The following is a 57,671-nucleotide window of genomic DNA, read 5'->3' on the forward strand; positions in this document are numbered from 1 at the left end:
AGGTGTCCACAAACACCTCGCCCCAGCCCCAGCACCCCTGCCGGATAGGGTGGTCCACCTTGGCGGGGGAGTGGGCGATCAGGCCCAGTCCGGATCCGGCGTCGTTGGAGTACATACCGCGGGCAACGCCGTAGCGCATGGCATCGCGGACTGTGGCACCGGCAAAGCCGCCGACAGCGGCCTGGGGGGTAAACACACCCTTGAAAATGGAAGCGAACGTGGGAAGAATCATGTCCGCATTCATAATCATGATAACCAGTACGCCCAAGATGTATGCAATGGACATAAAGGGCACGATTTTTTCCATCCACGCGGAAATTCTGCGCAGACCGCCGAAAATGACCACAGCGGCACTGCCGAGAAAGAGCACGGTCACGAGCACGGAGGTGTTGCCGGAAACTGCGGCTGCCCAGGCGGATACGCTGGCTTCCACCTGCACCAGACAGGTCCAGGGGCTGGAGATACAAAACAGCGCCGCAAGCAGAAACGGGAGGATCTTCAGACCGAATGTCTGCTTCAAAGCCAGTTCACGGCTGCAGGTGTACTCATCAATATGACTGTATTTGACCCGGTAGCGCTGGCCGATGATAATCTCCACGGCCTTGGTGGAGCAGCCCAGCAGACCGGTGATCCACATCCACACGACGGCACCGGGGCCGCCGGAGGCAATGGCGGTGGAAACACCGGCGATGTTTCCGGTTCCAATGGTGTTGGCCATGGCCGTACATGCCGCTGCAAAGGAAGAGACGGTGCCCACGCCGTCAGACTTCTTGAACACCTTGCCGTAGGTATTGGAAAAGCAGAATTTCCACCGATAGAAAAATTCTCCCTTGGTGATGATGGTGGAAAACAGGCCGGTGCCCAGAAGAACGATGGTCAGCGGCATGCCCCACGCCCAGTTGGAAAACGCTGAAAACGCATTCAGAATAACTTCCATAATATTCCTCCTAACTGCATGGCTGATTCACACGGGTCCGCAGAGCGAAAACTACATGGCCTCCAGGGCCGTTTCAAAATCATGGATCAGATCATGGATGTCCTCACAGCCTACGCTGATGCGGAGCATGCCGTCGTGAATTCCCATTTTCAGACGGACGGCCTCCGGCACATCATGATGAGAAGAGGAGACAGGGTGGGAGAGTGTGGTACGGTACCCGCCCAGAGACGGCAGGTAGGTAACCAGATTCAGGTGGTGCATAAAGTCGTTGATCTTTTCGATGCTGCACTGCATAGAGAATGTGACGATGGCACCATAAAAGCCGTCGTGGAACACGGAACGGGCAAATGCGTGCTGCGGGTGGGAGGGAAGACTGGGGTGGTAGACTTTCTCCACCTTCGGATGGTGCTCCAAAAAGGCCGCCAACTGAGCGGCATTTTCGTTTTGTTTGCGGACCCGCATGCCCATGGTTCGCGCTCCCCGCAGAATAATCCAGCTGCTGTACGGGTCCAGACTGCTGCCTACCAGCAGCATGACCCGACGGATCTGCTCCAGAAGGGCCCGGCTTCCGGTGACACTGCCGCCGCAGGCGTCGCTGTGGCCGTTGAAGTACTTGGTGAGGCTGTGGATCACCAGATCGACGCCGTGTTTGAGGGGCTGGATAACATAGGGCGTGGAAAATGTGCTGTCTACGCAGTAAAGTGCGCCGGCCTCATGGGCGATATCCGCCACGGCCTTTACGTCCACAATGTTTGTCAGCGGATTGGAAATGACCTCAGAATAGAAAAGACGGGTATTGGGCTTTGCCGCAGCCCGGACGGCATCCAGGTCCGAAAACGGAACAAAGGTGGTCTCTACCCCGCTGCGGCTGAGGTGGTTGGAAAGAAGGTCGATGGTCTCGCCGTACAGGTCGCTGTTGGCCACCACATGATCACCGCTTTTGGCAAACGTGGTGATGGTGGAATAAATGGCACCCATGCCGGAGCTGAACAGCAGGGACCACTCGCCTTCCTCCGCACAGGAGATGAGCTCTCCCAGCGCATCGCGGGTGGGATTCGTACCGCGGATATAGTTGTAGCCCCGCGTTTCGTTGACCTCAAACTGTTTGTATAAGTCGTCCATCATAAACGCGGTGGTGGCATACAGGGGAGGAGCCTCCGGATGTAACGTGTCGCCGTTGACGAGACCGCCGCGGTAGAGCATGCTGGTCTCCTGGGCGAGCTTGATATGGTTGAGATCCCGCAAAACAGATCATCGCTCCTTTCTCATAATTGATGAATATTTTTCAGCCTTACCTGCCTTTGAAAACAGTATAAACTTGCCCGTAAGGGACGAGTCAATAGAAGAAACATTGCGTGATTTTACAAATATTTTGCCTGATTTTAAACTTTTTGCATAAAATTTAAAAATATTATCCGCATTTGGCCGAGTTTCTGGTATGATAAAAAATAAGCCTTTGCCTGAAAATCCTTTGCCGTATTTTTTGAAAAAATGCTGTTATAAACAAACGTGTTATAAAAAATCCGACGTGGAGGATCGGCCATGAATGTAAATGATACATTTTTGTGCCGCAGCATCCGGGATTCCGGAAAGCAGCGGTTTATGACCTGGGGTTTGATCTACACCTTGATGGTAGTGGTGTTCTTTCTGGTTTTTGCGACGATTTCCGTCAGGGAAATTCTGGAAGGGTTCCCCAGCGGCCCGGTTGTTGCGCTGGCGGTGATTTTTTCCGTCTTTTCGGGAGGACTGGCGTACGGCAGCATACGGTATCTGCGCTATGGCCTGCGGATTTACCGTCATCCGGAAACGGCACAGTTTCTGACGCTGTGGGAAGGGGAGAAGTCCTTTGCTGATATCTGCGAGGACGTGGAAGCGGAGAAAGATCTCTCCTTGCTTGAGGGCATCCGGAATGTGACGGTGACGCCCAGTTTTCTCTTTGTAAAGCAGAAGGGGTATTTTGAGCTTTACCGGCACCAGGATCTGGTGAGCATCAGTCTGGGAAACGCACGAGGCCGGATTTTGACGGTTACCGACAAGCATGGAAATGACCGGGAACTGACGCAGAGCTGGGACGAGCGTGCCATTCCGCGGCTGATGGAATTGCTGGGACTGGGAGCTTCCGAAGGCGGGAAGGCGGGCGGTGCCCGGGAGCGTGAATAAAGCAAGCAGCGGCCGCATTCCAACGGCCGCCGCTTGTTTTTTTGCCGGCACAGAACAGCCGCTTGCATCATGCCGCCGCCGGGAGGCTCCGTTCCTGCCCGGCGGAAGCCAGGTGGGGCATGCCTGGGACCTGGATGTGGATACCGCCGCGGCGCTGTGCCCGGCTTCCGTGGGCGGCCGGGACGCCGACTTCTACGCGCTTCCCGGCGGAGAGAACAGCCTGGTGTGGGAAAACGAGGACGGTGTGCTGTTCTGGCTCAGTGCCCCGCTGTCCCAGACGGAGATGGAGAAGCTCGCTGCTGATGCGGAGCCGGGCGTCACATTCCGGCTACAGGGCAACCTGGACCGGGAGACGATGATCCGGATCGCACAGAGCGTGGAGTAAAATGGACATAACGACAGCGGAGGCGCCGGACGGAATTCCGTCCGGCGCCTCCGGCTTCTTGCGGGGAAAAAACTGTTTTGGGAGAAACAGGAGAAAACAATCAGATCTGCAGGGCAGCGTCCAGGGCGTCGCCGGTGGCAAGCACTGCGTTGCCGGGGGCCTTAAATGCCTCGCCGATGACGAATACCTGTCCGGCTGCCTGCTGGGCGGCCTCCTTGAGCGACGCGTTGGACCGGGAGCCCATGGCCAGGACGATGCTGTCATAGCCCCGCAGGGAACCGGCTGTACCGTCGGCGAGGGTGTAGTCCACTCCATCGGTGTAGAACTGCCCCACCTTGGCGCCGGGCATCAGCAGCACATGATGATTCTGGAAATTCTCAAACATGTAGCGGCGGTTTTCCGGCGTCACATCGGAGGCGATGACGTCCTTCATCTCGATGATGCTCACCTGATGGCCCCGTTCGGCCAAAAACTCGGCGGCCTCGCAGCCCACCATGCCGCCGCCGACCACCAGGACGCGCTTACCCACAGGTGCCTTGCCCTCCAGCATGTCCTGGGCGGTGACATAGCCGCAGGTGTCCAGACCGGGAATGGGCAGCACCAGGGGATTGGAGCCGGTGGCCAGAATGATGGCGTCGGGGGACAGGGCCCGCAGCGTTTCCTCCGTTGCCTCAGTGTTCACCCGCAGCTGGGCGCCTGCCTTCTCCGCCCGGACGATCATGGAACGGATGGCCTCGGAGAGCTGGCCCTTGCCGGTGGGATAGGAGGCGATGCGGAAGTTGCCGCCCAGCTCACTGCTCTTTTCCAGCAGCGTCACCTGGTGTCCCCGGACGGCGCAGGCCCAGGCCGCGTACAGCCCGCCGGGGCCGCCGCCCACGATGACCACCCGCTTGGACTCGGCGGCGGGCTTGAGCTCCGCTTCGCGGCCCACGCAGGGATTGACGGCGCAGGTGATGGGCTTGCCGGCAAACATGTTGGGCACGCAGCCCAGCAGGCAGCCGATGCAGGGGGACAGTTCCTCCAGACGTCCGGTCCGGGCCTTGTTGGGCATCTCCGGGTCGGCGATGCTCTGGCGGCCGAAGGCGATCAGGTCCGCACGGCCCTGCTTGACCAGCAGCTCGGCGTACTGGGGCTCGGTGAACCGGCCCACGGCGATGACGGGGACGGACACGGCCCGCTTGATCTCCGTCACCAGATCGGCGTTGAAGCCGCCGTGGGTGATGCCCGGCGCCCACATGAACTCGTCGTGGAGGTGGACGGCCCGGGTCACATGGATGGCGTCCACACCGCACTCCTGCTCCAGATAGGCGGCCACGGCGGCGGCGTCCTGGACGCTCTGGCCGCCCTCCACCTCGTCGCTGGCGTTGATGCGGCAGAGGATGGGCAGGTTGCCGCCGGTCTTGCGGCGGATGTTCTCAATGATGAGCCGGGGCAGGCGCATGCGGTTTTCAAAGCAGCCGCCGAACTCGTCGGTGCGGTGGTTGGTGCGCTGGGAGATGAAGGTGCTCACCAGGTAGCCGTGGGCACAGTGGACCTCTACCATGTCGATGCCGGCCTGCTGGGCCCGGCGGGCGGCGTCGCCGTAGCATTCGATGATGCGGTAGAGCTCTTCCCGGGACACCGCCTCCGGAATCTCCCGGCCCTGGGCGGCGGGAACGGCGCTGGCGGCCTTGAGGGGATAGCCGGTGAGGGCGGAGTTGCCCTCGGGACCGGCGTGCTGGAGCTGGATGGACACCTTGGCCCCATACGCATGGCAGGCGTCCGCCACGGCCCGGAAGCTGGGCACTGTGTCGTCGGTGAAGAGGCAGGGCTTCCGGGGGCCGCCCTTGGCTTCCTGATAGACCACGGTGGACTCAATGGTGATGAGGCCGAAGCCGCCCTTGGCCCGGGCCTGGTAATAGGCCAGGGACCGCTCGCTGAGGGAGCCGTCCGTATTGGCCAGGTTATTGCCCATGGGGGGCACCACAAACCGGTTGGGAACGGTCACCGTACCGATTTGGATGGGGGAGAACAAAGTGGGGAATTTCATGGCGTTTACCTTTCCTTCCAGTCGTTTCATCAGGAGAAGAACTTCTCCAGCACTTCCTGGGCGGGCATGTCCTTGCCGGTGAACAGCTTGTAGGCCGCCACGCCCTGCCACAGCAGCATGCCGATGCCGCCTACGGCCAGCTTGCAGCCGGCGGCTTCGGCCTCCCGGATCATGCGGGTCTCGCGGGGGTTATATACGGTATCCGCCACCACCAGGTCGGACCGGAACAGGGCGGGATCGATAAGGGTCTCGCCGTCCAGGGGCTTCATACCCACCTTGGTGGCGTTGATGAGAATGTCGCAGCCGCCCACAGCCCGGGCCAGCGCGTCCGCATCCTCCAGAGGCGTGATGGAGGCCTTGCAGGTGGGAACGGCCTGGCGGAGCTTTTCCACCGTGTGGGCACCGTTATCGTAGAACTCGTCCTTGCGGTTGAAGATGGCGATCTCCACGGCGCCGTCCAGGGCGGCCTGGACACAGATGGCGGTTGCGGCGCCGCCGGCGCCCAGCACCACCAGCTTCTTGCCCTGGACCTCCACGCCGTGCTCGTGGAGGTTGCGGACAAAGCCGATGCCGTCGGTATTGTGGCCGGTCAGCTTGCCGTCCTCACCTACGGTGACGGTGTTGCATGCGCCGATGAGCTTGGCGGCGGGGGACAGTTCGTCCACGATGCCCGCCACAGCGGTCTTGTCGGGCATGGTGACGTTGAAGCCGCCGACCCCCAGGGTTTTGAGGGCGTCCACGCCCTGGCGCACCTGCTCCAGGGGAATGTCAAAGGCCAGGTAGGCGGCGTCCACGCCGGTGCGGGCGAAGCTGTAATTGTACATGGCGGGGGAGCCGGAGTGGCCCACGGGGGAGCCAATGAGGCAGTAAAGCTTGGTGTGGCCGGAAATTCTCTCTTCCATTGTCATAATCCTCCTGTTGAATGAATGTAGTTTACGCTTCCAGCGTCTCGGGCCAAACCTGGGCCAGAACGGCCTGGGTGGCCTGATAATTTTCCTTGGCGGCCTGAGCCACGCCGTGGCTGAGGATCTCGTCACTGATGACCTCCACGCCCACCACGGCGGGCTCCACGCCCTTGTCGCGGATCAGCTGAACAAAGCCGGCGGTGTTGCCGCTGCCGGTGCCGGGCAGCATCCGGTCGTGCATGGACTCATCCCGCAGGATGCTCTTGGCGTAGGGATGGGCCTGGACGTCGTTGATCTGGATGGAGACGATCTTCTCGGCGGGAATGCCCTCCAGAACAGACAGGTCATAGGGCTGGTCTGCCCGGATGTAGTGCCAGGAGTCCAGAATCAGCTTGGCATTGTCGCAGCCGGAGGCCTTCACCACGGCCCAGGCCTTCTTCACATCGGGCAGGCCGCTGTAGGGCATGGGCTCCACGCCGATGACGTACTTGCCGGCCCGCCGGCACAGCTCCCGCAGCTTCTGGGCGGTGTACTCCACGGAATAGTCCTCCATGAGGCCGCAGTTGATGTGGTTCACACCGAAGAGATCGCACATGTGGAAGCACATCTGCTCTTTGTACTTCTGCTCATAGGAGCGGTGCTCCTCCGCCCACTGGACGATGTACTCCACCTCCGTGACCTTCATATCGTACTTTTTCAAAATAGCCAGAAGATCCGAGTCAAAGAGACCCTCGTTCAGGGCGTCCACATAGGTTTCCGCCCGCAATCCGATGCCCTCGAAGCCGGCGGCCTTGGCGGCGGCCACCCGCTCTTCAAAGGTGCACTGATCGCCCAGCGTCCAGGAGCTGATGGTAATGGGATATTTGTGAGACATGATAATTCCTCCTAAGTAATCAATGATTGACGGTTTCTTTCCCGCGTTGAAATCAACGCCGGTTTATCCGATCTTGCGCAGGATCTCCCGGCAGACCTCTTCGACGGTCAGGACTGAGGTGTCCACAGTCACGTCCGCCGCGGCTTCGTATTTGGGGCGGCGCTGGTCCATCAGGGAAGTGATGTAGGGGATGTCCTTGTGGCCCTCCAGCAGCGGGCGGCTGTGGTCATCCTTTACCCGGTCCAGAATGACTTCCGGCGAGGCGGTCAGCAGTACCACGGTGCCGCAGCGGCGCATGGCCGCCACGTTTTCTTCCCGCATGGGCACACCGCCGCCGCAGGAGACGATCCGGGGCGCGCCCTGCGAAAAGCTCTCCAGCAGAGACGTCTCGCAGGCACGGAAGTAGGCCTCGCCCTTTTGGGCGAAGATCTCCGGGATGGACATGCCCTCCTGTCCGGCGATGCACTGGTCCATCTCCACTACCTCCCGGTCCAGCAGCTGGCCCAGGCGGCGGGAGACGGAGGTCTTGCCGGCTCCCATGAAGCCGATGAGAAACAGGTTTTCCATAGATTACTCCTTCCCGGCCGCGGCCCGCTCCCGCTTCAGGCAGGTATTGAGGTACAGCGCCAGAAGGATGCCCACCAGGGTCACCGCCATGTTGAACAGCAGTACCAGCCGGGGACCTTCCGCACCGCCCACCCGGGTCAGAACACCGGCGGCGCTGACGGTCAGATAGTTTGCGATGCTGGAGGCGATCATGACGATGGAGGTAATGACGCCCCGGTTTTTGGGGAACATCTCATTGGCCACCGCCGTCACCAGCTGCAGCACGCCGCCGGCGGCGAAGAAGCCCAGCAGGAAGCCGCCGGCCAGGCACATGACGGGCTGGCGGACCAGATAGATGGCGCCCAGGGTTACCAGGGCCACGGTGGGATAGGCCACCAGGATTTTAGCGGGCTCCACGTTCCGCTTGAGCAGGGCTGCACTGACGAAGAGGGCCAGCACAATGCCCACAGAGTAGAAGGACTGAATTTTGCTGGGGTCCGCCAGGCCGTACAGGGTGCCCAGCTCCTGGTTGCAGTTCATCCACAGCATGAAGGTGGTAGAAGTGGTGAAGCCCAGGCAGATCAGCACCACGGCCGCCGGAGTAAAGTGCATCTTTTCCTTGGGGGCACCGGCGGTTTTCACCGCCCGCTCAAAGGGCGGGAAGGGCAAAAAGGCCAGAAATACGCCGTCGATGACGATGATGGCGGCAGTGGCCAGGAAGATGGTGTTGAAAGGCAGGTTTTCCACGGCCACGAAGCCGATGGCAAAGGGCAGCAGGAACTGGGCAATGGAAATGGAAAGCTTGGTGAAAATGTTGGCGATGGTGCCCTTTTCCTTGAAAATCTCCATACAGGAGGGGGTGATGCTGGTATCCAGGAAGGAGTTTGCCATGCCGCTGATGACGGCCAGCACGTAGCCCACATACAGGTTGGGGGAGAAGGTCACCGCCAGCAAAAACACGGCGTAGAGGGCGCAGCCGATCAGGGCGGAGAGCCGGCGGCCCAGACGGTCGCTGAGGGGGCCCGCCACAGGAAAGGCGATCAGGCGGCCCAGACCGATGGCGGCGATCACCGCCACCACGCCGGAGACGTCATAGCTGCCATCGGCAAGCACGGCGGCGTTCCACATGGCGGCGAAGTTCTGCTTGTACTGGCCCATAATGGAGGCGGCGATGCCCAGGACGAAATAGGTGATGTACAGGGCCAGGGCCGTGGGGTAGTATTTTCTGGAGTCCACAGTCTGGTTCATTTCCGTTGTTCCTTTCTTGTTTGATTTCACGCGTACAGCAGTGCCCGGATCTCCTCCACGGGCATGTCCAGACCGCTGTAGAGCCGGAACGCCTCGGCGCCCTGGCACAGCAGCATCCCAAGACCGTCGCAGGTCTTGCAGCCGGCCTGGCGGGCCTGACGAAGCATCTTGGTGGCGGGGGGCGCGTACACCACGTCCGTGACCACCAGATCGGGCCGGAACCAGGTGAGGTCCGTGATGTTGCTCTGGTCCTCGTAGGGGGCCATGCCCACACGGGTGGCGTTGGAGAGAATGTCGCACCGGGCGATGGCGTCTTTGAGCTCCGCCCGGTCCTCCAGATCGTGCAGTGTGATGGCGCAGCCCGGCGCCGCCTTGGCAATGGCGGCCAGGTTCTGCTCTACCCGGGGCCAGAAAGCGTCCTTCAGATTAAAGACCGAGATCTCTGCCGCGCCCTCCAGGGCCGCCTGAATGGCGATGGCGGAGGCGGCACCGCCGCCGCCCAGCAGGACGATCTTCTTGCCGGCAACCTCCACGCCGCTGCGGCGCAGGTTCTGGGTGTAGCCGCAGCCGTCTGTGTTGTGGCCCACCAGGCAGCCGTCCTCATTGACGATGGTGTTCACCGCCTGAATGGCCGCGGCGGCGGGTGTGAGCCTGTCCAGATAGGGGATGACGGCGTTCTTGCAGGGCATGGTCACGTTGGCGCCCCGCATGTGCAGCGTCCGGATAGCCTCCACGGCCGCACCGGCCTGTTCCGCCGGAACGTCAAAGGCCAGGTAGGCCCAGTCCAGTCCGAACTTCTGGAAGCAGTGGTTATACATGGCCGGGGACTTGGAGTGCGCGACCGGCGTGCCGATCAGCCCCAGCAAGGTGGTGGTTCCTGAGATGTGCAAGATGGTTCCCTCCTGTTTTTGCTGTGCCGCCGGTTGAGGGCGGCCGTTGTCTTCGGCCTCACTATATCGTTGTGACAAGAAATTAACAAATCGATTGTTTTCATAAAAGTATAGATTTTGTCTATTATATATGTTATGCTGTTTCTACAAAAAAAGGAGGCGAACTGACGTGAATTTGTTTCATCTGCGCTATTTCGTCGAGCTGGCGCACACCCAGCACTACACCCGTGCGGCGGAGCATCTTTGCATCACACAGCCCAGCCTCAGTCACGCCATCGCCCAGCTGGAGGCGGAGCTGGGCGTGCCGCTGTTTGAAAAGCGGGGGCGCAACACCGCGCTGACTCACTTCGGCGAGGAGTTTCTGGCCTGCGCGGAGTCGTCCCTGGCCACGCTGGACACCGGCGTGGAGGCACTGCAGCGCAGTGCCCGGGGAGAGGGAATGATCCGTCTGGGGCTGCTGCGGACTCTGGGAATTGAGTTTGTCCCCAAGCTGACGGCGGATTTTTTGGCGGCCAATCCCGGCAAGGACATCCGCTTCACCTTTTCCACCGGCGTGACCCAGCAGCTGCTGGAAAAGCTGGCCGCGCGGCAGTTTGACCTGGTTTTCTGCTCCAAACCGCCGGCAAAACTGGGGTTTACCGCCATCCCGGTGGACAAGCAGGACCTGGTGCTGATCGTCCCCCGGAACCACCCGCTGGCCGGCCGCCATACGGTGGACCTGGCTGAGACGCTGCCCTACGAGCAGGTGTACTTTTCCAAGGGCTCCGGACTGCGCAACATTGTGGACGGCATGTTCGACAAGATCGGCCAGCGGCCCCGGATCGCCTACGAGACAGAGGAGGACCAGGTGATCGCCGGATTGGTAGCACGGGGATTCGGCATCGCGGTGGTTCCGTACATGGAGATCCTTCTGCGGCTGGATGTGAAGATCCTGCAAATCAGCAATCCCGCATGGGAGCGGAACTTCTACATGGTCAATGATGAACGGGCGTTCATGACGCCTGCCGTGCGATGTTTTCGGCAGTTTATCCTCAACGGCGGCAGCATGTGATTGTGCACAAATTCCGTCGGGCGGATTTTGACACCATAGACGCGGTCTATGATTTTATGCAAAAAATTAAGCGGCCGCCGGGGGTTCCACCAGGGAAAGAACCCGCAGCGGCCGCTTTGTCGGCAGGCCAAAGACGGCAAGGCGCCGGGCAGATGCTTCTGCCCGGCGCCTCGCCGGTGTCCGGTATGGGAGAAGGCGGCGGCCTTCAGTCGAAAAACCGGAGGTTTTCCGCGATTTTCTGGTTGTCCTCCTGGGAGATGCCGTCCGTCCAAACGTGGACGTACAGGTCGTATGCCGGTTCCATGACCACGCACTCCATGTAACCGGCTTTGCAGATCCGGACGGCCTCCCGTCCGTTGATGCACAGGCCGGTGTCCACACTGTCGGCATCTTCCGTGTTCAGTACCTTCTTGTTACCCGTTTCCACATTGATGTTGATGACGGCGCCGGATTCATTGCGGTACCCTGCGTAGGACCCGGGGGTGCTCAGACCACAGACAAAGCCGTCGGGCACCCAGCCCACCTCCACGTGGGCAAGGTCGGGGACGAGCGGGCCCTGCGCCGGCTCCGGTTCCGCAGGCTCCACGTAGTGCATGCTCTCGGCGATCTTCTGGTTGACTTCCAGAGGGATCCCCGCGGAGGTCCACACCCGGTAGATGAGGTTGTGCTCCGTGTCCATCATGACCGTGTGGATAATGCCCTTTTTGAACACCCGCAGGGTATCCATGCCGTTGATGGTCAGATGGTCGATCTGATCGGCGTCCTCCGTGTCGATGTCCATGTTTCCGCTGCCGCTGGATCGGTCAATTATAAAATAGGTTCCGTCCGGATTCGTATATCCATACAGGCTGTTGGGATAGTTTGCTTCCAGCGTATAGCCGGAGGGAATCCAGCCTACCTCCAGATCTTCAAAAACGGGCCAGTCCTCCGGCTGCACATACCGGAGATTTTCCGCGATCTTCTGACTGACGGCCGGGTCGATGCCATCGGAGGTCCAGACGGTGAAACAGACGCCGTTTTCCGTGTCCGTGACACAGCAGGTGGTGGCTCCGTCCTTTTCTACCAGCAGGGCGTCCAGCCCGTTGAGGGAGAGAGTCTCCGTGCGGTCGGCGCCATCGGTGTCTGCTGCCGGGGCGTCCTCCAGAGCGTACAGGCTGATGACCAGGGACAGCCCGGTGCCGTCCCGGAATTCCGCCTGCTGATTTGGAATCGTGGTGGTGCAGGTGAACCCCTCCGGCAGCCAGCCGATCTCCAGATTCTCAAAATAGGCCAGCTCCGCCTCGTTCTGGGGCTCCTGGGGCGTCTCGTCGGCGGGCCTCATGGTCAGCTCTGTGTATTGCTCCTCTACGGTGATGAGCAGATTCATGGTGGAGACCCGGAAGTCCTCGGACAGGGCAAACGCCGTGGTGAACATCAGCGCCGCCACGGCTGCTGCCATGGCCACCCGGTGAAAAATCCGCCGGGAGGCCTGCCGGCGGTGCCGCCGGCGCTGCCCGGCGAAAAAACGGTCCATAGTCTGGCGGCAGCGGCGCTCCGCAGATTCCGGCAGCGCTGCGGAGGGATCGGCGGACAGAGACTGGTTCAGCTCTTCCAGCCGGGCACTCTCCTGGCGAATGACCTCGTCCATCAAAAGCGCAAAGCGGGCGTCGTCATACTGTTCCCACAGGGTTTCACGATTTGTCATGTGCGGCCCCTCCTTCTTTCATGCGTGCCAGCGCCCGGCGTCTGGCCCGGGAGAGCTTTACCCGGACGCTGCCCGCCTTGCACCCCAGGGCCTGGGCCATCTCCGCGTCCGACTGGCCCAGAATGTAGCGCCGGTAGAGCACCTCCTGATCCATGGGCTCCAGCGACGGCCACACAGCGGCCAGACCGTCCAGGGCCTCTTTCCGCTCCAGGGTCTCCTGGGGATGGCCCCAGTCGCTTTCCCGGCGGTCGGCTTCCTCATCCATGACCTGGGTATGGCGGCTGACCACCGCTTGGTGGCGCTGGAAATTGATGGCAACGCTTCTAACTGTATAGACAACATAGGTGCCCAAGGCGCAACGGGGCACCTCCATCAGCGTGGGAATCCGCCGCAGCAGCTTTTCCACGGCGTCCTGCAATACGTCCTCTGCATCGCTCTGACTGTCGGTGTAGCTTTTGGCGGTATACCACATCAGGCGGTTGTAGTGCTGATAGAGGTCCTCAAAAAAACGGCGCTGGTCCTGTGGGACGCTGTCATCTATGGTAAAGAGGAGCAAGGATATCCCTCCCAAAAAAGTCTTATCTATAAAGAAACACCTGACCGGCAAATCCGCAACGGCTGCAAGGAAGATTTCGGGAGATGAAAAAATACCCGGCAGGCGGCTGCCTGCCGGGTATTTCAGATGGATCACGGTGTGGACTCAGTCAGGATAAACCCCTCATCTGCCGGCGGCGTGTCGGGGCCGGGGGTACTGACATCAGGGATAGCGGCATCGGGGGGATTGGTATCGGGAGCTTCGGTACCGGGCGCTGTGGAATCCGGCGCTTCGGCAGAAGGCGTGCCTGCGTCGGGTGTCTCAGCATCAGGAGTGCCGGTATTGGGGATGCCTGCGTCGGGTGTCTCGGCGTCAGGAGTGCCGGTATCGGGGACGCCTGGGTCGGGGGCCTCAGCGTCAGAGGTACCGGTGTCAGGTATATTGGGGGCCGGTGTCTGGGGATCAGATGCATTGGTATCCGAGGCATCGGCGTCGGGCGTCGTGGAATCCGGCGCCTCGGCGTCGGACGATACCGCGGGACTGGAGGGTGCGGTCACCGGCGCGGCAGCGCGGCTGTCCTCCAGGTGTCCGGTGGAGGAGCGGAGAGAGCCGTCGGCGTTGACGGACATGATGTCCAGGTCGCTGAGGGTGAACGTCTCCTGAAAGGGACTGAGCTGCGTGTTCACGATCTCCAGCAGCTGGTTGGGAATGGGAACCACATATTCGAGATACCTGTGGTAGGAGCGGCTGTATGCCTCGGCGCTCTTCCAGGGCATGGTCAAAAAGGTGACATTCTCCATACTCAGACCGCCGGAAAAGGCCTGCTTGCCGAACCAGAGAATGTTCTGGAAGCTCAGGTCGGTCTGGACGGACTCCTGGAATACGCCTGCCAGCTCTCCCAGGTGCAGCACATTGGCCGGCTGCATCATCTGCTCCATGACGGCTTTGAGGAAGTTCTGCTGCACCTCCATGCGGCCGTAGTCACCGATGCCCGTGTGGTAGCCGTAGGGGCTGTTCTTGTCGTTTTTCCGCCAGCGGATCACCTGCATGGCGTCGTCACCGGAGAGCAGGCGGTAGCCCTTTTCCTGCTCGATCACCAGATCCTGCTCCGGGTCGTGGTAATCCATGGTGTAAGGCACGTCGAACCAGACGCCGCCGATGGCGTCCACGATCTTGCCCACGGCCTCCCACTCCACTACTACCTGGTAGTCCGGCGCAAAACCCACCAGCTGGCTGATCTCCTTGTAGAGGGCCTGGATGCCCTTGTCGCCGCAGCCGTAGGTGTTGTAGACGGAGTTGATTTTCTTGACGTCCCAGGAGACGTTGACCATGGTGTCCCGGGGGATGGACATGACCGTGGCCTTCTGATTGGTTACATCATAGCTGGCCAGGAGCATGGTGTCCGTATTTCCGCCGCCGCCGGTATCGCGGCCAAGAATCAGCACTGTGTAATAGGCGTCGCTTTTCCGCGCGCCGCTGGCCCTGGGCTGGATGCCGTCGCCCCAATCAATCTCCTGAACGGGGGCGTCCGGCTCCTTCTCGCCGGGCAGTTCGGGCTGGACGAACAGACTCTTGTATGCCGCCGCTGCGGCCACCGCCACGGCCAGCACGATGGCCGCGGCCAGCAGAATCTTCTGACGCCCGGTCAGGCGGCGCTTTGCCGCCGGGCGCGTGGTGTTCTCTCTTTTTCCCATAGCGCGTCCTTTCACAGCCTGTTAGTTTTCTGTATTGTCTGAGCGGATGCCGTAGTACCGGGCCAGATGTGCAATCCGTTGGGCCCAGCGGAAGTGGGTGTTGTATTCGTTCATCCGGGTGGCGGCGGCACTGGCGGAAACCAAATGCCCGTCGGACCCGTCCCAATGAAGGATGGAGCAGGCGTCGGCGTAGTCCTCCCGGGACACCCGGAGCATGTCGTTGACCACCGGAATCTGATTGGGGTGGATCACTGTCTTGCCTACGAACCCGCTGAGGCGGTCCAGCTCCAGCTCCCGGCGCAGTCCGGTGTCCCAGCCGGGGCCGGCGTAGTACTCCCACACGGGGCCGGAGACCACGTACCGGGTGGCGAAGGTGGTGACGATGTCCACCAGCAGGTCCGCCACAGGCTTGACATCATAAATGGTGTCGCAGACCCGGCGGCGCAGGCCGAAGGCATGGGAGAGGTCGTTGCCGCCCACCCGGATGTTTAAAATCCGGTCGGATACCGGCTCCAGTGCGTCCCGCACCCGGGCAAGGTTTTCGTACCGGGTGTGCAGGTCGATCATGTCCGGCGACTCGAAGATGGGCATATAGTAGTAGTCCAGCCCCCGGCTTCGAAGCTGGGCAATGGCTGAGAGATAGTCACCGCAGTTTTCCACGAAGAACTTGGGCAGGATGAAGCCGGTGAGAATGTGGGAGAGAGGACGGCAGGCTTCCGCCAGGTGCAGAAGCTGCCGGGGCGAGCGTACCCGGATGAAGATCAGAGGAAGATAAAAGTCCGCTGCGGCGTGGGCGTCGCTGATGCGCCGCAGAGTCTGAAAGAGCGTCTGTTCCGCCTGGGCCACCGCGTCATCCCGGACGGTATCCTCCAGACAGAAGGCCAGGGAAAATGGCTTGGGGTACAGTTCATTTTTCAAAGCATCCGCAATGGAACCGTGGGCGTTGGCGGGACAGTACAGCAGTGCGCCCACGGCGTAGCCGTTAAGTTCGTGCGTCATTGGTCAACCTCTTTACAACGTGAAATTTTTCAAAGCCGCCCAAGCACGGAGGTCCGGCGGACGGTGTAAAATCAGACAGTGAAACAATTGTAGCACAAAAGGGACAAAAGGGGAACTGTCAGAATGGAAAGTGTGTATCAAATGCGCTACGGCGGAGGCGGGCGGCAGACGGCGGATTTTCTTGTGAGAACGATTGAAAGAATCCACGCCTCGTATTATAATGAGGAAAACTACATTCAGCGAAAGAAAGACGGCCACTATGTTTAGATTTGGAAGCTTTGAAAAACTGAATGACTATTTCCTCCCCCTCTCCCGCCGACGGGAGCGGAGCGTCTTTTTCTGTCGGATGGATGGGCTCAACGGGGAGATCGAGAACTTTATCCGGTGCTATTACGACGCCGCCCGGCGCAACGGTGTGATTCTGGACGGGCGGATTCCCAACCCGGACGTGGGGCAGCTGTCCTACTTTTCCGAGATGCTGGGGACGGAGTTCCGGCATGAGAGGACCTTTCTGGACCAGCGGCTGGGCGTGTGGCTGCCCCGCATGTCCCAGAGCCAGCGCGCCGCTGTGGCGGAGGCCATGGATGAGACACTGAGGGACATGGTGCGCAGCGGCAAGACGGAGAGCATCCTGCGCAACGCCTACACCAAGTACATGTGCTGGCTCTACTATAAATTCGAGCGCATCGTGGGCAGCCTGGGGGCGGAGGAGCCGCCCAAGATCCTCTACGACGGGGACATCAGCAGCTACGAACTGCAGCTTTTGACCGTGCTGTCCCGGGCGGGGGCGGACATTGTGCTGCTGGAGCGGTCCGGGGACGCGGGCTACCAAAAGCTGGACCCGGCATCTGCGTGGTCCGTGCTGTATCACCCAAATGATGCAGGACCCGTCCCGAATACGTTTAACTTAAAAGAAATCCAGGCACAGCTTGCCCGGCAGGCCCAGACTCAGCGCCTCTACGGCACGCCGCCGGAGACCGCCCCGTGCACCAACGCCTGGATGGAAAAGGCGGAGCTGGAGCAGGCGGCGGTGCCGCCCCGGCAGCGGGGCAGTGACCCGGCTCTTTTCTACAACGCCTTCCTGGCTCAGTACGGTGTGGCGGATAAGCTGCTCTTTTCCAGCGACCTCTATGCCTTCTACAAGCGCCTTCAGGGGGACGGCCGCAGGATCTGCGTGGTAAACGGAAAGATCCCCCTGCCCACACCGGAGGAGATCGCCGCCGTGAAGCGGCAGAACTACACCACGGCGGAGCAGCTGGCAGCGGGCCTTTCCCGCAACATCCGGTATGCAGGCAGCCAGGAGCTGCAGCGTCTCATGGTCAAGGCATTTTTGGACCTGGTACTGGAGGAGAGCACCGGAGCGGAGGGCGCCATCCACAAGCTGACCAACAAGGCCGTGTATCTGCTGGCGTGGCTGGGGCGGTACCAGAAGGAGCTCTTTTCCGGCTGGCACGCCGGTGACGTGGCGGTGTTTATCCTCTTCGGACCCTGCACCACGGCGGCGGAGGCGCTGTTTTTGCGGATGCTGGCCCGCCTGCCGGTGGATGTGCTGGTACTCATGCCAGACGGCGGTGCATCGTCGGTGCTGCGGGACGGCACGCTGCTGGAAATCCGCTATGAGACCACCATGGACGCCCAGTCGTTCCCCACAGAGCAGACGCAAAACCGGGTGAGCACGGCGGCCTACCAGGCCGAGCGGGAACTGGATACGCTCATGTATCAGGATACGGGGCTCTACCGCTCCCAGCAGTACGCCAAGGCGGAGACGGTGACGCTCCAGACCATGTACGAGGAGATCTCCATTTTGTGGGACCAGGAGCTCAAGTACCGGCCCAACTTCAGTGTCCAGGGGGATACGGTCACCATGCCGGTGCTGCTGGAGAAGATCTGCGGGGTCAAGGACGGGCAGACGGCCCAGTACTGGCTGGACATCAAAAAGCTCATCACCCCGGACACCCTGGTGGTGCGCTCCGTGCCGTATCTGACGGCACTGGACGCCAACCCCATCAAGCCATTCGCCACTCAGTTTCTCCAGAACGGGCGGCTGCGGCGGGACAAGATCAAAAGCCACAAGGCGTACCCCTACGGCATCCTGCGGCCGGCCATTCAGGATTACCTGCTGGATAAGCTGGCACTGCTGCTGGAGCGCAGGACCATTGCCGGGACCTTTGAAAACGGCACGGAGTACACGGTGATTTCCACGGTGCTCAATCTCAACAAGGAGATATTGCGTCTCATCCAGAAATTTGATTTTACCAAGAAAAATCCCAAGATGATCTTCATCAACACCACGGAAAAGCTCCTCTCTTTGGAGGACAGCATCCTGGCGGCATTTTTGAACCTGGTGGGCTTTGATATCCTGTTCTTTGTCCCCACCGGCTATCAGTGCATCGAAAAGTATTTTACCGGCCCCTTCGCCAGCGAACAGCAGCTGGGCGAGTATTTATATGACCTGTCCGCTCCCGACTTTGACACATTACAGGAGGGCGGACTGCATGCCATTCGAAAACTATTTGGAAGGAGCTTTTAACTATGGGATTGGATTTCAGCAGACCCGCCTCCGGTGCCGTACAGCCGCACGCGCAGGCCCAGAGCCCGGCGGAGCCTCAGGAGGACTATCAGCAGTACGACATTGTGGCCGACCGCAATCAGATGAACCAGCTGATGACCAACTCTCCGGAGGTGGACCGGCTGGCCAGCCAGATCGAGGTCTACAACCTGGAGACCATCGTCTCCTTCGGCTCCGGCGCCGCTGAGGAGATCTCCAAGTGCTCCGACGTGGTCTTGAACAGCATGAACATGTCCCAGCTGGACGACTCCAGCGCCATGCTCAATACCCTGGCCAAGATCATGGACAAGTTCGACATTGAGGAGATCAAGGAAAACCCGGGGCTGTTCGGCAAGCTCTTCGGCAACCTGCGCAAGCAGCTGGACAAAATCCTGGCCAAGTACCATACCATGGGCGAGGAGGTGGACAAGATCTACGTCCAGCTCAAGCAGTACGAGACGGAGATCAAGCAGTCCAACCGCAAGCTGGAGGAGATGTTCCAGGCCAATGTGAATTACTACCACGAGCTGGTCATGTACATTCTGGCCGGTGAGCAGGGCTGCCGGGAGCTGGAGGCCTATATCGCCCAGCGTCAGGCGGATCTGGACGCCACCGGCGACAACTCCATCCAGTTCGAGCTCACCACCCTCAACCAGGCGCTGATGATGCTGGAGCAGCGCACCCAGGACCTGCGCACGGCGGAGAGCGTGGCCATGCAGGCCATCCCCATGATCAAGACCATGCAGTTCAGCAACATGAACCTGGTGCGCAAGATCAACTCCGCGTTCATCATCACGCTGCCGGTGTTCAAGCAGGCGCTGACCCAGGCCATCATGCTCAAGCGCCAGCGCATTCAGGCGGAGGCCATGTCCGCCTTGGACGCCAAGACCAACGAGATGCTCATCCGCAACGCCCAGAATACCGCCGACCAGGCCAAGATGACCGCCCGGCTGGCCTCGGGCAGCTCCATCAAGATCGAGACGCTGGAAAAGACCTGGCAGACCATCGTCTCGGGAATTGACGAGACCCGCCAGATCCAGGAAAACGCCCGCAAGCAGCGCCTGGACGACCAGAAGCGCCTGGAGGCCATCAAGGCCGATTTCAACGCAAGATACAGCATGCCTGATAAAAAATACTGAAAACGGAGGGTAATGTTATGCCGATCAATCTGACCAAGGGACAAAAAGTGGACCTGACCAAGGGAAACCCCAGCCTGAGCAAGATCGTGGTGGGCCTTGGCTGGGACGTGAACGTCTATGACTCCGGCGCGGCCTTCGACCTGGACGCCGCGGCGTTCATGCTGGGTGCCAACGGCAAGTGCCCCACGGAGAAGGAGTTCGTTTTTTACGGAAACCTCTCCCACGCCAGCGGCTCCGTCAAGCACATGGGCGACAACCTGACCGGCGAGGGCGACGGCGATGACGAGCAGATCGTGGTGGATCTTTCCAAGGTGCCTGCCAACGTGGAGCGCATCGCCTTTACCGTCACCATCTACGACGCGGAGAGCCGCCACCAGAACTTCGGCCAGGTGTCCAACGCCTATATCCACATTCAGGATCTGGTCACCGGCACCGACCTCATCCGCTATGATCTGGGGGAGGATTTCTCCATTGAGACGGCCATCGTGGTGGGCGAGCTGTACCGTCACAACGGCGAGTGGAAGTTCAATGCCATCGGCAGCGGCTTCCAGGGAGGCCTGGCGGCCCTGTGCGGACACTACGGGATTGAAGTTGCCTGAGGAGGTATGGAGCTATGCCGATTAGTTTGAAAAAAGGACAAAAAGTCAGCCTGACCAAGGACAATCCGGGCCTGACCAAGGTGATGGTGGGCCTGGGCTGGGACGTGAATGCCTTTGATACCGGCGGCGCGTTCGACCTGGACGCCGCGGCATTCCTGCTGGGCGACAACGGAAAGACCACCCGCTCCGAGGACTTTGTGTTCTACGGAAATCTGAAGGACCCCTCCGGCGCTGTGGAGCACATGGGCGACAACCTGACCGGCGAGGGTGAGGGCGACGATGAGCAGATCCGGGTGGACCTGAGCCGGGTGCCGGACAACATCACCCACATCGCCTTTACCGTGACCATTTACGAGGCGGACGAGCGGCGCCAGAACTTCGGCCAGGTGTCCAACGCCTTTATCCGCATTGTGGACGAGGCCAAGGGCCAGGAGCTGCTGCGCTACGATCTGGGGGAGGACTTCTCCATTGAGACGGCGGCTGTGTTCGGTGAGCTCTACAAGCACAACGGCGAGTGGAAGTTCAATGCCATCGGCAGCGGCTATCAGGGCGGCCTTGCGGCCTTGTGCGCCAATTACGGCATTGACGTGGAGTAAGGAGGCGGACCATGGCCATCAGTCTGGAAAAGGGCAGAAAGGTCAATCTGCAGAAGAAAGAGCGGACGGGTCTGGGTGAGATCCTGGTGAACCTGAACTGGAACAGCCGGCCTGCCAAGCAGGGCTTTTTCGCCAGCTTGATGGGCGGCGGCAAGGGAATCGACCTGGATCTGGGGTGCCTGTATGAGCTGAAAAACGGCCGCAAGGGCGCGGTCCAGGCTTTGGGCAATGCCTTCGGCTCGCTGAAGGAGCCGCCCTACATCGCCCTGGACGGGGACGACCGCACCGGCGCCGTCACCACCGGGGAGAACCTGCGTATCGACGGAAATCGCATTGCCGAGATCAAGCGGATTTTGGTCTATACCTTCATCTATGAGGGAATCGCCAACTGGCAGCAGGCGGACGCCACCGTCACCATCCGCTACCCCGGGGCTGAGGATCTGATCGTCAAGATGGACGACTATAACTCCAGCAATATCATGTGCGGACTGGTCCTGCTGGAAAACGTCAACGATGAGACGTTCAGCGTGGAGAAGATCGTACAGTTCTACAAGGGGCACGAGGCGCTGGACCAGGCGTTCCACTGGGGCATGCGCTGGAAGGCCGGAAGAAAATAAGGAGGAATTGCACCATGTCTGTAAGCCTGCAGAAAGGGCAGAAAGTCAGCCTCTCCAAGGAGGGGCGCGAGGGCCTCAACCGTGTGATTGTGGGCCTTGGCTGGGATGAGGCCCAGCGCCAGCACAGCGGCGGATTGTTCGGATCGCTCTTTTCCGCGCCGGCCCAGGCCATCGACTGCGATGCGTCTGCACTGATGCTCAAGAGCGGAAAGCTCACCGACCAGAAGGACATCGTCTACTTCGGTAACCTGACCCACAAGTCCAAGAGCGTACGCCACATGGGCGACAACCTGACCGGCGCCGGCGAGGGCGACGATGAGCAGATCGTCATTGAGCTTACCCAGGTGCCTGCGGAGTACGACCGGATCGTAGTGGTGGTCAACATCTACCAGGCGATGGCCCGCAAGCAGCATTTCGGCATGATCCGCAACGCGTTCATCCGCATTGTGGACGCCCGGAACAACCAGGAGCTGTGCCGGTTCAACCTGTCGGAAAACTACGATGACATGACCGCCATGATCTTCGGCGAGATCTACCGCCACAACGGTGAGTGGAAGTTCAACGCCATCGGTCAGGCCACCAAGGACCCCAGCCTGGGCGATCTGTGCAGACGCTATATGTAACGGTACCTGCGGGGCCCGCAAGCAGAAATTTACCCGGCGGAGAAGAGAAGCGGAAGCGTCCGCTTCTCTTTTCCCGATTACTGAAGGAGAAACAAATCAATGCATTTTCATGGTCTGAGTGACAAAGAAGTTGCCGAGTCCCGGGCAAAATACGGCAGCAACCTTATTCCTGACTCCGAGCCCACCACATTCTGGGCGGAGTTCAAAGAGACGTTCGGCGACCCCATGATCCGCATTTTGCTGGCCATCGCGGCACTGATGATCGTCATGTGCCTGTTCGGCTATGCGGACATCTATGAGCCGGTGGGCACCATTGTGGCCGTTTTGATTGTGGCGTTCGTGTCCGCCAAGACCGGCGTGGCCAGCGACACGAAGTACCGCCAGCTCAAGGACAGTACGAAAAAGGACCAGTGCAAGGTCTACCGCAACGGCGTCATCACCGTCATCGACGTGGACGACGTAGTGGTGGGGGACAAGGTGCTGCTCCAGGCGGGCGACAAGATCCCTGCCGACGGTATTCTGGTCCACGGCAACCTGAAGGTGGACAACTCTGCTCTCAACGGCGAGGCGGAGGAGTGCAAAAAGACCGCGGCGGAGGGCGAGGTGCGCCTGGCCGACGAGATCACCGGCGATACCTTTGTGGACAAGCACTCCTTGTTCCGGGGCGCAGTGCTCTTTGACGGCGAGGGCGTGCTGGATGTGCAGAAGGTGGGTCTTTCCACCATGATGGGAAAAATGGCCCAGGAGATGCAGGACGACGAGCCCGACTCCCCCCTGAAGGTGAAGCTTGCCAAGCTGGCGGGCATGATCTCCAAGTTCGGCTACATCGGCGCCGTGGTCATTGCAGTGCTGTACATGGGCTACTTCATTCTCTCTGCCGGCGGCTTCGGCCCCTATTTCTCCGCCGGACTGACCCAGGTGGTCAAGGACGTGGTGGAGGCGGTGTCCCTGGCGGTGGTCATCATCGTGTGCGCCGTGCCTGAGGGACTGCCCCTGATGATCTCCCTGGTGCTCATGCAGAACACCAGCAAGATGCTGGACCACAACGTGCTGGTGCGCAAAGCCGAGGGCATCGAGACGGCGGGCTCTTTGAATATCCTCTTCAGCGATAAGACCGGCACCATCACCAAGGGCCATCTGGAGGTGGTGGAGTTCTTCACCGCCGACGGCATTACCATCCCCCTGAGCGAGCTTTCCCAGCACGGGAAGATCAAGGGCCTGGTGGACCTTGCCATCGGCAAGAATACCCAGTCCATGTTTGACGCGGAAGAACGGGTCATCGGCGGCAATGCCACGGACCAGGCCCTCATGAAGTTCCTGGGTCCCCAGGTGTTCCACCAGCTGGAAGGCAGTTACACGGTCACCAATGCCCAGGCGTTCAACTCCGCCAACAAGTTCAGCCAGGCGTATCTGGGTGAGCTGGGCCGGACGTTCTACAAGGGTGCCCCGGAGCGGCTGCTGGCGGTGAGCGGCAAATACCTGAGCATGAGCGGCGAAGAGCGGGCGATCAATCCCGACGTGCTCAACGCCAAGATCGACGAGCTGGCCAGCCGGTCCATGCGGGTGCTGGCGTTTGGCTATTCCCCCAGCCCCATGACGGAAAACGCCATCAACCCCGACACGGTCATCATCGGATTTGTGGGCATTCGGGACGACGTGCGCCCCGAGGCCCGGGAGGCCATTGCCGCCGTGCAGCACGCGGGCATCCAGGTGGTCATGATTACCGGCGACCGGCTGGAGACCGCTGTGGCCATCGCCAAGGACGCGGGCCTTTTGAAAACCGAGGACGAGGTGGCACTGACCTCCGCCCAGCTGGGTGAGCTGAGCGACGAGGAGGTCAAGAGCATCATCCCCCGCATCCGGGTCATCGCCCGGGCCCTGCCCACGGACAAGTCCCGCATGGTACGGCTTTGCCAGGAGATGAACCTGGTGGTGGGCATGACCGGCGACGGCGTCAACGACTCCCCCGCTCTGAAGCGGGCCGACGTGGGCTTCGCCATGGGCAGCGGCACCGAGGCCGCCAAGGAGGCCGGTAAGATCGTCATTCTGGACGACAACTTCAAGTCCATCAAGGACGCCATCTGGTACGGCCGTACCATCTACCACAACATTTTGAAGTTCTGCAAGTTCCAGCTGGTCATCAACGTGGCTGCTGTGGTGGTCAGCGCCATCGCGCCGTTTTTCGGCGTGGAGGAGCCGTTGAAGGTCACCCATCTGCTGTTCGTCAACCTGGTGATGGATGGCCTTGGCGCCATCATGCTGGGCAACGAGCCCGCCCAGGAGCGGTACATGACGGAAAAGCCCCGGCGCCGGGACGAGAGCATTGTCAGCCGCCCCATGATGCAGCAGATCGTCATTATGGGACTGTGGCTGACGGCGGTGAGCTTCTTCTTCCTGAAAGCCCCGTTTTTCGACCAGTTCTTCGCCAACACCGAGCAAAAGCTCACGGCGTACTTTGTGCTCTTTATCTGGAGTGCCCTGTTCAACGGCTTCAACGTCCGCGACGACGGCTTTGCCATTTTCAAGGGACTGAATGAGAACACCGGCTTTATGAAGGTCTTTGTCACCATCGTGCTGGTGCAGGCCTTCATTGTCAACGCCAGTCTGATTCCCATCAGCGTGTTCGGGTGGATCAGCAGTATGTTCAGCTGCGTGCCCTTTGGACTGACAGGCTGGGTTGTGGTAGCCGTTCTGGCGGTAACCATGATTCCCGTGGACATGCTGCGGAAGGCACTGACCGGAAGCGGCAAAACCGGAGACGGGAAATAAGAAAGGGGTTCCCCAAAACACCGTTTTGGGGAACCCTTCCACTAACCGAGGGAGTTGGTGCAGATGAAAAAATTACAGTACAATTCTCCCGTGATCCTGAGCTTTTTCTTTCTCTCCCTGGCGTCCCTGGCCCTGGGGTACATGACCGGCGGGGTCACCACGGCGGCGTTGTTTTCCGTGTACCGCTCGCCGCTGACCAGCCCCTTGACCTATGTCCGCTTTTTTGGGCACGTACTGGGCCATGCAGGGGCGGAGCACTTTCTGGGAAACATGCTGCTTTTGCTGGTGGTGGGCCCGCCCATTGAGGAAAAGTACGGCAGCCGGATGCTGCTGGAGGCCATCACCCTGACGGCACTGGTGTCCGGCCTTTTGCAGTTTGTCCTCTTTCCCGGAAGCGCCCTGCTGGGAGCCAGCGGCATCGTGTTCATGCTCATCATGCTCTCCTCTCTTGCGGGCATGAAGGAGGGGAAGATTCCCCTGACGCTGATTCTGGTGGGGGTTTTGTACCTGGGCCAGGAGGTCTATTCCATGCTGTTTGTCCGGGACAGCGTGGCCAATCTCATGCATATCGTCGGCGGCGTGTGCGGGACCGTGTTCGGCTTCGCCGCCGGAAAAAAGCGGACGGCGTACTGAGGGCCGCCTGGATACAAAGGAGCGAGGCAATGCCGATTTACACTCAAGAAAATACGCTGCGGGTGGCCAAGCGGTACCGCAACGCCAAGCGCGCCTACCTGCTGGTCAACCCCCTGCAGGCAAAGCACCTGCCCGTGAGCCCCGCGGCGGCGCTGGACATGATGGAGGCCCTGGGGCGTCAGCTGGCGGGGCACTATCCCGGCGCGTCGCTGGTGGTGGGATTTGCGGAGACCGCCACGGCTATCGGTGCGGCCGTGGCCCGGTGCCTGGGGGAGGCGTGCGTCTACCTGCACACCACCCGGGAGCCCTTTTCCCCGGGGGAGCACTGGATCTCCTTTTGTGAGGAGCACAGCCACGCAGTGGAGCAGACCCTCTGTGCCGACGGTCTGGAGGCATACCTTGCCCGGACGGACACGGTTCTTTTCGTGGACGATGAGATTTCCACAGGCAAGACCCTGCGCAATATGATCGCCCAGCTTCGGGAGCGGTATCCCGCTCTGGGAGGGAAGACGCTGGTAGCGGCGTCCATCCTCAACCGGGTTTCCCCAGAGGATGAGGCGCTTTTGCGCCAGGCGGGCATCTGCTGCGAGTATCTGGTGAAGCTCTCCCAGCAGGACTACACGGCGGCAGTGGCGGATATCGCCGTGGAGGAGGCCCGGCCGGCAATGCCGGCGGACGTGACCTTCCGTCACCGCACGCTGCCCGGCCTGGAGACAGGCGACCCCCGGCGGGGCGTGGAGATGGGGACCTATGTCCGTCAGTGCGGCCGGGCGGCCCAAATGGCGGCGGAGGACCTGGACCTCCCGGCGGACGGGCGTGTGCTGGTGCTGGGCACGGAGGAGTGCATGTACCCGGCTCTGGTGCTGGGGTCGGAGCTGGAGCGGCGGGGCCTGGAGGTCCGCTGCCATGCCACCACCCGCAGCCCCATCGGCATCTGTGATGCTCCCGGCTATCCCATCCGCTGCGGGGTGAAGCTCCCCAGCTTCTATGATCCCGCGCGGACCACCTACCTCTACGATCTGGACCATTACGATGCGGCGGTGGTGGTGTCGGACACGCCCCGGCAGGATACGGCCGCCCTGGCGGCCCTGACAGGGGCGCTGACGGCGTACGGGACGGAGAAAATCTACTATGTGCGGAGGGGAAGCGATGTTTGGTACCTATAAGCCCGAGGACGTGACGCTGCTGCTCAAGGACATCACCGGTCTGGTGGAGCCGCTGGACACCCGGGAGCGGGAGCGGCGCATCCAGAGTGGGGAGCACTACTCCCGGATGCTGCCCATCGAATATGAGCCCACACCGGCGTATTTTGCCGCCTATGAGGACGCCCTGGCCCGCTACGCGCCCCTGACAGCCCGGGCGGTGGCGTCTGTGGCGGAGCAGATCTGGCAGGAGAAGGGAGAGCGGGCGGTGCTGGTGTCCCTGGCCCGGGCGGGCACGCCCATCGGCATCCTCATCCAGCATGAGATCGCCCGGCGCCACGGCGTCCAGGTGGCCCACTACGCCCTCTCCATCATCCGGGGCCTTGGCATCGACCGCAACGCCATGGACTATATCCTGGCGCGCCACCGGCCCCAGGACATCCAGTTCGTGGATGGGTGGACCGGCAAGGGGGCCATCCGGGACCAGCTGGTGCTGGCCATGGAGGACTATCCGGGGGTCAGCGCGGGACTCGCAGTGCTGTCCGACCCGGCCCGCATCGCGGAAAAATGCGGCACCCACGACGATTTCCTCATTGCCAGCTCCTGCCTCAACGCCACGGTGTCCGGCCTGCTCAGCCGCACCTTTTACCGGGAGGACATCATCGGTCCCCATGACTTCCACGGGGCGGCCTTTTATGAAAACCTGCTGGACCGGGACGTGACGTATCAGTTCATCGGCGCGGTGGAGCAGTGGCTGGATGGGGCGGAGCCGCTGCCGGAGCGGCCCGCGCCGGACAAGACCGCCGCCCAGGAGGTGGCGGAGATCTGCCGCACCTTCTCCATCGCCGACCGGAACCTGGTGAAGCCGGGCATCGGAGAGGCCACCCGGGTGCTGCTCAGGCGCGTGCCCTGGAAGGTGCTGGTGCACAGCCTGGACGACGAGGCCCACCTGGGCCACCTCTACCAGCTGGCATCGGAGAAAGGGGTGGAGCTGGTGGAGTATCCTCTGGTCAATTACCGGGCCTGCGGACTTATCCGCTCCATGGCGGACAGCTGAGATGAAAAAGTTGCTCTTTGCCAGCGATCTGGACAATACGCTGCTGTTTTCCCGGCGGCACAGCCGTCCGGGGGACGTGTGCGTGGAGATGCTGGAGGGAAAGGAACAGGGGTATTTTACCCCGCTGACCATTGCCCGGCTGCGGGAGGTCAACGCCTGCATGGACTTTGTGCCCGTCACCAGCCGGTCCGTGGCGCAGTACCGGCGCATCCGGTTCCCGGCGGGCTGCGTGCCCCGGTGGGCCGTGACCACCAACGGCGGGCTGCTGCTGGAAAACGGCGAGATCGACGAGGCGTGGCAGGCGGAGTCCCTGGCGGAGGTAGCCCCCTGGCGGGGGGAGCTGGAGCGGACGGAGGCGCTGTTTCAAGCGCAGATAGTGCCCCATCGGGGCCGCATGGTGGACGACCTCTATGTTTTCGCCGCCTGCGACGATGCCGCGGACGCCCACGCTCTGGCGGCGGCCCTTATGGGGCGCACGGAGCTGGAGGTGGCCGTCTCCGGCCGGAAGGTCTATTGCTTCCCCCCGCCCATCAGCAAGGGGCATGCCCTGGAGCGGCTGCGGCGCCGCTTGGGACCGGCGGCGGTCTTTGCAGCGGGGGACACCACCATGGACGTACCCATGCTGCTGGAGGCGGACGCCGCCGCGGCGCCGGAGGCGGCGCTGCTGGCGGGCTTTGCCGGACAAAAGTACCTGCCCCGGGAGGGGGAGCACTTCGGCGAGTTTGTCCTCCGATGCGCCCTGGCCTTTGCCGGGGAGAAAACCCAATAAAAAAGCACCCGGAACTGTTTCCGGGTGCTTTTTTCATTCAAAGACGGCCTGGGAGAGGTCCAGGGGGTGATTGCAGCGGTTGTCGATGTCCGTGCCGTTGCCGGTAAAGCGGCAGCCGTCAAGCTCGATGGTCTGGTCCGTGGGTACGTTTTCCAGCAGCATGGCGGTGGAGTTGTCCGCAAACACATTGTCGTTGAAGAGGTAGTGGTTGGCGCTCTGGCCGGTGCTGTTGAAGTGGAAACCGATGGTGTTGTCCCGCAGGTCGCACTCCCCCAGACTCACCCAGGCCGTGCCGTAGCCCAGCATGGCGGTACGCCAGCCGGTAAAGCTGCACCGCTCCGCCCGGCAGTTGTCCGACATGGACAATCCCACGCCGTTTCCGCTGCCCACAAAGTCGATGTCGCAGAAGTAGTTGATCCAATAGCTGTCCGCTGTGGCCACCTGCACCGTGTCCGTAAACACGGTGCGGCCGCTGCCGTCGGTACAGCCGTGGAACTCGTAGGACCGGCCCGTCAGCTCCAGCTGGCCGGTATAGGTCACCGGCGGCAGATACACGATCACCTCGTCCAGCCGGTTCGTCTCCGCCTGGATCTGGTCCAGCAGCGCCTTGAGCTGGTCCATGGTCTCCATGGGGTAGTCGTGGTAGTCATAGACATGGGTGTGGATCAAGGTGACGTGCATGGTCTGGCGCAGGCGGATGATGTCTCCGTTGTCCATGGTGATCACCCACACCACCTGGGGCTCGCCGCAGCCGCCGGAAAACTCCAGCACGGATACCATGGCCGCGTCCGGGGAGTACGGGTCCCGGTTCACGGGCGCTTCCGCAGTGAGATCGGAGGTACCCTGGGGGTCCTGCTCCACCTCCATGTGCACGGAGGCTACCTGCTGGGAAAATTCGTCCCAGCCGTCGGTGCCGGAGTCCTTGTAGTTGACATAAAGCCTGGACGGCCAGCGGTTCACGTCGCTCTCCCGGCCGGACTGATGGATATCCGGCGCAGGGGCGCAGCGGTTGCCCGGCCAGGCCACCGTCAGCTGATAGGCGATGCCGTCCAGGGTGTAGTGCACCTCGCCGGCGGAGCCGCTGTCGTATACCTGGGGCACATAGGGGCGGCGGGCATAGAAAATCCCGATGCCTGCGGCGGCCAGCACCGCTGCGCACAGCAGACCCAGCAGGAAGCGCCTGCGCATGGGCGTGGGGATGTGGGGGCGTTTGCGGCCGTGGAGATCCCGGGCACAATGGGGGCAGAAGGCGGCGCTGTCCGGCAGGGGCGCGCCGCAGTGGGGACAGGTGCGGTTCAATGTAGATCGGTCCTTTCGTAAAAGTCACTCAAAGATGGCCTGGGTGATGTCCAGGGGGTGATCGCAGCGGTTGTCGATGTCCGTGCCGTTGCCGGTGAAGCGGGAGCCCTGGAAGTTCAGGCATTCGTCGGAGGGCACGTTTTCCAGCAGCACGGCGGTGCCGTTGCGGAGGAAGACGTTGTCGTTAAACATGGTGTGGGTGACGTACTGGCCGGTGCTGTTGAAGTGGAAGCCGGTGGTATTGTCCACGAACCGGCAGCCGATCACGTTGACCCACACGTCTCCGTAGCCCAGCACACCGGTCTTCCAGCCGGTGAAGGAGCAGTTTTCCGCCCAGAACCGGGCAGAGGCGGACACGCCGATGGCAGACTTGTTTCCCACAAAATCAATGTCGTAGAAATAGGAGATGGGGCCGTCCTGGGCGCTCAGGCGCACCGTGTCGGTGAAGGTGGTGCGGCGGCCGTCGGCGTCCTGGGAGCCGTAGAGGTTCACGGGGCGGCCGGAGATGGTGACGCTGCCGGTATAGGTCACTGCCGGCAGGTGCAGGTTCACCACCGCGGGCAGGGGGATCTGGCCTGTCACCTGGTCGATGAGGGATTGAAGCTCCTCCGCCGTGGACATGGGATGGTCCTCCGGGTAGAAGTCATAAGTCTCAATGGGCACGGGGGTGATCTTCTGGTGCAGACGGATGGTGTCCCCGTTGTGCATATTCAGCGTCCAGACCAGCTCCGCAGGGGAACTGCTGCCCGTGTAGTTCACCAGGACCACCGCAGCGGCTTCCGGGGAAAAGTCCCGGTACTCCGGCTGGGTACACACCATGGGCCAGGGGGAGTCCTCCGGCTGGATGAGCTGGGCGGAGATGGCGTCTACTTTCTGCATGAAGATCTGGCGGGCGTTGGCGCCGGAGTCCACATGGTTGATGAACAGGCGGCAGGGGGTCCGGTATTCCTGGCTTGGCTCCGCTTCCAGAGAGAGCTCCTCCTGGGGCGCAAAACGGTCGTTGATGCCGGACAGAAGCAGCTGATAGGTGCCGTCGGCGTCGGTATAGGTCACCTGACCGGCACCGTCGTATGTATTGGGCGTGCAGCAGGCATAGAGAGCCGCAATCACGGCAATGGCCAGCACCAGCGCGGCGGCATGACGCAGCGTGATCCGCCACAGCACCGAGGGGACCCGGACTGTCTGCCGGGCGCGGACGGACCGGGCGCAGCGGGGGCAGAAAGAGGCCCCCTCCGGCAGCGGGGCGCCGCAATAGGGACAAGGAAATGTACCAAGATCCACTTCACAGCGCCTCCATCAGCCGCAGCACGTTTTTATAGCGCCGCTGGGGATTGACATGGGTGCACCGGTCCACGATGCGGCCCATTTTCCCCTCTGCCAGCTTTTTGGAGGGGTGCTCGCCGGTGAGCATTACATTGATGAGAATGCCCACGGCGTAGATGTCCGTGCGGATGTCGGACTGGGACAGGCCATACTGCTCCGGGGCGGCAAAGCCGTTGGTACCCAGAATCTGGGTGTCGTTTTCGTGCTCTGGCTTGTGGAGCCGGGCGGCGTCAAAGTCAATGAGCACGGCCTCCGCCCCCCGCAGGATGATGTTCTCCGGCTTCACGTCCCGGTGGACGGCGCCGATGGAGTGGAGCACCCACAGCGCCCGGCACACCTGGCGGACGATCCGGCGGGTCTCCTCGGGAGAAAAGAGCGCGCCCTGAAGCAAAAATCCCAGGGTGTCTCCCTCAATCAATTCCTCCAGCACCAGATTTTCCCCATTCTCCTCCGCCACCTCATAGACGGCGGGCAGGTTGGGACAGGTATAGTCCAGAAGCTTGCGGTATACCTCCGGATTCCCCGTAAACTGCCGCAGAATGAACCGCTGCCCTGTGGCGTTGTGGCGGATGAGGCGGACGCTGCCCCGGGCGCTTTGCTTGATGAGACGCAATTGCGTATAGTCTGCCCGGAGGGCATCCGAAAGCCAACTGTAAAACGAAGCCATTGACAAAATCACCAATCCTATGCAGAGCGCATATTGTAACGTTGTGAAAAGCGTTATAAATTTAATATAACCAATTTTATCCGGGAAGTAAAGGGGGAGTACCCGTGGAGGAGAAGAACACCGGCGATCTGCGCCGGGAACTGATGGAACAGGACAGCATCGATACTTACATCAAGGACAATGCGGCAGCGTTTACGGACAAGACCGTGGCGGAGCTGCTGGCGGCCTTGTACGATCAAAAATCCCTCAGCAAGGCGGAGCTTGCCCGCCGGGCCAGTATGAGCGAGGTGTATCTGCACCAGGTGTTCTCCGGACGGCGCAACCCCTCCCGGGACCGGCTGCTGTGCCTTTGCATCGGCCTGGGCGCCACGCTGGAGGAGACGCAGACGCTTTTGAAGCAGGCGTCCTATGCCCAGCTGTATCCGAAGAGCAAACGGGATGCCATCGTCATCCACGGACTGCTCCATGGAACGGAGCTCAACGAAATCAACGACAAGCTGTTTTCTGAAAACGAAAAAACGCTGTTTTGACGCGGATACCACGGCAGACGGGAGGTAAGGGCGTGGAAAAGACCCGGAAAAAGAAAAGCGCCCCCGCCTCTGCGCTGGAGCGGATTACGCTGCTTTACACGGCGGTCATGGCGACCGCCGGAGTGGTGCTGCCCGGCCTGCGCGGCTATACCGTCGCGGGACGCAGCGCCTTTTTGTTCTGCACCGGCGCCTCCCTTTTCTATCTGGCGGCCTTGGCCATCACGGCGGCGGAGGTGGCCCTCACCGGGGGCGGACGGCTGCGGGAGCTGCTGGGGCCCCTGACGCAGGTGCGGCCGGGACGGATCTTTTTTTTGCTCTATGCGGCCTGGGCGGCGCTGTCGGCGGCCTGCTCCGAATATGAGGGCGTGTGGCTGGGCCTGAGCCGGTACGAGGGACTGGCGTTTATTCTGGTGTGCGTGGCGGTCTACTGGGCGGTTTCCGCCTATGGCCGCTGGGACGACCGGCTGCTGATTTTGCTGGGGGCGGTTTTGTTTTTCAACGCCGGCGTGGGCCTTTTGCAGTATGCAGGGGCCAATCCCCTGGGCCTTTTTCCGGAGGGGGTCAATTTCCATGATGCCTTTGTGCTCTACAACGGGCAGTTCCTGGGTACGCTGGGCAATGTGGATGTGCTGGGAGGTTTTTTGTGCCTGACGGTCCCCCTCTTTTACGGAGCGTATCTGACGGGCGGCCGGCCGTGGGTGCTGGCTCCGCTGGCGGCGGGCGGATTTTTGCTGGCCCTGGCGGACGTGGATGCGGCCTACGTGGGTCTGGCGGCCGCCCTGGTTTTAACGCTGCCCTGGTACTGCCGTATGGAACGGATTCTGCCCCGTTTCTGCACGGCGGCGGGGGTGCTGGTGCTTTCCCTGGCGGCAGGCGGCACGCTGTACGCCGACCGGGAGACTGCCCTTGGCCTGCGGCCGGGCACGGTAGAGGCCGTTTTGGCGGCTGTGGGTGCGGCAGCCCTGCTCTTGGGATGGCGGGCGGCGCAGTCGGACAGGCTCTGCCGTCCCGGCTCGGAGAAGGCGCCCCGGCGGCTGTGGCTTGCCGTAGCGGTCCTGACGGCGGCCGGAGTGGGAGCGGCATATGTACTGCCGTTTTCCTCCGGCACACTGGGCCAGGTGCACCAGCTTCTCCACGGCACGGTGGACCCGTCTTTCGGCTCCGGCCGGGTGCGGATCTGGCGGGAGGTGCTGCGGCTCATCGGCCAGTCGCCTCTGCTTGGCGGCGGGCCGGATACTCTGGTGGCCCGGATGGGCTTCACCTTCACCCGGTACTCCCAGGAGACAGGGACCGTCATTGAGGCGGTGGTGGACTCCGCCCACAACCAGTTCCTGGATATTGCCGTCAACCTGGGCCTGCCTGCCATGGCCTTTTACGTTGCGGGCCTTGTCTGCTGGCTGCGGAGCGTGATCCGGCGACGGCCCCGGGCGGCGGGAATTATCCTGCCCAGTGTGGCGGCCTATCTGGTGCAGATTTGCTTTACGGTCAGCACCAGCGGCGTGATTCTTCTTTTCTGGATATTGCTCGCCCTGTGCGAGAGAGATATCAATTTATCAAACTGCAAGGAGGAAGATTTGAAATGAAGCAACGAACAACACCAAAGCTGCGGCTTCTGGCGCTGAACCTTGTATTGGTGCTCCTGGTTTCGCTGGCACTGCCCATGACGGCAGGCGCAGCTGACGTGGGTATCAATCTGTACAATGGCGAAGAAGACTTGTACGGCGATGGCTGGCAGTACCATGCGCAGGAACGCGATCTGGTGCTTAATGGCTATCAGGGCGGCCCCATCACTGTCACCGGTGACCTGGACATTTACAGCTACGGTGATGTGGATGTTGCCGGTATCGGCAGAAGTCACGCCATTTCCGTGACCAACGGTGCCGTCTACGTGTATGTGGAGAACGGCACCATGAACGTCACCGCTCAGCAGGACGCCTGCGGCATCTATGCAAGCGGCTCGGGCGCCATGGTGAGTATTGTGCCCCTCAACGGTGATGCCATCATCCAGGCCGGTCCCACCGGCGCCGGAATCTTCTCCGCCGGCAGTGTGATTCTCATGACGCCGCCCAAGAGCTGGACCTCTCCGGACGGCACCGTCTGCTATGACGGCAGAGGCGATGATGACGGGATGTATACCGGCCAGGTCCAGGTCATCGGCCCCAGCGAGGGGTACAAGACCAACGCCGCCATCCACGGCATCTATGTCCTGCTGGATGCGAACGGCTCTGTCATCAATCCGTCCAGCGCTCCCGCCATCAGCTGTGCGGGGCTGGTAGTCGGCTATGACTATTCCGGCACTTCCTACGGCATCCAGACCGGCAGCACGGTGAACATGACCGTCAAGGCCGGGGGAGACGCCCGGGCCGTCAGAGGCATCACTCAAAGCACGCCGGAGCAGGGTATGGAGATCTCCCAGCACATCCAGGCGGACTGGAAGTATTTTATCAGCAACAATCCCCGCACCACCCCCACGGAGCTGACCCTCTATCCCAAGACTTACACCACCACCATCAATGCCGACGGCGGCACGGTGGACGGTCAGCCCACCAAGGCGGTGGCCCAGGCCTATCCCGCCCATGTGAAGCTGGCGGATTACACCTTCGCCCGTCCCGACTACCAGCTCACCGGCTTCAGCGTGGGCGGCAAATCTGTGGCGGCGGACTATGAGTTCATCCCCACCCAGGATACCACCGTCACCGCCCTGTGGCAGTATGTGGGCAAGAACGATGTCTCCGGGCAGATCACCTTCCCCCAGACATCCACGGACGCCACCTACACCGGCGCGGCCATGCCCCTGAGCCAGTTTGTGAGCGCTGCCTCTCTGAGCAGCCAGCCCGGCGCGTCCTTTACCTACACCCTGCGCAAGGACGGCGGCGCCGAGCAGACGGTGACGCTGGATTCCACCGTTACCGATGCGGGCACCTATACTGTCACCGCCAAGTATGAGGACGAGGACAACCTGGGCACCCAGAGCCAAACCTTCACCATCCAGAAAGCCACGCCGGTGCTGACGGTGCCCCAGGATACCACTACGATCATCGTGGGCAACCAGGAGCGCGTGGTCGTCACGGCCAAGCTCCCCTCCTCCGAGGCCCTGCTGCCTGTGACCTATGAGAACAGCAATACCGGGGCGCTCGGCGTGGAGGGCACCGAGGGTGAGGCCGTGCTCACCGGCAAGTCTGCCGGCGATGCCACCGTCACCGTCTCCTATGCCGGCGACGCCAACACCAACCCGGCCAGCGCCTCCTTCCAGGTGCAGGTCATCGACCTTCCCCTCCAGGAGATCGCTTTCACGGACGGCACCGACAAGTCTGCCACCTACGGCGACAGTCCCATTACCGATGCGGCCGTCAACCACTCTGTCGGCGGCGGCACCATCACCTACACCAGCAGCAACGAAGCCGTTGCTACGGTGGACGGCCAGGGTCAGGTGACCATCACCGGCGCCGGCGAGACCACCATCACCGCCACCGCCGCGGCCGTGCCCGGCGCGTTTGCCGCCACCTCTGTGGACTATACCCTGACTGTGGCGCCCAAGGCGGTTACCGCCCAGGCTGCCGCCCTCACCAAGACCTTTGACGGCACCACTGCCGCCCAGGCAACCGTCACGCTGGACGGCCTGGTGAATGGCGACGCCCTGATCCAGGGCGTGGACTACGCGGTTACGGCCAGCTTCGACGACCCCAACGCCGGCACCGGCAAGACCGTGCAGGTGGCGGTTTCCCTGAAGAATACCGCCCTGGCTGCCAACTACACCCTGACCAATCCCGCCATCACCCTCACTGACGGCGTCATCGAAAAGGCACCTGCCCGGGTACTGCCTACCCAGAACGTATACGTGCGCTATGCCGATGTGGCTCAGCACAGCCGGGATGTGTCCCGCCTGCTGCCCGACAACGCCGGCGCCCGTGCGTACAGCCTGGGCAGCACCGAGGACGCTTACGGTTTGCTGGGCGATGCCTTCGCCGTAGACGCCGACGGCCAGGTCACCTTCTCTCTGCGTGACGGCCTGACAGAGGACGCCGTGGGCAAGAGCGCCTCTGCTCCCATTTTCCTCACCTCCGGCAACTACGAGGACTCCACCGCCGATGTGGTGGTCAACGTGGTCTATGAGTTCGTGCCCGTGCTGGATGTGGAGGATATCTCCGTCGTGTACGACGGGCAGCCCATTGCCGATACCGCTATCCGCGGCACCGCCGCGTATGACGGCCAGACCGTGGAGGGCACCTGGTCCTTTAAGGAGGGACAGAACCTGACCGCCGTGGCCGACAGCGGCCCCAAGACGGTGGTATTTACCCCCGCTGATACGGCAGTCTATGCCCAGGTGGAAACCACCGTGCTGGTGACCATCGGCAAGGCTGATCCCACCGGTGCACCTTCCTACACCGCCATCAAGGAGTCCGGCAAGACCCTGGCGGACGCCGCGCTGGGCGTGGGCACCATCACCCCCGGCGGCACCATTGCCTGGGACGACGGTGACGCCACCATCGTGGAGTCCAATACGGCCTACGGCTGGACGTTTACTCCTGACGATACCGACAACTATAACCTGCTGACCGGCGTCATCACTCCCTACAAGAGATCCAGCGGTGGCGGCAGCAGCGGCGCCAGCAGCTACTCCGTGGAGGTGAAGGCTGCGGACAACGGCTCCGTTTCCGTGTCTCCCTCCAGAGCTTCCCGGGGCGATCTCGTCACCGTGACGGTCAAGCCGGACGAGGGCTATGTGCTGGATACCCTCACCATCACCGACCGCGATGGCGACAAGATCGACTGCAAGAGCAAGGGCGACGGCAAGTACACCTTCACCATGCCCGCCTCCGCCGTGACGGTGAAGGCCGTCTTTGCCGAGGAGGCGCTGGCGTTCACCGATGTGCCCGCAGACGCCTACTATGCCGACGCGGTGAAGTGGGCCGTGGCCCAGGGCATCACCAGCGGCACCACCGCCACCACCTTTGCTCCCAACAGCGGCTGCACCCGCGGCCAGGTGGTCACGTTCCTGTGGCGTGCCAACGGCGAGCCGGAGCCTGCCTCCACGGTGAATCCCTTCACGGATGTCTCCGCTGATGCCTATAACTACAAGGCCATTCTGTGGGCCTATGAAAACGGCATCACCGGTGGCACCACCGCCACCACCTTCGCGCCCAACGCCACCTGCACCCGCGCCCAGATCGTCACGTTCCTGTACCGCGCCGACGGCGCCCAGGCCGTTGCGGGCGGAAACGCCTTTGCCGACGTGCCCGCAGACGCCTATTATGCCGATGCGGTGAACTGGGCCGTGGCTGAGGGCATCACCGGCGGCACCACCGCCACCACCTTTGAGCCCAATGCAACCTGCACCCGTGCGCAGGTGGTCACGTTCCTCTATCGCCATATGGCGCAGTGAGACATGCCGTGAAAGAGGCAAGGTAATCAGACAAAAGCGCCTCGCCAATAAGGCGGGGCGCTTTGTTTGCATCCGTTCCATCCGGAATATGCAAAAACACCACCGCCGGGCGGCCTGGCCGCCCAACGGTGGTGTTTTATTACAGCCGGGTCACAACGGGAATGACCATGGGGCTGCGCTTGGTGGTTTTGAAGAGGTAGCTGCTGACGGCGGACTTCACCGCACCCCGCAGCTCGCCGTCGTCCCGGCTGCGCTTGTGGGAGACGGACTCGGCGGCATCCAGAGCCACACCCTGGAGCTCCTTCATGAGATCGCCGGACTCCTTGACATAGATGAAGCCCCGGGTGATGATCTCCGGCTCGCTGAGCAGTGCGCCGTTGTGGGCGGAGATGGGAAGGACCACCACCACCATGCCGTCTTCGGCCAGACGTTTGCGGTCCCGCATGACCACGGCGCCCACGTCGCCCACGCCGGAGCCGTCCACGTACACCTCGCCGGCCGGCACGGAGCCGCTGAGCTTGAGGGTCTTGGCGGTCAGCTCGATGACGGAGCCATTGTCCGCGATGGCGATGTGGTTGCGGTCCATGCCCATGGCCTGGGCCAGCTGGCTGTGGATCTGCAGCATGCGCTGCTCGCCGTGAAGGGGAATGAAGAACCGGGGCTTGGTGAGGGCGTGGATGATCTTGAGCTCCTCCTGACAGGCGTGGCCGGACACGTGCAGCATGTCCGAGCGGTTGTAGACCACCTTCACGCCCTTGCGGAACAGCTCATTGATGACCCGGCTGATGGTGACCTCGTTGCCGGGGACGGCGGAGGCGGAGATGATGACCTTGTCCCCCGCGCCGATCTCCACCTGCTTGTGGGTGGAAAATGCCATACGGTAGAGTGCGCTCATCTCCTCACCCTGGGAGCCGGTGGTGACGATGACCTGCTTGTTTTTGGGCAGGCCCTTGATCTTGTTGATGTCCACCAGGGTGTTCTTGGGCACCTTCATATAGCCCAGCTCTGTGGAGACCTTCATCATGTTCTCCATGGACCGGCCGGTGACGGCCACCTTCCGTCCGAATGCGGCGGCAGCGTCCAGCACCTGCTGGACCCGGTGGACGTTGGAGGCGAAGGTGGTGACGATGATGCGGTCGTCGCAGTTTTGGAACTGCCGCATGAACGTGGCGCCCACGGTCTTTTCCGAGGGAGTGAAGCCGGGCCGCTCCACGTTGGTGGAGTCGGCGCACAGCGCCAGCACGCCTTCCTTGCCCAGTTCACCCAGGCGGGCCAGGTCAATGACCTCCCCATCAATGGGGGTGGAGTCGATCTTGAAGTCGCCGGTGTGGACGACGGTGCCCATGTGGGTGTGGATGGCAAAGGCCACGGAGTCGGCGATGGAGTGGTTGACATGGATGAACTCCACATTGAACTTGCCGGCCCGGACGGTTTTGCCCGGTTCCACGGTGATGAGCTTGGTGCTCTTGACCAGGCCGTGCTCCTCCAGCTTGAGCTTGATAAGGCCGGCGGTGAAGCGGGTGCAGTAAATGGGCATGTTGATCTGCTTGAGCACATAGGGAATGGCGCCTACGTGATCCTCGTGGCCATGGGTGATGAACAATCCCCGAATCCGGGAGCGGTTCTTGATGAGGTAGCTTACGTCGGGAATAATCAGGTCGATGCCGTACATGTCGTCCCCGGGGAAGGCCATGCCGCAGTCTACCACAATGATCTCTCCGCCGTACTCATAGGCGGTCATGTTCTTTCCGATTTCGTTGAGACCGCCCAAAGGAATGATTTTCAGTTTTTCTGCCATAAAATTCTCGATACTCCTTGCTTATTCAAAAATATAGGTACAGCAAGGCGTTTCCCGGCGGCGCAGGACGGCAATCAGACACTGCACCCCGAAAAAGGGCGCACAAAATCAAGACGTCCGCATCCCGTCCGGCCCCGTTTCGCCGGCGGGAGGATGGTGTCGTCCGATGCTGCCTATGGAAAAGCCTTTTTTATTATTTGACCGAAACGGAAAGCGCAGTCCGCACCGGTAAAATACAAGAAAAGAGCGGAGAAGCAGGTGCTCCTCAACGCAATTGTCAATATAGTATAGCACACAAATCCCCACTTGTATACATTTTTCTTTTGACCCGGCGTGAAGAAGGCGAAACAAAAAATGGGGATTGACACCCCCGGGGAATATGTTATTATGTGAACGTTAACAGAATGGAGGAGTTCCTATGCGCGCAACCATCAAGATGATCGCGGAACGGGCCGGCGTGTCCATCGGCACCGTGGACCGCGTGCTCCACGACCGGCCCTATGTGAAAGCGGAGGTGCGCCAGCGGGTGCTGGAGGTTATGGAGGAGCTGGACTACCGGCCCAACCACATGGCTTCGGCCCTGGCCACCAGCGGCACGGCCCGCCGTTTTACCATGGTGCAGCCCCGGTGGGAGGGGTACGTAGGGCGGGAGATCTCCATGGGCGTGCTCCGCTTCCGGGAGGAGCGCCGGGATTACAACCTCAGCGTCTGTGTGGAGGAGTATCCCCAGGGGGATACCCGGGCGTGTCTGGCCCTGCTGGACCGGCTGATCCAGGAGGGGGCGGACGGCGTGGCTCTGTGCGCCTCCGACGACCCGGCGATCCGGGAGCGGCTGGAGACACTGCACAGCCGGGGCATCCCGGTGGTGACCTTCAATTCCGATCTGACAGGCGCCCGGCGGCTGTGCTATGTGGGGGAGGACGCCCACCGGGCCGGTCGGATCGCCGGAGAGATCGCCGGCAAGTTCTGCCGGCCGGGGGACCGGATGCTGCTGGTCTATGCCGGCCCGGAGTACGGCAGCCACAAGGCCCGGGTGGGCGGATTCATGGAGCGGCTGGGGGAACTGGGATTCCCTGAGGACACCTTCCGCCTGGCCGTGACCCGCAACGATTACGACCTGACGATTGCGGCGGTGTCCCGGGCGCTGGAGGAGGAGCCGGCGCTGCGGCTGGTCTACATGGCCAACCTCAGTGTGCCCGCCTGTGTGGTAGCCATCCGCCGGGCGGGGAAGGAGGGGCAGATCCGGGTGCTGGCCCATGACGGCGGACCGGAGATCCGGGCCTTTTTGCAGACGGGCCAGGTGGATTTCAGCATTGACCAGAACCTGACCTACCAGAGCTATCAGGCGCTCAATGTGCTGTTCCGGGCGGTTTTGGAGCACAAGCTGCCGGAGCGGGAGTGCTACTACCCGGCAAGCCCCATTTTGAATGCGGAGACGGTATGAGCGGAGGGCGGGTGCCCTCCGCTTTCCCGTTCCGGCAAAGGAAGCGGACTGTCCGGCACTGTCCGCGGCTGGGGGAGTTTGCTATTGCACCTTGCGGGGAAAACTGCTATACTAATTAGAATCTATGAGTATGTGCACAAAGGAGACTTTGGAATGAACAATAAAAAACTCTCCCGACTGCTGGAGCCCAATTTGCAGCTCTATTTTCTGTGCATGGTGCTTTTCTGCGCGGCCACGGCCATGGCCAGCCCTCTGCTGGCACTGGCGGAGGGCTGCGTGACGCTGGCGCTGTATGTGTATTTTACCAAGTCCAACCAGAAACGGCGCCAGGGTGTGCTGCAGTATATCGACAACCTGACCGGCAGTGTGGATACTGCCAGCAAATCCACGCTCATCAATTCACCGCTGCCCATTATGGTATTCCGGCCGGACACCGGTGAGGTCATCTGGAGCAATGAGAATTTTCTGCAGCTGGCCGGCGTACGGGAGCACCTGTTTGAGATGAAGGTGGAGGACGCGGTGCCCGCGTTTTCCTTCCAGTGGCTGCTGGAGGGCAAGCAGGAGAGCCCGGAGCGGGTCATTATGAACAACCGCCGCTTCCGGGTGTACGGCAGTCTGGTGCGGGCCAAGGGCCGGGGCAGCGAGCAGAACCTGGTGGCCACCACCTACTGGGTGGATACCACCGAGGCCGATGAGCTGCGGGAGAAATATACCGCCACCCGCCCTGTGGTGGCTGTGATTCTGATCGATAACTACGAGGATTTGATGAAGGCCTGCGCAGATACCGCCCGCAGCGCCGTCCTGGCACAAATCGACGAAAAGGTCAGTGCCTGGGCTGCCTGCAGCGGCGCGCCGCTGATCAAGACCTCCCGGGACCACTATCTGTTCATCTTTGAAGAGCAGCACTTCGACCACTTTGCCGAAGAGCGGTTTTCCGTGCTGGACGCCATCCGGGACATCAAGGTGGGCGAGGGCGTGCACCCTACGCTCTCCATCGGCGTGGGCAAGGACGCCGACACCATGGCGGAGCTTTATAAAAACGCCAACCTCTCTGTGGAGATGGCCCTCAGCCGGGGCGGCGACCAGGCGGTGGTCCGGGGCAAGGTGGACTTTGCATTCTATGGCGGTCGGGCCAAGACCACGGAAAAGCGCACGAAGGTCAAGTCCCGGGTCATGGCCAACGCCTTCAGCGAACTGGTGGCGGACGCCGCGGAGATCTACATCATGGGCCACAGCTTTGCGGATATGGACGCCGTGGGCGCCGCCGCGGGCCTTTTCTGCGCAGCCCGGAACCGGGGCAAGAAGGCCCAGATTGTCATCGATCTGGACCACAACGCCGCCCAGCCGGTGCTCCGCAAGCTGCTGGCTCTGCCGGAGTATCAGAATGTGTTTATCTCCGGCAGCGAGGCGTTTTTGAAGATGCGCCCCGGCGCACTTTTGATCGTGGTGGACACCAACCGACCCGACATGGTGGAAAACCAACAGCTGCTGGAGTCGTGCAACCGGGTGGCGGTTATCGACCATCACCGACGTGCCGCAACATACATCGAAAACGCAGCCTTCAGCTTCCACGAGCCCTACGCCTCCTCCGCCTCGGAGCTGGTGACGGAGCTTTTGCAGTACCTGGTAGAGCCGTCCGACCTTCTGCGTGAGGAGGCGGAGGCTCTGCTGGCGGGCATCGTGCTGGATACGAAGCACTTTACCCTCCGCACCGGCGGCCGCACCTTCGAGGCGGCGGCGTTTCTGCGCCGGGCCGGCGCAGACACCACCGACGTCCAGCGGCTGTTCCAGAGCGACCTTACCGAAATGGTCACCCGCTACGACATCATCCGCCGGGCGGAGACCTATCGGGACGCCATTGCCATCGCTGTGGTGCCGGAGGAGGGCGTGGACCGGGTGGCGGCTGCCCAGGCGTCCGATGAGCTGCTGGGTCTCAAGGGGGTCAAGGCGTCGTTTGTCATTTACCGCAACGGCGAGGATGTGCTTATGTCCGCCCGATCTCTGGGCGAGATCAATGTCCAGGTGATCCTGGAGGCGCTGGGCGGCGGCGGCAATTCCACCACTGCCGGCGGCCGGGTGGAAAAGGGCGACCCGGAGGAAGTGCGGACGCGGCTGTGTCAGGCCATTGACGACTACTTTGAAAAATAATCAAACCATAGAATAAGGAGAAGCAAACCATGAAAGTCATTTTGCAGCAGGATGTGAAGGGTCAGGGCAAGAAGGGCCAGATGGTGGAGGTATCCGAGGGCTATGCCCGCAACTTCCTTCTGCCCCGGAAGCTGGCCATTGCCGCAACGGCGGACGCCATCAACACCATGAATCTGCGGGAAAAGGCCCGCAAGGCTGAGGAGGCCCGCATGAAGGCTGAGGCCGAGGCCACCGCCGAAAAGCTCAAGGAGTGCCAGGTAAAGCTCACCGCCAAGGCCGGCAACGGCGGACGGCTGTTCGGCGCCGTCACCACCAAGGAGATCAGCGAGGGACTCAAGGCCCAGTTCGGTCTGGACATCCCCAAGCAGAAGCTGGTGCTGGAGGAGCCCATCAAGGCCTTCGGCAGCTATCAGATCAAGGCCAAGCTTGGCTTTGAGGTGACGGGCACCGTGTATGTGTCCGTGTACGAGGAAAAGTAAGACCATCCAAAGCGGCGCCGGAGTGCGCCGTATGCAGGCAACCAGGAGGTGAACACCATGGCAAATGAGGACTTGCTGCTGCGGCAGATGCCCCACTCCCTGGAGGGAGAGCAGGCGGTGCTGGGCTCCATGCTCATTGACCCGGACTGCGTCAAGGACGTGATGGACAAGCTCCGGCCCGGGGATTTTTATCTGCGGCAGAACCGGGAGATCTTCGAGACCATCTACACCATGTTCACCTACGCCCGGCCCATTGACGGCATCACCGTTTGTGAGGAGATGCAGAAGGCCGGCACCTACGATGAAAACACCACCCGGTCGTACCTGGCCCAGCTGATGGAGATCACCCCCACCAGTGCCAACGTCATGGAGTATGCGGCCATCGTCCGGGACAAGGCGCTGCTGCGGGGCGTTGCCCAGGCGGCGGCGGAGATCACCGCCATGGTCCAGGAGGGCGTGGGTGAGGCTGCGGATATCCTGGAAATTGCCGAGCAGAAGGTGTACGCCGTGCGCCGGGGCCAGAGCGCCCAGGACATGGTGCCTCTGCGGCAGGTGCTGCCGGACGTGCTGGACCGTCTCAGTGAGATGAGCGAGAGCGAAAACCACCTGCCGGGCCTTTCCACCGGCCTTTCCGCCGTGGACCACAAGATCACCGGCCTGAACAAGTCGGACCTCATTTTGCTGGCTGCCCGACCCGGCATGGGCAAGACCTCCTTCGCGCTGAACATTGCCCTCAACGTGGCCAAGAGCACGAAAAAGACCGTGGCCGTGTTCTCCCTGGAAATGTCCCGGGAGCAGCTGGCCACCCGGCTTTTGAGTTCCGAAGCCTGCGTGGAGAACAATCGCCTCAAGACCGGTTCCCTGCGGGAGACGGACTGGGAGAAGATTGCGGGTGCAGCCACCATCCTCAACAAGGTGGATATCCGCATTGACGACAACCCCATGCTGTCCGTGGCGGACATGAACGCCAAGTGCCGCCGCTTGGACAATCTGGGACTGGTGGTCATCGACTACCTGCAATTGATGACCTCTGCCGGCGGCAAGGGCGGCGGAGGCGAGAGCCGTCAGCAGGTGGTGTCCGATATGTCCCGTATGCTCAAGATCATGGCCAAGGAACTGAACATCCCCGTCATCTGCCTGAGCCAGCTGAGCCGTGCCAACGAAAAGCGGGACGACAAGCGGCCCATGCTCTCGGACCTGCGGGAATCCGGCGCCATCGAGCAGGATGCGGACATCGTTCTGTTTTTGTACCGGGACGACTATTATAATGAGGACTCGGAAAAGCACAACATCGCCGAGTGCATCGTGGCCAAGAACCGCCACGGTGAGACCGGCAAGGTAGAGCTCCGGTGGATGCCGGAGTACACCACCTTCGCCACCCTGGACAACCGCTATGGGGACGACGAGTGAGCTGTCGGCGGCCTGCCGGACGGTGCTGGATGCGGTCCGGCCCGGAGCGCGGGTGCTGTGCGCCGTCTCCGGCGGACTGGACTCCATGTGCCTTTTGCACTGGATGGCCCATTGGGGCCGAAAGGCGGGATTTGAAGTATGCGCAGCCCATTTTAATCATGGGCTGCGGCCCACGGCGGACCGGGATGAGCGCTTTGTCCGCGACCAATGCCGGCGGTGGAGCATTCCGCTGACAGCCGGCCGGGGAGATGCAGCGGCGGAGGCTGCCCGGGCGGGCCTTTCTACGGAGGAGGCGGCCCGGAACCTGCGGTATGGATTTTTGAAGGAAACCGGGGACCGGGAGAGGTGCAGTGCCATCCTCACGGCTCACCATGCCGACGACAACGCGGAAACCATGCTGCTGAACCTGATCCGGGGAACGGGCCTTCGCGGCCTTTGCGGCATTCCCCGGCAGAGGGATGGAATTGTACGACCTTTTTTGGAGATTTCCCGGGCGCAGCTGGCGGATTATGCCGCCGCCCATCACATCCCCCATGTGGAGGATGAGACCAACGCGGACCCCGAGGCGGCCGCCCGGAATCTGCTGCGGCTCCAGGTTATGCCGCTTCTGCGGCAGATCAATCCGGCGGCGGTGGAGAACATGACCCGCTGCGCGGGGATATTGACCCGGGAGGAACAGGCCCTGGAGCAGATGGCCAGGTCTCTGGCCGCTCAGGCCAAGGAGGAGCCGGGCACCGTGGTGATTCCCTGCGCGGTGCTGGCCCAGGCTCCGCCGGGCGTGGCTGAGCGGGCGGCACTGCTGCTGCTGGAGCGCGCTGCCGGACACCGGAAGGATCTGACTGCCGCCCACGGGGCCGCGGTCACAGCGCTGGCCCGGGCGCCGCGGCCGGGCGGCCAGGCGGTGCTGCCCTACGGCATCACGGCCCGGCGGGGAAAGTATGCCTTGTATCTGGAGCGGCGGCGCCCTGTACCGGAGGCGGTTTCCATTGCACCGGGACAGACTGTGCGCTTTGGAGATTGGACCGTGTCCCTGAACAGGAACGGCCCGGGCAAAACCGGCTGGCCGATGGCGCTGCCGGAAGAGCCGCTGTGTGTGACGGCCTGGCGTTCAGCCGACCGGCTGACACTGCCGGGAAGCCGGGGGAGCCGCAGCGTTAAGCGCCTTTGCGTGGACCGGGGCATCCCGCCGTTCGAGCGGGACGCGCTGCCGGTGCTGCGGGTAGGGAACCAGCCCGGGGCAGTGGCCCGGCTGGGCGTGGATTGTGCATTTGCACCGTCAGAGGACCATGAGACGGTATTTATAACATTTATGAAAGAAACAGAGGAGAACAAGTATGAGAAGTGAGATGGAAAAGGACATTTTGAAGGTCCTGGTCACGGAGGAGCAGCTCCGCACCCGTATTGCGGAAATGGGAGAGATCCTCTATGACCGCTTTCATGACAAGAGACCCCTGTTCCTCAGCGTGCTGAAGGGCTCCTTCGTATTTATGGCAGATCTGGTGCGGGCCTGCCAGGTCAAGAGCGATGTGGAGTTCATTGCCGTCAGCTCCTACCAGAATGCCACCACGTCCTCCGGCCGGGTACAGATCACGCATGATCTTCAGCAGGATATTACCGGCCGGCACCTGATCATTGTGGAGGACATCCTGGACTCCGGCAACACCCTGGCGTTTTTGAAGGAGTACTTCATGACCAAGGGCGCCGCGTCCATCACCATCGTCACACTGCTGGATAAGCCGGCCCGGCGGGCCAAGGCCATTACGGCGGATCTGGCCGGCTTCGTGGTGCCGGATGAGTTCGTGGTGGGCTATGGCCTGGACTATGCCCAGCAGTACCGCAACGTGCCCTATATCGGTGTTTTGAAGCCGGAGGTCTATACCCAGCAGTAAGCAGGCGATACCGGAGCGCGGGCACTGTACCGGCGGCGGTAAGGCGCTGCGCTTGAAGGAGGAATTGGTTACGTGACAAAGCAGAGTAGAGCGTCCGGAGCGAGCTTCATCTTTTTGGTTGTGGTGATTGTGGCCTGCCTGAGCTGGCTGTGGCAGGCGGACACCCGGGGGACCCAGCTGGACTACGCCCAGGTCTACCAGCTGTTCCAGCAGGAGCGGGTGGAGTCCTTTACCATCGACGCCAACAATACCCTCACTATGAACCTCACAGACGAGCTGAACGGCAGCAAGACCGTACGCTACCGGCTCCACGATTTCCAGCTCTTTTACGATCAGCTGGACGATCTGGTCAAGGAGCAAAGCGCCAAGGGGATTATCAAAAGCTACGATTATCCCCCGCCGGAGTCCACCAACTGGCTGGAGGTGCTGCTGCCCTGGCTGCTGACGGCCGTGGTGCTGGCCTTCATGTGGTACTTCATGATCGCCCGGACTCAAGGAGGCATGGGGCCGGACCGAATGGCCAAATTCGGAACCGCCCGTACCCGGATGCTGACCGACAAGGACAAAAAGGTGACCTTTGAGGACGTGGCCGGCGCCGATGAGGAAAAGGAAGAGCTCCAGGAGATCGTGGAGTTTTTGAAAGACCCCAAAAAGTACATCGCCCTGGGTGCCCGGATTCCCAAGGGCGTGCTGCTGGTGGGCCCTCCGGGCACCGGCAAGACGCTGCTTGCAAAGGCGGTGGCCGGCGAGGCGGGCGTGGGCTTTTTGTCCATTTCCGGTTCCGACTTCGTGGAGCTGTATGTAGGCGTGGGCGCCAGCCGAGTGCGGGACCTCTTTGAACAGGCCAAGAAAAATTCTCCCGCCATCGTTTTTATTGACGAGATTGACGCCGTGGGCCGTCAGCGGGGCACAGGACTGGGCGGCGGGCACGACGAGCGGGAGCAGACCCTCAACCAGCTGCTGGTGGAAATGGACGGGTTTGCTGCCAACGAGGGCGTGGTGGTCCTGGCGGCTACCAACCGGGCCGACGTGCTGGACCCGGCGCTGCTGCGTCCCGGCCGGTTCGACCGGCAGGTGTACGTGGGACTGCCGGATATCCGGGGGCGGGAGGAGATCCTGCGGGTACACGTGCGGGGCAAACCCCTGGCCGAGGATGTGGATCTGCGGAAGCTGGCCCAGGGCACGCCGGGCTTCACCGGCGCGGATCTGGAAAACCTGGTCAACGAGGGTGCGCTGCTGGCCGCCCGGAAGGGACACCCCTATATTTCCATGGCAGATCTGAAGGAGGCAGAGATCAAGGTTATCGCCGGTCCTGAGAAGCGCAGCCGGGTCATCCCGCCCCACGAGCGGGAGCTGACCGCCTACCACGAAGCGGGCCACGCAGTGGTTATGCACGCCCTGCCCGATCACGATCCCGTCAACCAGATTACCATCGTACCCCGGGGCCAGGCCGGCGGCATGACCATCTCCCTGCCGGAGGAGGACCGCTCCTACCTCTCCAAGCGGTACATGGAAGACCAGATTGTGGCGCTTTTGGGCGGCCGAGTGGCGGAGAAGCTGTGCCTGGGAGATATCTCCACCGGTGCCAGCAACGACATCCAGCGGGCTACCCAGATTGCCCGGAAGATGGTGGCCAGCTACGGTATGAGCGATGAGATCGGCACGGTTTCCTTCGAGTCGGGTCACGATGAGGTGTTCATCGGCCGTACCATGACCCAGGGCCGCAGCTACTCTGAGGCAGTGGCGGCGCAGATCGACCGGGAAGTCCAGCGGGTGGTGGGAGATGCCTACCATCGCTGTGAGGAGATCCTCAAGCAGCAAAGAGACGCTCTGGATACGGTGGCCAAGTACCTCCTGGAGCACGAGACCATGGAGCGCTCGGAGTTCCTGGCCGTATTCGGCGAAAAGGACGAAAAAGAGCTGCCCCTGTAAGATGCAAAAAAAGAACCGCGAAAGCGGTTCTTTTTTTGCGCCGTTTCGGCTATTCCAGCACCACGCCTGCCATCAAAAAGAGGACAATGAGCACGGTAAAGGCGGCGATGAGCTTCCAGGAGAACTTGAGCCATCGGTCGTAAGGCACATGGCCCAGGGCCAGGGCGCCCATGACCACGGCCGCGGTGGGGGTAATGAGATTTACAAGGCCCGAGGCGGACTGGAACGCCGTCACGACCAATGCGCCGCCTACCCCGGCAAACTTGGCCAGGGGGGCCAGAATGGGCACGGACAGTGTGGCAAGGCCCGACGAAGAGGGAATCAGCACCGACAGCGGCAGGTAGAGAAGAAATACCAGCAGCACAAACTGAACGGGGCCTGCACCGGAGAGCGCAGACTCGCCCCAGTGAAGAATGGTGTCGGTGATTCTGCCGTCGTTCATCAGCACGGTAATGCCACGGCTGATGCCGATGATAAGGGCCACGCCCAAAAGGTCGGCGCAGCCGGCCACGAAGGTGTCCACCAGCGTCTCTTCCCCCATGCGGTCCATAAGCCCCACCAAAATGCCGCCCACCAAAAACAGGGCGCTGAGCTCCGGAAACCACCAGCCCAGCGTGGGCAGAGGCAGTCCCATCTCATCGAAGGGAATGACGGCGTAGGTCATAATCAGAAAGATCAGAGCGAATACCCCGATGATAGCCTTGCGGCGGGGGGTGAAGGGGACGGACTGCTCCATGCTCACCTGGAGCTTGCCCGCGCCCACACCCACCACCGAGTGGGAGGGATTTCGCTTTACCCGGGCAGCGTAGGCGGCGACGTACCAGATGGCCACGCCTTCGAATACCACCCACTGGACGGCCCGCAGCAAAATCCCGTCTCCCAGGGAAACACCTGCAAAGCCGGCGGCGATGCCGGTGGCGAAGGGGTTCACCGTGGAGCTGATGACGCCGGCGCCGGCACCCAGCATGATGACGGCGATGCCTACCACCGCGTCATAGCCTGCCGCCAGGAATACCGGGATGAGCAGAGGATAGAAGGCCATGGTTTCCTCCCACATACCGTAGGTGGTGCCGCCCAGGCCGAAAAACACCATCAAAATGGGGATGAGCCACGCCTCCCGTCCTCCCAGACTGCGGATGACGCTGCCCACACCTGCGTCCACGGCGCCGGTCTTCATAACAATGCTCAAAAAACCGCCTACCATCAGGATGAACACGCACACGTCCACCGCCTCGTAAAAGCCGGAAAAGGCGGCCTTTGCCACGGCACCCGGGCCCTGAGGAGACGCGGGGGCGGGACGGTAAGTGCCCGCCTGGGGCACGCCGTCCACATAGTCGTAGGTGCCGGCGGGAATGAGCCAGGTGGCGGCCGCCACCGCGATGATCAGCAAAAATAAGATGGTGTAGGCTGTGGGCATGCGGAACCGGGACTTTTCCAAACGATCAGCTCCTTATTTTCCGATGGTGGCCACAAGCACGGCCTTGATGGAGTGCATGCGGTTTTCCGCCTCGTCGAACACCACGCTGTGGCGGCTGCGGAACACCTCGTCGGTGACCTCCCGGATGTCCACGCCCTTGTCCTTCCACTCCTTGGCAAGCTTCGTCTCAAAGTCGTGGAAGGAGGGCAGGCAGTGCAGGTACAGCACATTGGGGTTGCCGGTGGCTTTGAGCGTCTCCTCTGTCACCCGGAAGGGAGAGAGCAGTTCGGCGCGCTTGGGGATCAGGTCTTCCTCGCCCATGGAGGCCCAGATGTCGCCGTAGATCACGTCCGCGCCCTGCAGGGCCGCGGGGTCATGGGTGATCTCGATGGTGGCACCGGTACCCAGGGCAATGTCCTGCACCCGGCGCACCAGGGCGTCGTCCATTTCCCGGGCCAGCTCCTGGGGTCCCAGACCCACAAAGTGCATGCCCATCTTGGCCGCACCGAACATCCAGGCATAGCACATGTTGTTGCGCACGTCGCCGGGGAATACCACTTTTACCTCCCGCAGGGGCTTGGAGCAGTGCTCCTCAATGGTCATCATGTCTGCGAGAATCTGGGTGGGGTGGTCCGCGTCGGTCAGGCCGTTCCAGACAGGTACGCCGGAATACTTGGCCAGGTCCTCCACCACTTTCTGCGCGTAGCCCCGGTACTCAATGCCGTCGAAAAAGCGGCCAAGAACCTTGGCCGAGTCCTCCAGGGACTCCTTCTTTCCCATCTGGGAGCTGCCTGCGTCCAGATAGGTCACATGGGCACCCTCCTGAGTGGCGGCCACCTCGAAGGAGCACCGGGTGCGGGTGGAAGTCTTTTCAAACAGCAGCACGATGTGCTTTCCCTCCAGGGCGTGACCGCAGATTCCGGCCCGGCGCTTGGCCTTCAGATCATGGCCCAGGTCCAGCAGATACCGGATTTCGCCGGGGGTGAAATCCTCCAGGGTAAGAAAACTGCGTCCTTTCAAATTGACAGCCATAGTATACACTCCTTGTTTTTGATTTGAATTTGCCTTTTCAGGCCGGATCGTCCCGCCACAGCGGCATGGACATGCACCGGGGACCGCCCCGGCCGCGGCTGAGCTCCGCACTGGGGATGGTGTGGATGCGGACGCCTGCCTCCTCCAGCGAGCGGTTGGTCACATAGTTGCGGGAGTAGACCACCACCTCGCCGGGGGCGATGGCCAACGTGTTGGACCCGTCGCTCCACTGCTCCCGGGCGGCGTCGATCTCGCTGCCCTGACCACAGGGAATCAGCGTCACGCGATCGAGTCCCAGATGCTCTTTGAGAATGTCCTCCAGCCGCCCGTCCTCCTGACGGATGGTCATCTTCCGGTTCTCGTCCAGTTCCATGACGAACACGGTGATGCTGGAGAGAATGTTGGGGTGGACAGTGAACTTGTCCCGGTCCACCATGGTGAACACCGTGTCCAGATGCATGAACGAGCGGGTCTTGGGGATATTGAAGGCCAGAATCTTGCGGAAGGTCTTGCTCTGGGAGAGCACTGTCTCCGCCAGAGCGTCGATGGAGTCCTCCCGGGTCCGCTGGGAGATACCAACCGCCAGTACCTGGGGCGAGAGGACCAGAATGTCGCCGCCCTCCAGCGAGGTGGTCCGGCCCCGATCGTACCAGCGGGGGGCGTTTTTGTAGAGGGGATGGTGCTCAAAGATAAACTTGCCGAAGAGGGTCTCCCGGTTGCGGGTGGGGGTGTGCATCTTGTGGATGGATACGCCGGTGCCGATGGTGGCAAAGGGGTCACGGGTAAAATAGAGGTTGGGCATGGGGTCCACGGCAAAGGGATAGCTGTCGGCGGCGGAGAGGTAGTCTCCCAGCCGTGCGCTGCCGGTGCGCAGCTGCTCCTTCCGCACGCCCGCCATCATGGTAGCCACCATCTCCCGGTCAGGCATGGCGGTCAGGTATTCCTCCAGACTCTCCCGCATGCGGGCGTCCCGGAGGTCCGACTCGTCCAGGAATTGGCGGATGAAGTCCCGGCGCACGTCACCGTCCGTCAGTGACTCCACCACCAGGTCCCCAAGGTACACCACCTCCACGCCCTGGGCGCGCAGGCAGTCGGCAAAGGCGTCGTGTTCCTTTTGTGCTTCCTTCAGATAGGGGATGTCGTCAAACAGCAGCCGCTCCAGGTATTCGGGCATGAGGTTTTCCAGCTCCGCACCCGGACGGTGCAGCATAACGCGCCGCAGACGGCCGATTTCCGAGGTATTATGAATCCCGGTTTCCAATCTTGGATCACTCCTTTTTTGTCGCAGGGTTTGCTCTGACATAGAATCTGTGTTTTTTCCTGTTTCATGCACGGAAAGCGAAAAACAGGCAAAAAAAAGAACAGGCCGAAGCCTGTTCTTCTTCCATATGGATTTTTTCGGTTCAGTAGCCCAGAATCAGGCCTTTTTCCATGGCGTAGAAGCTGGTGAGTCCCCGGCAGGAGAGGATGTCCACGCTGCGCACAGGCAGGTCCTCCAAAATCTGCTGCTTGAGCTTGAGGGCACCGGCGAGATTTTCACAGTGGGAGATGACCACCTCGGCACCGGTACAGTCTTTGCTCTGACGCATGAGCGCGGTAATGGCCTTGTAGGTCTTGGCCTCACCACGGGCCTTGTCTGCCACATGAATGGTACCCTGAGGCGTGGCGTCGGCAATGACGTGGATGCCCAGGGAGTGGAGCAGCGTGCCCACCAGGGGACGCATCCGGCCGTTTTTAATGAGATTGTCGAAATTCTCCAGGGTAAAACAGGTGCGCAGGGCTGCCTGATGGAGCCGCAGCTCGTCGCAGATGCTCTCAAAGTCCTCCGGGCCGGAGGCGGCCTCCATCAGTGCCTGCGCCTTTCGGATCAAAAGCACCATGGCGCCGGCGGTAGCCTTGGAGTCAATGACGCAGATTTTTTTCTCCGGGTGCTCCTCCAGGGCCATCTCACGGCCCATGACGGCGGCATTGTAGGTGCCGGAGAGATTGGAGGAGATGGTAAAGCACACGGTACAGTCCCCGTTTTCAAAGGCACGGGCAAAGGCCGCAGGGGAGGGACAGGCTGAGGAGGAGGCGGACTTTTCCGCCGCCATGGCGTCCAACAGATCGGGGACCACCAGCTCGTCGTTATCCAGGAACTCACGGGCACCTACCTGCAGCCGCAGGGGAACGATCTCAAACCGGACAAGGTCGCTTTGGAAGGAGGACATGCGCAGGTCGCAGCTGCTGTCGCTGACAATATTCCAAGTCATATAAAACTCCTTATAATCTGGTTTTTGAAACCAGATTTTTTCTTAAATCATAATACGGAATCGGGGGTTTGTCAATGGCTAAAGCGGCAGTGGATTGACAAATTCCAAGGATGGTGTTATGCTTTCAAATGGTTTTAAAAAGAACTGTTTTAAAAAGAACGAATGGAGGCGCCTATGGAGTTTTCGCAGCTTTTGCAGGCGGCGCGCCAATTTGAACGGATGCTGGCTCAGCAGCTGGCCCCGCTGCTGGAGCGCACGGGATTGACCATGGGTGAGGCGCGGGTACTGCTCTTTCTTGCCAATAATCCCGGCTGTGACACCGCCCGGGATATGGCGGCGGTGCGGGGACTTGGGAAATCCCAGGTGTCCCAGGCAGTGGAGCTGCTGGTGGGAAAAGGGCTTTTGGAGCGGTGTCCCAGCCAACGGGACCGGCGGATCGTCCATCTGGCCATCACCGGGGCGGGATGGCCCACGGCACGGAAGATTCAGGCGGTGCAGGCCCGGTGCGGACGGGCGCTGCTGGAGGGACTGACGGCGGAGGAGACGCAGACCCTGCGGGTCATTCTGAGAAAAATCGTGGCCAACAGTGAAAAGCTGGCCGGAGAGGAGCGGGAACAATGAAGCGGGACAATGTGGATCTGGGCAGCGGGAAAGTCAGCCGTCTGCTGTTTTCTCTGGCCATGCCCACCATCACCTCCCAGATCGTCAACATGCTGTACAATCTGGTGGACCGGGTGTACATCGGTCACATGACCCCGGTGGATACGGTGGGCAAGCTGGCGCTGACCGGCGTAGGCGTGTGTCTGCCGGTGATTATGGTGGTGTCGGCGTTTGCGGCACTTCTGGGCATGGGCGGTGCCCCCCGGGCATCCATTGCCGAGGGCCGGGGCGAAAAGGCCGCCTCGGAGCGGATTATGGGCAACTGCTTTACCATGCTGGTCATTGTGTCGCTGGTGCTGACGGTGGTGCTGCGGGTGTTTGCCCGGCCTATGCTGCTGACCTTCGGTGCCAGTGAAAATACCATCGGGTACGCCCTGGACTACATGAACATCTACGCTCTGGGCACGCTGTTCGTCCAGGTTACTCTGGGCATGAATGCCTATATCACGGCGCAGGGATTTACTACTGTCAGCATGCGGACGGTGCTCATCGGCGCCATCTTGAATACGGTGCTGGACCCCATTTTCATCTTCGGCCTGGATATGGGAGTCAAGGGGGCGGCGCTGGCCACCATCCTCTCTCAGGCGGTGTCGGCAGCGTGGGTCATCCGGTTCCTGCGGAGCAAACAGACCAAGTGGCGCCTGGAGGGGAAAAACCTGCGGCCCCGGGCCAAGGTGGTGCTGCCCTGCCTTGCGCTGGGCCTGTCTCCCTTTATCATGCAGTCCACGGAGAGTTTGATCGCCATCTGCTTCAACTCCTCGTTGCTCAAATACGGCGGCGACATCGCTGTGGGTGCCATGACGGTGCTCACCAGCATCATGCAGTTTGCCATGATGCCCCTCCAGGGGTTGACTCAGGGTGCCCAGCCCATTGTCAGCTACAATTACGGCGCCAAAAAGCCGGAGCGGGTCCGGGAGGCCTTCAAGTGCCTGCTCAAGGCCTGCGTGGTGTATTCCATGTGCCTTTGGCTGCTGGTGCAGCTGTTCCCCCGCATGTTCATCCTGATCTTCAACAGTGATTCCACGCTGGTGGATTATGCTTCCTGGGCCCTCAGAATCTATATGGCGGCCACCGGTGTGTTCGGCGTGCAGATCGCCTGCCAGCAGACGTTCATTGCCCTGGGAAATGCAAAGACATCGCTGTTTCTGGCGGTGCTGCGGAAGATCATCCTGCTGATCCCGCTGATCTATATCCTGCCCCACTTCTTTACCGATAAGGCGTTTGCGGTGTTCCTGGCGGAGCCGGTGGCGGATATTCTGGCGGTGTGCACCACGGCCACCATGTTTTTCTTCCAGTTCCGGCGGAGTATGGCGGAGCTGGAACATCCCAAGCAGTGAAAAAAGCTCCCTGCGCACATTCCGCAGGGAGCTTTTTTTACTTTTTCTCCCGGGGCAGAACCAGGTTCAGCAGCACAGCCATGATGGTGGCCACCACTACGGGGGATTTGCCGAAAATCATGGTGAAGCTGTCGGGGAACTGGCTCAGGGACTCAGCCGCCTGGGAAATGCCAACGCCCAAAGCAGCGGACAGACCTACAATGGTGGTATTGCGGGCGGTCAGATCCTGGGAAGCAATGAGCTTCATGCCGGTCATGGCGATGGTGGAGAATACGGTCACCGTGGCGCCGCCCAGCACGCACTGAGGGATCGTGGTCAGAATGGCGGCAAACTTGGGGGATACGCCTGCCAGCAGCAGAAAGCCGCCGGTCAGGGCAAACACCGTCCGGTTGATGACCTTGTTGGTGGTGACGATGCCCACGTTCTGGGAATATGTAGCGGTGGGAAGGCCGCCGAAGAGGGCAGTGAGGATGTTGCTGACGCCGTAGGCAATGATGCCGCCCTGCAGTTCCCGGTCGGTGGGATCGCGGTCCATGCCGCCTACCGTGGTGGCTGTGAAGTCGCCGATAGCCTGAATGGAGTTGATGGCAAACAGCAGCCCGATGGCAATGCAGGAGGCGGGATCAAACGTGACGCCGAAGTGCAGGAAGCGGGGCAGGGAGAACCAGGCCGCCTCGCCCACGCTGGAAAAGCTCACCATACCGAAACACACGGCGGCCACCACGTAGCCGAAGAGCATGCCGATGAGAATGGAGGCCAGCTTGCAAAGACCCTTGGCAAAATGGTTGAGAATAATGACCACGGCAAGCGTCATGGCAGCCACCAGCCAGTTCTGCCAGGAGCCGTAGATCAGGGACTCGGAGGCGCCGGAGGCGGCAATGGCCTCGGCGGTGTTGGCAGTTCCGCCGGCCATGTAGTTGATGGCGGTGGGATAGAGGGAAAGACCGATGGTGAACACCACCGTACCGGTGATGACCGGCGGGAACAGCAGCCGGATCTTCTTGACAAAAATGCCCACCAGGACGGCAACCACGCCGCCGACGATCATGGCGCCGGCAATGGCCGCCACACCGCCGCCCGAGGAGGCGATGGCCTGCATGCTGGGCACATAGGCAAAGCTGACGCCCAGAATCACGGGCAGGCCGGAACCGAAGTAGCGGCTGATGGGGAACAGCTGCAAAATGGTGCACACGGCGGACATGACCAGGGACGCCTGGATCAAAAGCACACGATCGGCCTGACTGAGGCCGACGGCGCCTGCAATGATGATGGGCGGCGTGACGCAGCCGACGATCATTGCAACCAGATGCTGCAATGCCAGGGATACAGAGGTACCAAGAGGGGGTCTGCCGGTAAATTGAAACAGGAGATCACGACCGCGGGGAGAAGATTCCATAACGATGGCTCCTTTCGGGTTAGTTTCTCAATACAACTGTATCATAACACAAGAAATTGTAAAAGCAAACAAAAATTTTTTAGAAAAAACAAAAATTTATTGCAAAATGGGCACCCGGATTTTCCGGGTGCCCATTTGTGGATGGGAATTTATTCGGGAATGGTGGGAACCGCATCGGGGGGGATGGGGCACACATAGCCGTCGGCGGTGCGGCGGCGGAACTCGGCCTTGGCCTCCTCCAGCAAAGCGGGATTGGTCATCAGGTCGATGACGGAGGCGCAGAGCACCTTGCCGGCGTGGACGGCGCCCTTGTGGCCCAGATCTGTGCGGCCGCAGGAAACATTCTGCCAGCTGTGGCCGGGACAGCCGTTGGGCCAGGTGGCTACATGGATCTGACCGGTGGGGCACTGCCAGCTTACGTCGCCCACATCCGTGGAGCCGGGCTCGAAGGCGTCACCCTGGTACAAAGGCACCAGGAAGCTGTTCATGGCGTGGCCCGCCTCCCGGTGCATCCGGAGGGCCTCCTGGGCATAGGCGGGGTCGAAATCACTGCCGATGCCGGGGGCGCTGTCGCTGCCGGGATAGGTCTTGGACAGCTGATCGGCAAAGGCCAGCTCCTCCGACGTATAGGAGGGAACGCCCAGGGCTTGGAAGTTCTCGTAGAGCACCTTTTCCAGAGCCCGGTTGGTAACCGTGTCCGCCAGGCCGTCAATGAAGCGCTTTTCATAGGTGGTCTCCGTCATCAGCGCGGCGCCCTCCGCGATTTTGTCCACGCGCTTCTGGAGCTCCACTGCCTCAGCCACATGGTTGGAGCGTACCATATACAGCACACTGGCCTTGGGCTGC

General features: G+C 61.5%; 48 protein-coding genes (2 of these 48 cut by a window edge). 26 read left to right on the forward strand and 22 right to left on the reverse strand.

The window, feature by feature from the left end; genetic code table 11:
• On the reverse strand, nucleotides 1-937 hold the 5' portion of the coding sequence (locus tag QZS13_RS00265; RefSeq protein WP_295584060.1) for a sodium:alanine symporter family protein. Its footprint begins 503 nt before the window's first position; only the first 937 of its 1,440 coding nucleotides appear in the window; its start codon is at nucleotides 935-937; its stop codon lies off the left edge, out of view.
• A 51-nt stretch (nucleotides 938-988) separates the two neighbouring features.
• Nucleotides 989-2,182 (reverse strand): PLP-dependent aspartate aminotransferase family protein, encoded by a 1,194-nt coding sequence (locus QZS13_RS00270; RefSeq protein ID WP_295584062.1) that lies wholly within the window; start codon nucleotides 2,180-2,182, stop codon nucleotides 989-991.
• A gap of 297 nt (nucleotides 2,183-2,479) precedes the next feature.
• Here QZS13_RS00270 and QZS13_RS00275 point away from each other — a divergent pair, with 297 nt between their 5' ends.
• Nucleotides 2,480-3,097 (forward strand): hypothetical protein, encoded by a 618-nt coding sequence (locus tag QZS13_RS00275; RefSeq protein ID WP_295584064.1) that lies wholly within the window; start codon nucleotides 2,480-2,482, stop codon nucleotides 3,095-3,097.
• Nucleotides 3,098-3,209: 112 nt separating this feature from the next.
• The gene (locus tag QZS13_RS00280; RefSeq protein ID WP_295584067.1) at nucleotides 3,210-3,482 is read left to right on the forward strand and encodes a hypothetical protein; all 273 of its coding nucleotides are present in this window, start codon (nucleotides 3,210-3,212) and stop codon (nucleotides 3,480-3,482) included.
• Between the two features lie 100 nt (nucleotides 3,483-3,582).
• Here QZS13_RS00280 and QZS13_RS00285 read toward each other — a convergent pair whose 3' ends face one another.
• The 6 genes from QZS13_RS00285 to QZS13_RS00310 all read right to left on the reverse strand — a co-directional run bounded on the left by QZS13_RS00285 (nucleotide 3,583) and on the right by QZS13_RS00310 (nucleotide 9,974).
• Nucleotides 3,583-5,511, reverse strand: a complete 1,929-nt coding sequence (locus QZS13_RS00285; protein WP_295584185.1) for an FAD-dependent oxidoreductase — start codon at nucleotides 5,509-5,511, stop codon at nucleotides 3,583-3,585.
• A 29-nt stretch (nucleotides 5,512-5,540) separates the two neighbouring features.
• Nucleotides 5,541-6,413 (reverse strand): shikimate dehydrogenase, encoded by an 873-nt coding sequence (gene aroE / locus QZS13_RS00290; protein WP_295584069.1) that lies wholly within the window; start codon nucleotides 6,411-6,413, stop codon nucleotides 5,541-5,543.
• Between the two features lie 31 nt (nucleotides 6,414-6,444).
• Nucleotides 6,445-7,290 (reverse strand): sugar phosphate isomerase/epimerase, encoded by an 846-nt coding sequence (locus QZS13_RS00295; protein WP_295584071.1) that lies wholly within the window; start codon nucleotides 7,288-7,290, stop codon nucleotides 6,445-6,447.
• A 63-nt stretch (nucleotides 7,291-7,353) separates the two neighbouring features.
• Nucleotides 7,354-7,857, reverse strand: a complete 504-nt coding sequence (locus QZS13_RS00300) for a shikimate kinase (protein WP_295584073.1) — start codon at nucleotides 7,855-7,857, stop codon at nucleotides 7,354-7,356.
• 3 nt (nucleotides 7,858-7,860) lie between these two features.
• Nucleotides 7,861-9,084, reverse strand: a complete 1,224-nt coding sequence (locus QZS13_RS00305) for an MFS transporter (RefSeq protein WP_366557926.1) — start codon at nucleotides 9,082-9,084, stop codon at nucleotides 7,861-7,863.
• A 26-nt stretch (nucleotides 9,085-9,110) separates the two neighbouring features.
• The gene (locus QZS13_RS00310; protein ID WP_295584075.1) at nucleotides 9,111-9,974 is read right to left on the reverse strand and encodes a shikimate dehydrogenase; all 864 of its coding nucleotides are present in this window, start codon (nucleotides 9,972-9,974) and stop codon (nucleotides 9,111-9,113) included.
• 169 nt (nucleotides 9,975-10,143) lie between these two features.
• Here QZS13_RS00310 and QZS13_RS00315 point away from each other — a divergent pair, with 169 nt between their 5' ends.
• On the forward strand, nucleotides 10,144-11,025 hold the full coding sequence (locus QZS13_RS00315) for a LysR family transcriptional regulator (protein WP_295584077.1): 882 nt from the start codon (nucleotides 10,144-10,146) through the stop codon (nucleotides 11,023-11,025).
• 205 nt (nucleotides 11,026-11,230) lie between these two features.
• On the opposite strand, the gene QZS13_RS00320 is transcribed toward QZS13_RS00315, so the two are convergent.
• The 4 genes from QZS13_RS00320 to QZS13_RS00335 form a co-directional block, all read right to left on the reverse strand.
• Entirely contained in the window at nucleotides 11,231-12,709 is a 1,479-nt protein-coding gene (locus tag QZS13_RS00320) for a DUF4367 domain-containing protein (protein ID WP_295584079.1), read from the reverse strand.
• Complete coding sequence (locus QZS13_RS00325) at nucleotides 12,696-13,265, reverse strand: RNA polymerase sigma factor (protein WP_295584081.1); 570 nt, start codon at nucleotides 13,263-13,265, stop codon at nucleotides 12,696-12,698. Before QZS13_RS00325 ends, QZS13_RS00320 begins: the two co-directional genes overlap by 14 nt.
• A 131-nt stretch (nucleotides 13,266-13,396) precedes the next feature.
• On the reverse strand, nucleotides 13,397-14,938 hold the full coding sequence (locus QZS13_RS00330; protein ID WP_295584083.1) for an LCP family protein: 1,542 nt from the start codon (nucleotides 14,936-14,938) through the stop codon (nucleotides 13,397-13,399).
• Between the two features lie 21 nt (nucleotides 14,939-14,959).
• Entirely contained in the window at nucleotides 14,960-15,937 is a 978-nt protein-coding gene (locus tag QZS13_RS00335) for an HpcH/HpaI aldolase/citrate lyase family protein (protein WP_295584085.1), read from the reverse strand.
• 259 nt (nucleotides 15,938-16,196) lie between these two features.
• On the opposite strand from QZS13_RS00335, the gene QZS13_RS00340 reads away from it, so the two are divergent.
• The 11 genes from QZS13_RS00340 (at nucleotide 16,197) to QZS13_RS00390 (ending at nucleotide 28,429) form a co-directional block, all read left to right on the forward strand.
• A complete protein-coding gene (locus QZS13_RS00340; protein WP_295584087.1) occupies nucleotides 16,197-18,467 on the forward strand; it encodes a YceG family protein in 2,271 nt (756 codons plus the stop codon).
• 2 nt (nucleotides 18,468-18,469) lie between these two features.
• Entirely contained in the window at nucleotides 18,470-19,624 is a 1,155-nt protein-coding gene (locus tag QZS13_RS00345) for a toxic anion resistance protein (protein WP_295584089.1), read from the forward strand.
• 17 nt (nucleotides 19,625-19,641) lie between these two features.
• Complete coding sequence (locus QZS13_RS00350) at nucleotides 19,642-20,223, forward strand: TerD family protein (RefSeq protein WP_295584091.1); 582 nt, start codon at nucleotides 19,642-19,644, stop codon at nucleotides 20,221-20,223.
• A 14-nt stretch (nucleotides 20,224-20,237) separates the two neighbouring features.
• Nucleotides 20,238-20,819, forward strand: a complete 582-nt coding sequence (locus tag QZS13_RS00355) for a TerD family protein (protein ID WP_295584093.1) — start codon at nucleotides 20,238-20,240, stop codon at nucleotides 20,817-20,819.
• Between the two features lie 11 nt (nucleotides 20,820-20,830).
• Entirely contained in the window at nucleotides 20,831-21,436 is a 606-nt protein-coding gene (locus QZS13_RS00360; protein ID WP_295584096.1) for a TerD family protein, read from the forward strand.
• 14 nt (nucleotides 21,437-21,450) lie between these two features.
• Nucleotides 21,451-22,059 (forward strand): TerD family protein, encoded by a 609-nt coding sequence (locus QZS13_RS00365; protein WP_295584098.1) that lies wholly within the window; start codon nucleotides 21,451-21,453, stop codon nucleotides 22,057-22,059.
• 99 nt (nucleotides 22,060-22,158) lie between these two features.
• Entirely contained in the window at nucleotides 22,159-24,828 is a 2,670-nt protein-coding gene (locus tag QZS13_RS00370) for a calcium-translocating P-type ATPase, PMCA-type (protein WP_295584101.1), read from the forward strand.
• Between the two features lie 63 nt (nucleotides 24,829-24,891).
• Nucleotides 24,892-25,461: a rhomboid family intramembrane serine protease gene (locus tag QZS13_RS00375; protein ID WP_295584105.1), complete on the forward strand. Its 570-nt coding sequence runs from the start codon at nucleotides 24,892-24,894 to the stop codon at nucleotides 25,459-25,461.
• 29 nt (nucleotides 25,462-25,490) lie between these two features.
• Nucleotides 25,491-26,627 (forward strand): phosphoribosyltransferase domain-containing protein, encoded by a 1,137-nt coding sequence (locus QZS13_RS00380; protein ID WP_295584107.1) that lies wholly within the window; start codon nucleotides 25,491-25,493, stop codon nucleotides 26,625-26,627.
• Entirely contained in the window at nucleotides 26,611-27,660 is a 1,050-nt protein-coding gene (locus QZS13_RS00385) for a cysteine protease StiP family protein (RefSeq protein WP_295584109.1), read from the forward strand. The genes QZS13_RS00380 and QZS13_RS00385 overlap by 17 nt, the downstream gene beginning before the upstream one ends.
• Before the next feature lies 1 nt (nucleotide 27,661).
• Nucleotides 27,662-28,429 (forward strand): haloacid dehalogenase, encoded by a 768-nt coding sequence (locus tag QZS13_RS00390; RefSeq protein ID WP_295584111.1) that lies wholly within the window; start codon nucleotides 27,662-27,664, stop codon nucleotides 28,427-28,429.
• A 33-nt stretch (nucleotides 28,430-28,462) separates the two neighbouring features.
• On the opposite strand, the gene QZS13_RS00395 is transcribed toward QZS13_RS00390, so the two are convergent.
• From QZS13_RS00395 to QZS13_RS00405, 3 genes are read right to left on the reverse strand one after another with little or no spacing between them, the layout of a single operon-like run.
• The gene (locus QZS13_RS00395) at nucleotides 28,463-29,728 is read right to left on the reverse strand and encodes a zinc ribbon domain-containing protein (RefSeq protein ID WP_295584113.1); all 1,266 of its coding nucleotides are present in this window, start codon (nucleotides 29,726-29,728) and stop codon (nucleotides 28,463-28,465) included.
• A gap of 24 nt (nucleotides 29,729-29,752) precedes the next feature.
• Nucleotides 29,753-31,009 carry a zinc ribbon domain-containing protein gene (locus tag QZS13_RS00400; protein WP_295584115.1) on the reverse strand — a complete coding sequence of 419 codons (1,257 nt, stop codon included), beginning with the start codon at nucleotides 31,007-31,009 and terminating at the stop codon, nucleotides 29,753-29,755.
• A 1-nt stretch (nucleotide 31,010) separates the two neighbouring features.
• Complete coding sequence (locus tag QZS13_RS00405) at nucleotides 31,011-31,718, reverse strand: serine/threonine-protein kinase (RefSeq protein WP_295584117.1); 708 nt, start codon at nucleotides 31,716-31,718, stop codon at nucleotides 31,011-31,013.
• Between the two features lie 104 nt (nucleotides 31,719-31,822).
• Here QZS13_RS00405 and QZS13_RS00410 point away from each other — a divergent pair, with 104 nt between their 5' ends.
• The 3 genes from QZS13_RS00410 to QZS13_RS00420 are packed head-to-tail and all read left to right on the forward strand — an operon-like array spanning nucleotide 31,823 to nucleotide 37,631.
• The gene (locus QZS13_RS00410) at nucleotides 31,823-32,248 is read left to right on the forward strand and encodes a helix-turn-helix domain-containing protein (RefSeq protein ID WP_295584119.1); all 426 of its coding nucleotides are present in this window, start codon (nucleotides 31,823-31,825) and stop codon (nucleotides 32,246-32,248) included.
• Between the two features lie 32 nt (nucleotides 32,249-32,280).
• Entirely contained in the window at nucleotides 32,281-33,831 is a 1,551-nt protein-coding gene (locus tag QZS13_RS00415; protein ID WP_295584121.1) for an O-antigen ligase, read from the forward strand.
• Nucleotides 33,828-37,631 carry an S-layer homology domain-containing protein gene (locus QZS13_RS00420; protein ID WP_295584123.1) on the forward strand — a complete coding sequence of 1,268 codons (3,804 nt, stop codon included), beginning with the start codon at nucleotides 33,828-33,830 and terminating at the stop codon, nucleotides 37,629-37,631. Before QZS13_RS00415 ends, QZS13_RS00420 begins: the two co-directional genes overlap by 4 nt.
• A 139-nt stretch (nucleotides 37,632-37,770) precedes the next feature.
• Here QZS13_RS00420 and QZS13_RS00425 read toward each other — a convergent pair whose 3' ends face one another.
• Nucleotides 37,771-39,429, reverse strand: coding sequence for a ribonuclease J (locus tag QZS13_RS00425; RefSeq protein ID WP_295584125.1), 1,659 nt, complete (start codon nucleotides 39,427-39,429; stop codon nucleotides 37,771-37,773).
• Nucleotides 39,430-39,847: 418 nt separating this feature from the next.
• Between QZS13_RS00425 and QZS13_RS00430 the strand changes: the two genes are divergently transcribed.
• The 7 genes from QZS13_RS00430 (at nucleotide 39,848) to ftsH (ending at nucleotide 48,731) form a co-directional block, all read left to right on the forward strand.
• A complete protein-coding gene (locus tag QZS13_RS00430; RefSeq protein ID WP_295584128.1) occupies nucleotides 39,848-40,873 on the forward strand; it encodes a LacI family DNA-binding transcriptional regulator in 1,026 nt (341 codons plus the stop codon).
• Between the two features lie 153 nt (nucleotides 40,874-41,026).
• On the forward strand, nucleotides 41,027-43,021 hold the full coding sequence (locus QZS13_RS00435) for a DHH family phosphoesterase (RefSeq protein WP_295584129.1): 1,995 nt from the start codon (nucleotides 41,027-41,029) through the stop codon (nucleotides 43,019-43,021).
• Nucleotides 43,022-43,050: 29 nt separating this feature from the next.
• A complete protein-coding gene (gene rplI / locus QZS13_RS00440) occupies nucleotides 43,051-43,500 on the forward strand; it encodes a 50S ribosomal protein L9 (RefSeq protein ID WP_295584131.1) in 450 nt (149 codons plus the stop codon).
• A 57-nt stretch (nucleotides 43,501-43,557) separates the two neighbouring features.
• Nucleotides 43,558-44,910 carry a replicative DNA helicase gene (gene dnaB / locus QZS13_RS00445; protein ID WP_295584133.1) on the forward strand — a complete coding sequence of 451 codons (1,353 nt, stop codon included), beginning with the start codon at nucleotides 43,558-43,560 and terminating at the stop codon, nucleotides 44,908-44,910.
• Entirely contained in the window at nucleotides 44,894-46,255 is a 1,362-nt protein-coding gene (tilS, locus tag QZS13_RS00450; protein ID WP_295584135.1) for a tRNA lysidine(34) synthetase TilS, read from the forward strand. Before dnaB ends, tilS begins: the two co-directional genes overlap by 17 nt.
• Nucleotides 46,245-46,799, forward strand: a complete 555-nt coding sequence (hpt, locus tag QZS13_RS00455; protein ID WP_295584137.1) for a hypoxanthine phosphoribosyltransferase — start codon at nucleotides 46,245-46,247, stop codon at nucleotides 46,797-46,799. The genes tilS and hpt overlap by 11 nt, the downstream gene beginning before the upstream one ends.
• Nucleotides 46,800-46,871: 72 nt before the next feature.
• Complete coding sequence (gene ftsH, locus QZS13_RS00460; RefSeq protein WP_295584140.1) at nucleotides 46,872-48,731, forward strand: ATP-dependent zinc metalloprotease FtsH; 1,860 nt, start codon at nucleotides 46,872-46,874, stop codon at nucleotides 48,729-48,731.
• Between the two features lie 49 nt (nucleotides 48,732-48,780).
• Here the strand turns inward: ftsH and QZS13_RS00465 are convergent, their stop codons facing one another.
• The 4 genes from QZS13_RS00465 to QZS13_RS00480 form a co-directional block, all read right to left on the reverse strand.
• Complete coding sequence (locus QZS13_RS00465; RefSeq protein ID WP_295584142.1) at nucleotides 48,781-50,169, reverse strand: YfcC family protein; 1,389 nt, start codon at nucleotides 50,167-50,169, stop codon at nucleotides 48,781-48,783.
• A 12-nt stretch (nucleotides 50,170-50,181) separates the two neighbouring features.
• On the reverse strand, nucleotides 50,182-51,180 hold the full coding sequence (gene argF / locus QZS13_RS00470) for an ornithine carbamoyltransferase (protein WP_295584144.1): 999 nt from the start codon (nucleotides 51,178-51,180) through the stop codon (nucleotides 50,182-50,184).
• A 37-nt stretch (nucleotides 51,181-51,217) separates the two neighbouring features.
• Complete coding sequence (gene arcA / locus QZS13_RS00475; RefSeq protein WP_295584146.1) at nucleotides 51,218-52,441, reverse strand: arginine deiminase; 1,224 nt, start codon at nucleotides 52,439-52,441, stop codon at nucleotides 51,218-51,220.
• 142 nt (nucleotides 52,442-52,583) lie between these two features.
• Nucleotides 52,584-53,432 (reverse strand): DegV family protein, encoded by an 849-nt coding sequence (locus QZS13_RS00480; RefSeq protein ID WP_295584149.1) that lies wholly within the window; start codon nucleotides 53,430-53,432, stop codon nucleotides 52,584-52,586.
• 174 nt (nucleotides 53,433-53,606) lie between these two features.
• On the opposite strand from QZS13_RS00480, the gene QZS13_RS00485 reads away from it, so the two are divergent.
• The gene (locus tag QZS13_RS00485; protein WP_295584151.1) at nucleotides 53,607-54,053 is read left to right on the forward strand and encodes a MarR family winged helix-turn-helix transcriptional regulator; all 447 of its coding nucleotides are present in this window, start codon (nucleotides 53,607-53,609) and stop codon (nucleotides 54,051-54,053) included.
• Complete coding sequence (locus QZS13_RS00490; RefSeq protein ID WP_295584153.1) at nucleotides 54,050-55,429, forward strand: MATE family efflux transporter; 1,380 nt, start codon at nucleotides 54,050-54,052, stop codon at nucleotides 55,427-55,429. The genes QZS13_RS00485 and QZS13_RS00490 overlap by 4 nt, the downstream gene beginning before the upstream one ends.
• Before the next feature lie 37 nt (nucleotides 55,430-55,466).
• Here the strand turns inward: QZS13_RS00490 and QZS13_RS00495 are convergent, their stop codons facing one another.
• Together QZS13_RS00495 and QZS13_RS00500 are read right to left on the reverse strand one after the other, a co-directional pair.
• Nucleotides 55,467-56,825: a uracil-xanthine permease family protein gene (locus QZS13_RS00495; RefSeq protein WP_295584155.1), complete on the reverse strand. Its 1,359-nt coding sequence runs from the start codon at nucleotides 56,823-56,825 to the stop codon at nucleotides 55,467-55,469.
• 149 nt (nucleotides 56,826-56,974) lie between these two features.
• Nucleotides 56,975-57,671 carry the 3' portion of a M20 family metallopeptidase gene (locus QZS13_RS00500; RefSeq protein WP_295584157.1) on the reverse strand. The gene runs 746 nt beyond the window's last position, so only the last 697 of its 1,443 coding nucleotides appear in the window; the start codon falls outside the window, past its right edge; the stop codon is at nucleotides 56,975-56,977.

This window comes from uncultured Oscillibacter sp. (assembly GCF_900546705.1).
GTDB lineage: Bacteria > Bacillota > Clostridia > Oscillospirales > Oscillospiraceae > Oscillibacter.

Excerpts from the sequence above, each read along its gene's own strand:
- QZS13_RS00275 (WP_295584064.1), top strand. The coding sequence starts at position 2,480 with ATGAATGTAAATGATACATTTTTGTGCCGCAGCATCCGGGATTCCGGA.
- QZS13_RS00285 (WP_295584185.1), bottom strand. The coding sequence starts at position 5,511 with ATGAAATTCCCCACTTTGTTCTCCCCCATCCAAATCGGTACGGTGACC.
- aroE (WP_295584069.1), bottom strand. The coding sequence starts at position 6,413 with ATGGAAGAGAGAATTTCCGGCCACACCAAGCTTTACTGCCTCATTGGC.
- QZS13_RS00295 (WP_295584071.1), bottom strand. The coding sequence starts at position 7,290 with ATGTCTCACAAATATCCCATTACCATCAGCTCCTGGACGCTGGGCGAT.
- QZS13_RS00300 (WP_295584073.1), bottom strand. The coding sequence starts at position 7,857 with ATGGAAAACCTGTTTCTCATCGGCTTCATGGGAGCCGGCAAGACCTCC.
- QZS13_RS00305 (WP_366557926.1), bottom strand. The coding sequence starts at position 9,084 with ATGAACCAGACTGTGGACTCCAGAAAATACTACCCCACGGCCCTGGCC.
- QZS13_RS00320 (WP_295584079.1), bottom strand. The coding sequence starts at position 12,709 with ATGACAAATCGTGAAACCCTGTGGGAACAGTATGACGACGCCCGCTTT.
- QZS13_RS00330 (WP_295584083.1), bottom strand. The coding sequence starts at position 14,938 with ATGGGAAAAAGAGAGAACACCACGCGCCCGGCGGCAAAGCGCCGCCTG.
- QZS13_RS00335 (WP_295584085.1), bottom strand. The coding sequence starts at position 15,937 with ATGACGCACGAACTTAACGGCTACGCCGTGGGCGCACTGCTGTACTGT.
- QZS13_RS00340 (WP_295584087.1), top strand. The coding sequence starts at position 16,197 with ATGTTTAGATTTGGAAGCTTTGAAAAACTGAATGACTATTTCCTCCCC.
- QZS13_RS00345 (WP_295584089.1), top strand. The coding sequence starts at position 18,470 with ATGGGATTGGATTTCAGCAGACCCGCCTCCGGTGCCGTACAGCCGCAC.
- QZS13_RS00350 (WP_295584091.1), top strand. The coding sequence starts at position 19,642 with ATGCCGATCAATCTGACCAAGGGACAAAAAGTGGACCTGACCAAGGGA.
- QZS13_RS00355 (WP_295584093.1), top strand. The coding sequence starts at position 20,238 with ATGCCGATTAGTTTGAAAAAAGGACAAAAAGTCAGCCTGACCAAGGAC.
- QZS13_RS00360 (WP_295584096.1), top strand. The coding sequence starts at position 20,831 with ATGGCCATCAGTCTGGAAAAGGGCAGAAAGGTCAATCTGCAGAAGAAA.
- QZS13_RS00365 (WP_295584098.1), top strand. The coding sequence starts at position 21,451 with ATGTCTGTAAGCCTGCAGAAAGGGCAGAAAGTCAGCCTCTCCAAGGAG.
- QZS13_RS00370 (WP_295584101.1), top strand. The coding sequence starts at position 22,159 with ATGCATTTTCATGGTCTGAGTGACAAAGAAGTTGCCGAGTCCCGGGCA.
- QZS13_RS00375 (WP_295584105.1), top strand. The coding sequence starts at position 24,892 with ATGAAAAAATTACAGTACAATTCTCCCGTGATCCTGAGCTTTTTCTTT.
- QZS13_RS00380 (WP_295584107.1), top strand. The coding sequence starts at position 25,491 with ATGCCGATTTACACTCAAGAAAATACGCTGCGGGTGGCCAAGCGGTAC.
- QZS13_RS00385 (WP_295584109.1), top strand. The coding sequence starts at position 26,611 with ATGTTTGGTACCTATAAGCCCGAGGACGTGACGCTGCTGCTCAAGGAC.
- QZS13_RS00390 (WP_295584111.1), top strand. The coding sequence starts at position 27,662 with ATGAAAAAGTTGCTCTTTGCCAGCGATCTGGACAATACGCTGCTGTTT.
- QZS13_RS00405 (WP_295584117.1), bottom strand. The coding sequence starts at position 31,718 with ATGGCTTCGTTTTACAGTTGGCTTTCGGATGCCCTCCGGGCAGACTAT.
- QZS13_RS00420 (WP_295584123.1), top strand. The coding sequence starts at position 33,828 with ATGAAGCAACGAACAACACCAAAGCTGCGGCTTCTGGCGCTGAACCTT.
- QZS13_RS00425 (WP_295584125.1), bottom strand. The coding sequence starts at position 39,429 with ATGGCAGAAAAACTGAAAATCATTCCTTTGGGCGGTCTCAACGAAATC.
- QZS13_RS00430 (WP_295584128.1), top strand. The coding sequence starts at position 39,848 with ATGCGCGCAACCATCAAGATGATCGCGGAACGGGCCGGCGTGTCCATC.
- QZS13_RS00435 (WP_295584129.1), top strand. The coding sequence starts at position 41,027 with ATGAACAATAAAAAACTCTCCCGACTGCTGGAGCCCAATTTGCAGCTC.
- rplI (WP_295584131.1), top strand. The coding sequence starts at position 43,051 with ATGAAAGTCATTTTGCAGCAGGATGTGAAGGGTCAGGGCAAGAAGGGC.
- dnaB (WP_295584133.1), top strand. The coding sequence starts at position 43,558 with ATGGCAAATGAGGACTTGCTGCTGCGGCAGATGCCCCACTCCCTGGAG.
- tilS (WP_295584135.1), top strand. The coding sequence starts at position 44,894 with ATGGGGACGACGAGTGAGCTGTCGGCGGCCTGCCGGACGGTGCTGGAT.
- hpt (WP_295584137.1), top strand. The coding sequence starts at position 46,245 with ATGAGAAGTGAGATGGAAAAGGACATTTTGAAGGTCCTGGTCACGGAG.
- argF (WP_295584144.1), bottom strand. The coding sequence starts at position 51,180 with ATGGCTGTCAATTTGAAAGGACGCAGTTTTCTTACCCTGGAGGATTTC.
- QZS13_RS00480 (WP_295584149.1), bottom strand. The coding sequence starts at position 53,432 with ATGACTTGGAATATTGTCAGCGACAGCAGCTGCGACCTGCGCATGTCC.
- QZS13_RS00485 (WP_295584151.1), top strand. The coding sequence starts at position 53,607 with ATGGAGTTTTCGCAGCTTTTGCAGGCGGCGCGCCAATTTGAACGGATG.
- QZS13_RS00490 (WP_295584153.1), top strand. The coding sequence starts at position 54,050 with ATGAAGCGGGACAATGTGGATCTGGGCAGCGGGAAAGTCAGCCGTCTG.
- QZS13_RS00495 (WP_295584155.1), bottom strand. The coding sequence starts at position 56,825 with ATGGAATCTTCTCCCCGCGGTCGTGATCTCCTGTTTCAATTTACCGGC.